Here is a 57,671-nt window from a genome sequence, read left to right as displayed (position 1 = left end):
GAAAGGTAGAATGATCTTTTTTATGGCAGTCGGTTTTCTCTTGCTGTTTGGTGGAACAGCTAGTGCAAATCAAAGTATCGAATTTAAGGAAGGCGATTATCTCATCAATTTATTAAAAGACGGAGATGGAAAGAATACCACATTCCAATTCTTTACGGTCAACCCGATTGAGAAGTCCACTCGGGTCGAGTTGGTTAAGAATGGTCTTAAAGTAGATTCATCAGAGTACACGATTGATTATGAAAACCAGATAGTAACGTTGAATAAGGCGCCTGACAGCGGGGCCGAGCTGTCGATTCAATATTTAATTGTCCCTGGGTTTGAATGGGGACAAGGAATATCAGGCAAATCCAACATCGGTTATTCCTTGAGCGGAGGAGACGGATTCAATAAAGTTTTTCAGGTACCGTCCCGTTATACCCTCAACTCTAGTAAAAATGCAAATCTTTACATAAATGGGTTAAAGCTCAGCTCTTCGGAGTTTAAATTCGATCATCAGACGCTTACAGTAACAATCTCAGAGAAACGAAGAGCGCCGTTCAGTGATTCGAGGATCTATTTTTATTTCCCTGAAAGCTCGATCGCAGGTATTCGATCACCTGGAGAAGAGACGGGATCGACTTCCCCTTCGGTTCCGGTGACAACCCCGAATCCTGAGCCAACAGCAACACCGAAGCCAACAGCAACACCGAAGCCAACAGCAACACCGAAGCCAACAGCAACACCGAAGCCAACAGCAACACCGAGGCCAACGGCAACACCGAAGCCAACGGCAACACCGAAACCTGAGCCGACGGCAACCGCAACACCTGAACCATGGGTAACTCCGTTCCCTGAGCCAAATGTCGAACCGGAACTGGAGTTTCTAGTGCCAAGTGGAGAGAGTTTCCCAGGCACCATTACATTGAATCGCAATTACACGATTACCGTAACAGCCAAATCGGAGATACGGAAGTCGGGCTATCATACGTATATCATTATTAAAAATGAAAAAGGGAATGTGGTTAAACGAGTCCGCATAAACACAAGCAGCTCAAGCTCAACCTCCTTTTCAATGCTGAAGCTGGGACTGCCTGCGGGCGGCTATTATGTTTATTTGAAAACCGAGACGCAATACGGAGGATTTGCGGCTTCTAACCCGCAATTTATCCCTATCCGTTACGAGACCGGAAAGATTGCAGTCTATATTGAAGGGATGCACCAGATTTATACGCAGCCCCCGGTCAATCTGAACGGCAATGTATTGGTTCCGTTTCGTGCGATTTTCGAAGCACTGGGCGCAACCGTGAAATGGGAGAATTCGACGCAAACAGTTACGGCAGTACGGGGAGATACAACGATTGTTTTAAAAATTGGGTCTACTACAGCCTATGTGAATGGCGTGGCAGTCTCACTGAATACAGCACCGCAATTAATTAACGGCAGCACAATGGTTCCTATTCGATTCGTAAGCGAGGCGCTTGGCGCAGCGGTGGAGTGGAGCAGCGTTTCAAGCTCAGTTATTATTTTCCAATATGTAATCAATATCCCGACAACTGTTGAAAGCGAGCAATCATCAACGGACGCGGGAGGCAAAACAGAAGTTTCGTCGCCAATTTTGCAAAAGATCTCTAAAGGAATTACGAAGCCTTCGGATATTGTGTTTGTCATCGATGTGACGGGTAGTATGGGAGAAACGATTGATTATGTGAAAGAAACGGTCAGCCGTTTCGTAGATTCGGTGCCGTCCGGTTCTAATTTCTCAATCATTGGGTATCGCGATATTAACTATGTGAACAGTAAAAGTCCCGCTTTCGAGTCCTTTGGTTTTACGAATCAGAAGAAGTTACTGAAGGATCAGCTAAGCAAGCTGGTAGCTTACGGCGGAGCGGACGAGCCGGAGTCGGGATTGGAAGCTATTCAGAAGGCGATCAGTGAACTGTCGGGCAGAAAGAACGATAAAAGAATTATTTTTATCACCGATGCAACGGTTCACGAAAAAAGCGCTACTTCGGGCAAGTCTAGTTATACTATTGAGGATATCCAGAAAAGTTTGACGGCGAATAAAGTGACGTTCGATGCGATCGCTCCGAAAAGCGGAAAAGCCTATAACCAAATTAGCAAGCTTGTTAAAAGCGGCAAAGGCACCCTGTATGATATTAACGACGCATCTGTCCTGAAGTTGAACTAAACTAGCATTAGTAGAACATTACGAGGAACTCCCAATATAGCAAAAGGGCATCCCGGTTCACGCTTTACGTGAAGCGGGATGCTTTTTTTATTCACTCCATCAGTTCCAGGCATGTTATGAAATAACTGCCCTTTTGCATTTATTTCCTCGGATAAGGCTAGAAAAGAAGGAATAACTGCAATAAAGCAGTTATTTTAAGTATTAACCTGCCATTCGTGTTCATACCGTAATCAATAACTGCTTTATTGCAGTTATTCCCTCGATTCTGACTGAAAGAGTGGAGAGTAACTGCATTTTGGCAGTTATTCTATTGGGAACGTAAGGTTAAGACTAGGTGGAGTGCAATCTATAGGGAGAGGAATTGGAATAGGATTTTATTTTGCTTAATCTGAAGTCTGTAAGTATAGTAAGAGTGAAGTGAAGTATTTCATATTAGGAGTGCAAGTGTGAAGAGTTTAAATCAAACACTATTGGGACTAAGAGGGCTGTTGGCTCTTTCCGTTGTTATTTTTCACATTTACGGATCGGCCATTATCGAGGGTTACATCACTGAATCTTCAAAAGAGCATCTGCTCTATTTGCTTCATTATGCTGGTCCGATTTCTGTAGATTTGTTTTTTGTAATCAGCGGTTATCTTATCACGCAAAGCCTGTTGAACAAGCGAACGCTTGGCGAATTTGCGATCAATCGAATTATTCGTATTTATCCTGTATTTTTGCTGATCCATTTGATCGTATTTACGTTCGGGCCATTTATCGATTATAAATGGATGGCCGGAATCGGTGTGAAAGATTATGTGCTGCATTTCATTTCTAATGCCCTGCTCCTGCCGGGGATGCTGCAATTGCCGATTGCACAGATCGTTTCCTGGACGCTAAGCTACGAATTGTTCTTTTACCTGGTAGCAGGTGTAGTTTGGTTCGTCTACCGCAGTTCCAAGTTGAATAAGCTTGGCAAGTCGATTCTTTATCTCCTATTATTCGTTTGCTGTGCAATTATTGTTTACCATCGGATGGACTTGCTGTTTTTTGCAGTAGGTGTAGTCGCGTACTTTAGTCAGGATTGGATAAAGCAAAGATGGCAAGCGAATAAGTTTTTTTATTTGAATGGCCTTATTTTCTTGGCGGCTATGTACGTTTCCTTTCAGACGTTAGAAAAGCCGCTTGCAGCAGCTCTTATTTTAAGCTTCTTGTTCTTTATGACGATTATTAGGGAGTCCGGACTGGTATCCTCGATTCTGCGCACTAGGCTCATGAGCTATTTAGGGAAAATCAGCTACAGCTTATATATGTGGCATACGATGGTGATGTTTCCTTTAAAGGTTGTTGTCCCTAAAATGACCGGGCTAATCGGTTCTCCTTCTCTTTCGGTTGTTTTGTATGCCATATTGTCGCTTGTATTATCAATTGGTATCGCGCATTTTTCTTATGAATTTGTAGAAGTGCGTTTCTCTGGTTATCTGAAAAGAAAATGGAAAAGGAAGAATCATCCGCCAATCCAAGCGGAGCTTAAAACCTAAATAGGAAGCGTCGAACGGGAGCCCCTCCTGTGTCTATCGTCTTCATGCGAAAAATCCACAACCGTTCCGGTTGTGGATTTTTCGCTTTCCGAACAGATAAAGGAGTAGGCCTATGAAAACTAGACTCAGATACTCTTTAGTTACTCCCCAAACGATACGCCCATAAATATCCCTTCGATTCCAGCAGCAGCGCATCCGGACCTTCCTTCGGTTCCAGAATGACGCTGTTGTTCGTGTTCATTACATAACCGTCGTTTATTCGATCGATGACGATAGGCACGTCCAGCTCCATGAAGAGCTGCCGCATACGGTATATCGTATTGTACAGATTAGGGAGCGCCCGGCTTTCCTCCATATTCGGCCATATATCATCAATGATTCTCCACTTTAAGCACAATTTATTATCATGAAGCAAGAAATAGTAGAACAGCTCCTCGGTGATCCGGGTAGGCCATTTTGCAAGCTGCTCTCCTTTCTTTACGTGCGCTTCTCCATAAAGCTGGACAGAGAGCTCCTTCTTGTTGGCCGGCTTCGGTTTCTGGCCGTAATATTTCTGCAGGCGTTCGTCCAGCTGCTTGACCGTATTCGGGGTCATCGGCTTCAAGAGATAATCCAGCGCTTGTACGCGGAAGGCTTGCACGGCATATTGCTGGTGCGCGGTTGTGAAGATCACAGGCACGTCGATCCCGTTCTCGACCAAGCTCTGAGCGAGCTGAAGCCCTGTCATTCGCGGCATTTCAATGTCGAGCAGCAGCGCGTCCAACTCCAGCTTTGGTATCTCCTGCAGAGCATCGAATGGCGATTCGAAGCGGCCTACAATCTCAAAGGGACCATAGGTTTCCAGCAGTCTGGCGTGAAGGCCCAGTATCGGCTTTTCATCCTCAACGAGAATCACTTTCCACATCGTCTTGTCCCTCCTTCATCGGAATTATTAATTGAACGGTCGTGCCTTTGTCCGGCAAGGAGCGAATTTCCAAGCTACCTTGGGTGAGATCATGCACGCGCCGGCGTACATTGGTAAATCCGATGCCGACATTAGCGGCTCCACCCTCCATTAATTGCGCACATTTCTCTGCCGACATGCCTACGCCGTTATCGGTGACTCGGATGTGCAAGAAAGACTCCTGCGAGTAGATCGAAACTTGCACATGTCCCGGCCCTTCTTTGTCGAATAGACCATGGCGAATCGCGTTTTCAACTAATGGCTGCAAGAGCAAGTTGGGAATGCGAATGTTCTCCGCGGCAAGGAGCGGGTCGATGTCATAGGCGAACGTTAGCCGTTCCCCGAACCTGGCTTTCTCCACCTCTACATAGGCTTCAATAATCTCCAGCTCCTTCTGAAGAGAAGAGAATTGTCCGTCCCGGCTCGTATCAAAGATATAACGAAGGAAAGAACTGAGCATCGTCAACAGATAAGCGGCGCGTTCCCCATCCGTGTAGCAAAAGGAAATAATGTTGCTCAGCGCATTGTATAAAAAGTGCGGTTTAATCTGGGTTTGCAGAAACGCCATTTCATACTCGATCGCTTTCAGCATCGATTGCTTCGTTTGCTCGGCGGCGTTCAGACGAGCCATCAAGGTCTCTTTCGAAAAAGGCTTGATAATGTAATCATTTGCGCCGGTAGCAAAGATCTTCTCAATATGGCTCGGATATTCCGAAGAAATCATCATCATAATCGGAAGTTCCATTAGAGATGACTGCATGCGGATTTGCTGCAGCAATTCGAAGCTGTTCATGCTGCCCGGAATAATGTCGTCAATGATCATCAATGCGATATCCGGGTGATTGCTATAGTAGTCGAGCGCTTCTTGAGCCGTATAAGCAATCCGTATTTTATAGCTGTCGCTCAGCATGCCTCGCATCACTTCGGCGTGCATCACATCGTCATCCACAATGAGAAGCTTCTTCAGCTCTCGTTCTTCTGCGGCTGCGGCCGCTTCTAGGTGGAAGCCGTGCTCCGTTACAGTAACCGGTTCTTTGAATTCGCTAAAAGCCAGCTTGAGCGTGGAGCGGATACCTCTCTCCATCCGTTCATACGTTAGGCTTCCGTTCATTTGTTGAACCAACTCTACTGTCATCATCAGCCCCGAAGAATGCTGCCGGTCCCTGATAGCGGTAATGGACTTGCGGGCTGTCGCCACGTGAAGAAGGACATCCCCTCCGGCCTGTCTGGCCTCAATGATCAGGCTATTTTCCGAAGTGTCGTGAGCGATTTCCGTCATCATCCGCAGGAGCACCTGCGTTAGCGCCTGCTCGTCCGCCCAGACGTAAAGCCGTTTCGAAATCTTTTCGTTAATCTGAATCTTTTTCTTGGCGAACGTAAGCTGCATCAGCTGAAGAACATGGAGCATGACCATCCGCAGATTGGTCGATTTAAGCTGAATGGCGTAATCATTAAATCGAATGCGAGTAAAATCGTTCAGATCTCTCAGCAAATAAACCATGCTGCCGATGAGTTGCTCGGCTAAATATAATTGCTCGCCTTGCTTCCGGTGATCTTGCTCTCGGGTTATCGACTTAATCAAATGAACCGCATCATGCAGAGGCCGTTGCAAATCTTGCGTGGCGACCTTCAAAAAATCGTCCTTCGTATCGTTTGCTTTCTGCAAGCGAGCGGTCAGCTGCTCCGATTCCTCTGTTCGATTCATGAGACGGATGCCGAGAAAGACGTTCATCGCCATGACGGTTCCGATCAATCCGATTCGGTTCCAGCCGTTGCGGCCGGAGAAGAACAAGGTGTCCGACGAACCGCTGATTGCGAAGAGGGCTAGAAATAGAAGCATCGACATCAGAATGAAGGCTTCGTTTCGTCGTATGGAGATCCGGTTTTTAATTGTTAAATAAAAGATGCGGGCGATAACGCACAGGAAAAGCACATCCATATAGTAAAAGAACGGATACTGCATGCCCGACAAGGTTCTTGCCGGGAGAATGACATTTAAGGATGTATAGAGCAGAAGCGGAAGCAGAAGCAGGTACAGCGTCCTGCGGTTCATAACGGAAGGAATCATTTTGATAATAAAAATAAGCAGCAGGATGGAGCTCAAGTATGTACTGGCATCTTGCAGGCGAAAGTAAATCTCGTTAGAAAATGACGGAAACTCTCGCAGAAATAGCCGCTCCCCGCGCAGCATAATGACGAATGACAGGACCAGAAAATACAATCCGCTATATAAGAAAGCTTCGTCCTTCGTCCGCAGCAAATAGATCGTTAAATGGTACATGCCGAACAGCAGCAAGCACAAGATTGCCGCCATTTCCAGAGCAAGATCGCGCTGCACATCTTTCTTGATCGATTCGGCGTTGCCGATATCGATGGGCAGGACGATGCCGCCTCTCGCATTGTAGAAATTCGATGCATGAATCGTTAGCAGCAGCTGCCGGTCATCCGGTTTGAAATACGTTTCATAGGACGGATTATCCAGTATCGTTCCGCGTTTGGAATCAGCTGTTTTTCCTTTTTCCGAAATGATGACGCCATTGGCGTAGATCGTATGAGCAGACCAAATGTTGCGAACGCGAAGACCGATATCGGACCAGTTGTCAGGCAAATATACGATCAGCTGGTAAGAGCCCCATTGCACGTTCGGCTTCCAGGGACCTGGCACCGGCACATGATCCGCTTCTTTCGAAAATGCAGTCGGAGAGACGAATGAATCGGCTGTAAATTTCCAATCGCCGGCTAGCGATGCAAACGGAGAATCAGATAGGTTTCGCAGATCAAGCACGCCGTCTACGGCTTTGATCTGGACAGAGCTTGTATCCCGGTCGCTAAAAATCATATAGAGAATGGCGATTAAGGCGCAAGCCGCACCCAAGCAGCCGATCCATTTCTTCATGTCTAGTCACACCCCTATTGCTCCTATCATACGTTATAGGCCTCTCAAAAAACTACCAATGTTTTCATGTCGATTTATGAGAGATTTGAGAGATTTTTGAGAGATGCCTCTGGTATGTTGAAAGCAACATCTGAAATAGACTGGAGGGGTGTGTCGTTTTGCAAGAGGCTTCACGCTTAATTTAGATGGTCGTATTGGTTCTATCGGTATGTATGGTTATTAGCTAGAAAATGAATGCAAGACATTGTTGCTAATCTTACAGGATGGGTGAATCAGATGAACAAAAGAATAATTGCAATGACAGTGGCTTTTCTATTAATCGTGACGAATGCGTCAATGGCGTATGCATTGTCGCCGGTAGCGGAGGTTTACTATCATTTTGACGGCGCGAATACATATGATACCAGCGAGCTTGAAACCCAATTAAATGAAGCGGTTAAAGCCAAGCTGGCCGCAGAGGGCGTAAATCCAAAATATGTATCGATTATGGACGCAAGCGCGAATCCGGCAGCCGTGACAGAAAATCACGTACATTCCGGTTATGACAGTTGGTACATCAATAACGGTTTCATTATTCCTCCATCGGTTGAAACGGCCGATTATAATCACGTTCAAGCATCCAACAACGGCAAAACGTTAACCTTCTACGGTTATACCTCTCCGGCTTACAAGGACTTCATGCTGACGAGCGGAACGCCTTCCGGCAAGAAGATTATCACCTTCGACATGGATGAATCCAAAGTGGATTATCACAGTATGGAGGGCGGAGGCTTTCTATTCAATACGCAGATCGATAGCGCGGGTAAATTAAGCGGTTACGCTATTCTATACGTGCAAGGCGCTATCAGAGTCTACAAAATCAACGCTGTGGACGCAACCGCGCTGCATAATGAGAATAATAGAGCTTTGAGCTCGATCACAGGGGTTACTCAGATCGGAAGCTATACAAAGGGTAACTCGACTCACCACACGATTAAAATTAATGTAACGGATACGAAATTGAATATGTGGGATAACGGGGATCAGATTATTAAAGATCTGACACTCTCCGACGTATACGGCAATGAATTCGGTCCGATCGTCAGCCATGTCAGCCATGGCTGCGGGATCATTTCGATTTTTTCATTTGACAATATGAGACTGTTCTCCACCTCGAGCAAGACTTTAGACAAAGCGGTGGAAGATATCCTTTGGGAGACGCATTCGCCTTTGCGTTATGTCTTGAACATTAGCGACGATCCTGAAACGAGCTTGGATGGGGGACCGAACCAATCCAAACTGAAGGACTCTTTCAATAACAACGGAGCACAATATGTTGGAGTCACAGCCTCGGTTTATTCGGACATTAGTCAAGGCTTTATCGACGAGCTTACCAAAGGCGGATTGCATGTAGATTCTGGACAAGACATCTCCGATATTATTCTGAAAATCGCCGATCGTATCGCGGAACAAATCATTTCCGACTATAAAGAAGCGATTCAGGCTATTGAGAAGGCAGAAAACACAACTGATATTACTTTTAATATCGGAGATAACAAAAATTCGGTAAAAAATAATATTACGCTGAAGCAGGACGACGATGTGACGACGGTCTGGTCCTCCGATCAGCCTTCGATCATCGCTCCGGACGGAACGGTTACGAGACCGGTTACGTCCCAATCGGGAGTATACGTGAACCTGAAGGCCACGATCACCAAAGACGGACTTACGAGCGAAAAAGTTTTTACTGTCTATGTGAATGCGGCAGCCCCGGCTCCGTTAAGCTCTTTGTCAGTTGATGCTGGGAACGGTCAAGTGACGCTGAAATTCCCGGCGTTGACCGGTGCGGCAGACGGCGATATTGTCATTGAGCAATCGACGGACGGTATCAACTTTACCCCGGTTAGCCCGCTAGAGACGTTGGATGCTACTTCGACGAGTGCAACAATAGGCGGTTTAACGAATGGTGAAGCTTATCATTTCCGCGTGATTGTCAAATCGGGCTTTTACAAAGGCACATCCAATACGATTCAAGTTTCGCCATCCGAGAAGCTAACTGCGTTGACTGCTGCTGCAGGAAATAACCAAGCGACGCTGAGCTTCCCTGCTTTGACGGGGGCGACGAATATCGTCGTTGAACAATCGGTAGATGGCATCAACTTCACACCGGCAACGACGACTGCGCCGTTGGATGCCACTTCGACGAGCGCTACTGTAACTGGATTAACCAATGGAACGACGTATCATATCCGTTTAACTATTGAATCGGGCCACTATGCAGGCGTGTCTAATGTTGTTACGGTTACGCCGACTGCGCCTTATGTGCCTTCTACACCGCCTGTAGTAGACCAGCCTACAATGAATACGAAAGTGACGGTTTCGGATAAAGCAAACGGCGGTCAAGTCGTACAAGAGAAAATCACGAAGCTAGTCGGAGACAGCTTGAAAGTATCGGGCAAAATCAAGTCGGCAAACGGCCAAGTGCTGGATGTGCCGAGCATTGTCATGAATGCAGATGGAAGCTTCACGCTTCCGAAGCTTCCTGCCGGCGAATATAAATTATCGTTGAACGTGATTGCTCCAAATGGCGAAAAACTGGCCGGTCCCGCAGGCAAGCTGATCGTTGACAGCAACGGGAATGCAAGCTTGGCGGTTGATTTGGTCGATCCATACGGCACGATTCTGGATACGATCACGAATCAGCCTGTTGCAGGCGTGAATATGAAGCTGTATTGGGCGGATACAGAGCTGAACCGCTCCAAGGGCAGAGTGCCTGGAACGCTCGTTAATCTGCCTGAACTGCCGGACTTCGCGCCGAATAAAAACCACAACCCGCAAATCAGCTCGGACAGCGGTGAATACGGCTGGATGGTTTATGCGAACGGCGATTACTATTTCTTAGGCGAGAAGGATGGTTACGTCATTTTTGACAGCCGCAATGATAAGCGTGATGAGAAATTTGGGGATGACAGCTATATTAAAGGCGGAGTCATTCATGTCGGCGAAACGATCGTGAAATTCAGCTTCTCGGCGCAGCCGAAAGCGAAAGCCTCCGGCAATCATAGCCCTTATATGATTGGCTATCCTGACGGCACGTTCGGGCCGAATCGCGGCATTGTACGAGCGGAGATCGCTACGATTTTATCCCGCCTGTACACGCCAACAGCGAATGCCAAGAAAGTAACGTATTCGGATGTGAGCGCAAAATATTGGGCGGCTGACGCAATCGCAACTGCCACTAATAATAAATGGATGGTCGGCACTAGCAAAAATACGTTCGATCCGAAGAAACAGATTACGCGAGCGGAATTCGCGCAATTGCTGACGAATTTGTACAAATGGGACGTCGTGAAGGAAAGCTCCTACACGGACGTAACAGGACACTGGGCGGAAAAAGCGATTGCAACAGTGGAGAAGCAAGGCCTGCTGTTCGATTTTAACGACCAGAAGTTCAATCCGAACCAGCCAATTACGAGGGTAGAGGTTGTTCGGATCTTCAACCGGCTGCAAGATCGTAAACCATGGCATGTCGAAGCAGGCGTGAAGTGGAGCGATGTTCCGACAAGCCATGAGTATTACTCAGACATTATGGAAGCTTCGGTTGCTCATCCATTCGAGCAGTTCGAAACGGGAGTCGAAAGCTGGAAGAAATAACATCGATTTGGTGTAAGTCATGATCGATAACATCGTTGGAAAAAGCGACCTTAACCGGTCGCTTTTTCGCATTCTTTAATTGGCTCAAAACCGAAATCAGTGCTTAACTTCCAGGGAGTGAGAGCGCTACGGGTCAGAGGGTTCTTCCGATCGCCATTAAAGCCTGATTCCTTTATTTAATAGAGGTTTGAGGTAGGAATCATGCTTTAAAAGCGACCACTGCCGTTTCTCCAGAATCCCTCTGCCCCTTCGCTTTTTCTCCTTTTCAGTCAAGCACTGATTTAAAGTTTGCGCCCATTATTAAGCGGAAAATAGCAGTGGAGGGACGCTTTTTCTTGCTCTGATTTGAAAGTTTAATTGGATGACTTGTCATTCTTATCGCTTCACCTTAAAGCCTGCTTTAACTAAATCCTTAATCAGTTTTTTCTTTGATGTTGATTTGTAATAAGTGTCCATTTTGCTTTTCCATGCCGCAATTTTTTTGTTAGTGTTTCCCACAAAAAAAACCTCCTCTTGAGCTAATACTAGTAATCTAGTATTAGCCTTTAAGAGGAGGTTTAATCAAAATCTCATAATGGCGCCCTTTTTTATCAATATAAATGGGAAGGGTTTTTGGTGTGCTATCATAGGCAGCCGCAACTTCTTTTACTGAAAGATTTAAATCTTCGAGAGCAGTCTGCTGATCTTTGAGATTGTCTTCGCCTTCAATGGTAAAGCCCGCAGATTGAAGATCGGATTTTAAAAAATTAGAGTTTAAATCCGAATAATAAAAGTCCATTATATCCTTCCATCTTCTTGTATTACTCATTGTAGTCACCTCGATTATTCACGGATTCCCCACGGGCTACCTTTTCAAAATGTGTTGCGATACGTGGTGAAACGATGCAGTATTGTTTTTCTGTACGAAAGTGTCTAGTGATACCATAAGGTTTACTTTTCTGATTCGAAAAAAACGGCGGGAAATTGTCTTTTTTATCTTTGTACGGGAAAGTTTTAGACAGCATATCTAAAGCGAGAATATTTGATAGATGATTGCACATGAAGGCATCATTGTAATCTTTAATATTAATTTGCTTCTTCTCAAGCTCTAATTTTAAACGATGCATCTCTTGGAAGAAAAAATCTTGATTTTCCCTCAAATCGAGATCCATGTAATTTTCTTCGTTTAGATAAACGATACATTTCAGAACAGCCCAATTTTCATTCTTATAGTTTTCATTTCTAGTTACCTTCATGTTAGCCCAAACTCTTGCCTGTACTTCATCATGGTAGAAGTAATAACCATCGCCCAAATAATGATTGTCTCCCGATGATATGAAAGATGGCAATAATGATTGGGCTGAAATGATTTGATCGATTACGAATTCAGTATTACCATGGTATAGTGTGAACGATAACATGAATGGGCCCTCTCTATCCAGATAGGTATATTATATCACTTTCTGGTAAAAATGACCATTCTAGATATATTTGTTTGTAGACAGGTGTAAGAAGTTATTTCGCTTTCTTTACTGATCGTTCTCAATGTGTTATATTGACGACAGGAGGGAATGAAATGGCTAGAAGCAAAGAGTTCGAAGAGTCTGCGGTTTTGGAAAAAGCGATGAGACTCTTTTGGGAACAAGGTTACGAGAAGACTTCCATGACCGACCTGGTCGAGCATATGGGAATCCATCGCAGAAGCTTGTATGACACATTTGGCGATAAGCATACGCTGTTTCTGAAAGCGATGGACCGTTATGGCGACAAATTCGGCGACAAGTATACAAGCGTTGTGAAACATTCCAAGAATGCAACGGAAGCTCTGCAGTTTATCGTAGACACTATGATTCGTTTAGAGACAGAAGAGGGCGTGCCGCCCGGCTGTTTGATGGTGAATTCGGCGGTGGAATTAGCAACGCGCGACGCTGATGTGGATTCGAAGGCGAACAAATTATTTTCAATGGCAGAGCAGCAACTAAAAGAAATTATTGCTTGGGGGCAGCGTGACGGTGAATTCACCACGGACTACGATGCCGAGGAATTAGCGGAATATATGCATAACGCATTGGTTGGAATAAGAGTGCTTGCAAGAACTTCGGCTGCTAAAGAAAAACTACATCGTGTAGCCAACCTATCCATGAAATTTTTACAAAAATAACGAGTATAACTCCTTTTTTTCAGATTATTAGAATGATCGTTCCCAAAAGAACTCATTACAAACCGCAAGCCGAAAGCGAATAGCTATTTCTCCCTACGAAATAAAGGCGTATGTCTTTTCTAGAACGATCGTTCCCTAAAGTTTAACGTCAACTACAATATTATTTCGGCTCAAACTTAAAATCAGTGCTTGACGGAAAAAGAGAAAAAGTGGAGGGTCAGAGGGATTCTGGAGAAACGAAAGTGGTCGCTTTTAAAGCATGATTCCTACCGTAAACCACTATCAAATAAAGGAATCAGGCTTTAATGGCGATCGGAAGAACCCTCTGACCCGCAACGCTTCCCCTCATTCAAGTCAAGCGCTGATTTCGGTCTTGAAATACTATTCTACTTATTTGGAGGTTATTATTATGAGTCATTCACCATCCATTCAATCTTTGTTTAAACCATTCGCGTTCGGGAAAAATACGTTGAACAATCGTATCGTGATGCCGCCGATGACGAGACAATTTTCTCCGGGCGGAGTTCCTGGCTCGAATGTGGTCGACTATTATCGTCGCAGAGCTGAAAACAGCGTTGGACTTATCATAACGGAAGGCACGATCGTCAATCATCCGGATTCGTCGAATCTAGAAAATGTACCGCACTTTTATGGCGAGGCAGCATTAAACGGTTGGGCGAATGTTGTAGAAGCGGTACACGAAGCAGGCGGACGAATCATCCCGCAGATTTGGCATATGGGAACGAAAGACCATGTCAGCGATTACACGGAATCGGAAATCGCAGCCATCGTCGAAGCCTTCGCACAGGCGGCATCCGAAGCTAAGCGTCTTGGGTTCGACGGTATCGAGCTTCACGGAGCGCACGGCTATTTGATTGACCAATTCTTCTGGAAAAAAACGAACCCGCGCACCGACAAATACGGCGGTGACATTGTAGCTCGCACTCGATTCGCTGTGGAGGTTATCGAAGCATGCCGCCAAGCCGTCGGAGAGGATTTTCCAATCGTGCTGCGGTTCTCGCAATTTAAGCTGAAGGATTACACAGCGAAATTGGCTGAAACGCCTGAGGAGCTGGAACAGTTTCTAGCGCCTTTGTCAGAGGCCGGCGTCGATATTTTCCACTGCTCGACTCGCCGTTTCTGGGAGCCTGAGTTCGAAGGCTCTAATCTGAATCTGGCCGGATGGACCAAGAAGCTGACGGGTAAACCGACAATTACCGTTGGATCGGTCGGACTGGATGAAGACTACTTTGCAGCAGGGAAGGATAACCTTCATAACGACGGGCTAATCGCACGGCTTGAGCGGGAGGAGTTTGATCTGGTATCCGTGGGTCGGCAATTATTGAGTGATCCTGCTTGGGCAAGCAAAATACGGGATGGCCGTACGGACGAATTGATTCCTTTTACACCTGAGGCAGCGAATACTCTTTATTAAGCTTCAATGAAAAAGCGACCGCAGCCGGTCGCTTTTTCGTTTTTATTTGATCGCGTTGAATTTGACTAACTAAGCCTGCGAGGCTGCTTGCGGTAATCATGAGGGACGATTCCCAGCTCCTTGCGAAAAACATAAGTGAAATAACTCGCGCTTTGAAAGCCGCAACATAAAGCGATCTCACTGACCGTTCTGTCGGTCTCGAGCAGCATTTCACAGCTTTTTTGGATACGGTATCTGACTAGATAGGCGTTCGGGGATTGTCCTACAAATCTTCCGAACAAGTCGCAGCATCGGCTTCTGCTTACAGCGCCTGCTGCTGCAATATCTTCAAGCGTGATTTTGTTTTCATAATGATCATGAATGAACGCTGTCATCTTCCACACCGACGTCCAAGATTGATCCTTTGCCATGTTTTCTTTCTTTGCTTCCATATGATCTCCAATAATTGCGCACAAAGCCATGGCTGACGATAGTAAGCGGAGAGGATTTCTCTTTGGGCTGTCCATCTCATCGTAAAGCCGGTTAATCATCAATAGAACTTCCTGGTGCCAGTCCGTTTGATCGGAGAACACGATAAAGTCATTTGCATGTATGCCAAACTTCTCTTCCCAATATTCTTTGCCGATCCAACCTTCTTGTCCAAGCAATGAAGGATGAACGGCGACCACAATATAGGTACAGTCCGTCGAATCGGAGGAAAAGCCGTAATGCAATCGTTTGCTGCTCACAAAAATCCCTTGCCCTTTGTCTAAACGTACCGTCTCTCCATTCACAAAAAAATGCATATGCCCATCCAGCACCGAAATGAACTCCAGATCAGGATGCCAATGACACGCCGCGGCGAATTTATCGAAATGGAGCAGCCTTCCCTTCCTTACATACAGCTGAAAATTGGACAGATTATAGTTCAATCGCTCGGACAAATCCGAAAACACATCTAATTGCATCCTATAGCGCTCCTTGCCTTTGAGACGATTTTGATATTATTATAGTCAATTTTGATGGCATGCAATATAAAAATGAACTATTTTTATATCATGATCAGAGGGAGGGAGGCAATCAGTCATGCCAGGCAGCTTGCACTTGGCTAGCGAAAATGAAAAAAGCTTCAATCGCCAATTAGTCGGCCTTGTCATACCGATCGCCTTGCAAAACCTGATCTCCGCATTGGTCATGACGGTTGATGTAGTGATGTTAGGCTTCATCAGCCAATCCGCTATGTCTGCTGTATCGTTGGCTGGCCAGATCACCTTTGTATTAACTTTATTTTATATGGGATTGACGACAGGAGCGGGTATTCTCGCCGCCCAGTATTGGGGGAAGAAAGATCTAAAGACCATTGAACGCGTCCTGAGTATAGGGTGCATCTGTACGTTTATCGTATCTTTGATCTTTTTTGCAATATCGCTGTCTATGCCTGGTCGGCTCATGGGTTTTTTCACAAATGACATGGAGCTCATTCGGTATGGCTCGAGCTTTCTGCGCGTCATTTCATTCTCTTATCTAATAACAGGAATTTCGCAAATGTACTTCACTGTGTTAAGAAGCATGGAAAACGCACGTTTTAGCGCATGGATAAGCTCACTATGCCTAATTTTGAACATTCTGCTCAATGCACTTTTCATATTTGTTGTTTATCCAGGCATGCCGGAGAAGGCGATTGTGGCGGTTGCTTTATCGACTGTACTGGTGCGTTTCATCGAATTCGGCTGTTGCATGGTTCATTCCGCCAGGGGTGATATTAAGTTTATTATTCCTTTGCGCGATGCGGCGATTCCTCGTCATTTGCTTAAAGATTTCATGAATTACACTTTGCCGGTTCAAGGAAACTATATCGTCTGGGGCTGTGCATTAACGGCAACGGCAGCCATTATTGGACATGTCAGCGCAGATATGGTGGCGGCAAATTCTGTCGCATCGGTGGTCAAAAACTTGGCTATCGTCTTATGCGGCGGTATTGCGAGCGGAGGATCTGTACTGATTGGCAAGTATCTCGGAAACGGCGATATCGAGAGGGCCAAGAGAGCAGGAAATAGGATGAACGCGTATGCTCTCGTATTTGGCGTCCTCGCAGGAGCAACCATTTTGCTGATCAAACCGGTCGTCTTGCAAGTTGTGAACCTGAATGCTCAAGCCCAGAGCGATTTGAATGGAATGCTGCTTATATGCGCTTATTATTGCATTGCCAAGTCTATTAACTCCACGACTATCGGCGGGATATTTTGCGCAGGCGGCGACTCCCGGTTCGGATTTTGGTGCGACGCTATTGTTATGTGGGGCGTCATTTTACCGCTCGGGTATATGAGTGCTTTTGTGTGGCATCTGCCTCCAATATGGATATATGCTGTCATCTGTTTGGACGAAATGATGAAGCTGCCTGTGGCATTAATACGCTACCGGCAATACAAGTGGTTAAAAAATATTACGCGGGATATGGCTCAAGCAAGCTGATTCCGAATGAAAATAAAGGAGAGATCGTAGATGAACATTAGAGAAAGAATGGCTAGCGTCCAATTGTTTACGGATACGGACCCTAACTACCCGGAGGAAGCCGCCGAATTGGCGAAGGCTCGCCAGCGCGGTAAAGCGCTGTGCTTCGAGATTAATCGGCTGCACCCGGACGATATTGAAACGCGGACAAATTTGATGAGAGAGCTGTTTGGCAGCATGGGGGAGAAGGTTTGGATGGAGCCCCCGATTCGCATGGCCTACGGCTCGAATACGACAGTCGGCAGCAACGTCTATATTAACTTTAACCTGACAGTTGTTGATGATTATAAAGTGACGATTGGCGACAACGTCATGTTTGGGCCGAACGTGACGATTGCCGTAACGAACCATCCCTTGCACCCTGACGTGCGCAAAGAAGGCGGAATGTTCGCGCTGCCAGTGTTAATTGAGGATGGTGTATGGATCGGAAGCGGCGCTATCATCGTGCCCGGCGTAACGATCGGAAAGGGAAGCGTCATTGGTGCCGGAAGCGTGGTCACGAAGGATATACCGGCCAACGTTATTGCCGTCGGCAATCCGTGCAAGGTGCTTCGTGAAATAACGGAAAACGATAGAGAGTATTATTATAAAAACATGCGAGTCGATCAGGTTGAATGGTGAGAATGTTTCGGTTCAAAACTGAAATCAGCGCGTGACTTTAAGGAGAGGGGACGCTGCGGGGCAGAGGGTTCTTGCGATCGCCATTAAAGCCTGATTCCTTTATTCAATAGTTGTCTCCGGTAGGAATCATGCTTTAAAAGCGACCACTGCCGTTTCTCCAGAATCCCTCTGCCCCTTCGCTTTATTCTCCGTTTCCGTCAAAGTACTGATTTAAAACTTGAGCCGATCTTTCTTATATAAAGAAGCTCTAAATGGTGTGAAAGAGCCTCCAAAACCACTATTAAAGTGGATTGGAGGCTCCTCCTTTTTAATCCAAAGCTAAACTCCCAGCGATCGCTGGCCTTCCGTTTGCAACTCGTTCCTGATCTGCCGATCCAGCCGCGCTTGCAGAGCGTCGCGGTCCTCGATAATGGCATCAGGTATAGCATCCTCAAGCTTATCCTCCATATAACGAAGCGGCTTGAAGTTGAAGCCGATAATGGACCAGATGGTCACGAAAACGCCGACGCATAGGATCAGCAAGCCGATGCCGCGGCCGGGACCTACGCCGATCAGAGGGCCGAGAACATCGGCAAGCGCGCCTCCCGGATTCATCGCTGTGCCAAATACCGAGTCGGCGAGCATCCCGGCAATCAAGTAACCTATAGGCATACTGGACATCGCAATCATCTGATTCGTCGCCAATACCCGGCCCTGAAGCTCCAGTCCGACCTTCGTCTGTATGAGCGATTGCCAGTGCGTATTCACGAGCGTGACGGAGAACCAAATGCCGAAGATCCCTATGGCCGTAAGCGTGATGTTGGGACGAAGCCCGGTTAGCATCATAAACAATCCTTCCAGGATGACAAAACCGACCATACCTGTCGCCATCCGCTTCGTACCGCCCCAAAGGCTCATGACAAGTCCCCCTGCCATAGCTCCAACGGCGCCCAGCGTCGTTACCATAGCCAGATTCTCTGCTGTTCCAAAGGAGAGAACGAGCGGCTGAATGAGCACCGTGGCCAAGCCGAAAAAGATGTTGCCTACCAAGAAAAAAGCGATCATGTAAAGCATTCCAGGCCGTTTTACGATAAATTTCCAGCCCATGATAACCTCTTTTCCAAACGATTCCTCTCTTCGATGGAACAACGTATTAGGGAAGCGAACGAGAGCAAGCGTCGTAATGGCAAACACGAAGCTAACCAGGTCGAGGATAAAGATATTGGTCATCCCGATCATCGTGTAAAGCGCAACCCCAATGAGCGGGGCGATCATTTCGCTCGATGAAGTAGCGAGCTGGACGATCCCGTTAGCATGGCCCAAATACTGCTTAGGAATGATTTGCGCAATGGCGGCTATGAACGCAGGCCGATGGAAGGATCTCGCAATGGAGCCGACTGCTGTCGTCACATAGATATGCCAAACCTGCAGCGTGCCCGTCGCCATCAGCACCGCTAGCACGATAATGGGAAGCGCCATAAATACATCGCTGAACAGCATAACGAGCCGCCGGTCATAGCGATCGACAATGGCTCCTGCAATAGGCAGGCAAAGAATGCCGGGTATTAGCGAGGCCGAGGAGATCGCCGCAAAGTCGGCTACGGAGCCGGTTTGCGAGAAGACCCATACCCCGACGGCAATGCCGGTCAAGCCCGAGCCTAAAATCGATAGCAATTGTCCGAAAATGACAGCGAAAAACATGCTCAAGTTAGGAATAGCTTTCTTTTTCTGCTGCGGACGGGACTCAGATTCCGATGCCGATGCTGCCTCATCGCCAGCCTCTTTGTTGCTAATCGAATCTTGGATCAACCGGCTCAATTGGTCCGCCTGATGTTTAATAAAGTAATGCCCCGCCTGGGGAATGACGGCGAGATGGACCTGATCGCTGAAATACTCGTACTCTCTGTATCGCTCCTCGTAAAGCTCGGTTGCCCGATCCTTCTCGCCGACGATGCATGTGATCGGACAGCTTAGCTTTGGCGATTGCTTGTCAGCGTAGGCCAAGGTGTAATAGTTTTCGCTTTCTCTGGCATCATGCCGCAGGCAGCGAATCATAAAATCCCGTTCCTCTTGATCCTCCACTTCCGTAAATCCGCCCAGCGCCTTCAGAAACGCGTGATAGGTTTTATTGGACATGCTGCGATCGGTAGGGAACAGCTTCGAGTATAAGTTGAACAACCGGCCCGGAATGCGGGCAACGGGGAAGGTTCCCCCGAGATAGACGCCTTGAAGCGGGAGATTCTCCCTCTCCAGCACTCTGGCGATGGCAATCGTTAAAGCGCCACCGACACAATGCCCGTATAAGGCAATCGGCCCTTTAATCGTCTTCCTTATTTCCTCTACGCATTGAATGGCAACCTCCTCAAGGGGCAGGAGCTCATCCTCCTTGCGGCTGTAGTCATGGCCCGGAAGCTCCAAGGCATATAATTCGATGTCAGCTGGCATTTGTACGGCAAGGGGCTGATAGGTGATCGCGCTTCCCCCGGCATAGGGAACGCAAACGAAAGAAACAGTGGATGTGTTCGCTGCTGAGAAGGAATGTCTCGTCAGCTTATGGAGCAAATGACGCTCCGACGGTTTCCCTTGATCGAGGTAGGCCGCTAAGGAACGAATGGTCGGATTTTTGAAAAAATCCATAATGCCGATCCAATCTCCTAAGCGCCTGACAACCTTCAGCGCCTTAAACGATTCTCCGCCCAGATCAAAAAAGTTATCGTCCAATCCGATGGCTTCAAGGTCCAATATTTCTTTCCATACTTCCCAAATTCGCCATTCTGTAGCGCTCTGCGGCTGTGCGGCATTGGGGTCCGCTGCCTGCACCAGCAATTCCATAGAGGACAGCAGATTCACATCTACTTTGCCGTTGGCGTTTAACGGGAGAGCATCCAAGGCGATGATGTGGTTCGGGACCATATACTCCGGCAGCTTGTTCTTGAGTCGCGTTTTCAACTCAACAAGCGGCTGTTCCGCTTCGGTATAGGGGGCAAACACGACGTAGGCAACGATCTTCTTCTCTTTGCCTGTATCCTTCAGCAAGACGGCGGCGTCGGTAACGGAAGGAACGGAAGTAATGACGGATTCAATCTCCCCGAGCTCGATTCGAAACCCGCGAAGCTTAATCTGGCGATCCATTCGCCCTACAATTTCAACCGCTCCATTCGGCATATAACGGACACGGTCGCCGGTTCGGTACAGCCTGGCCCCTTCCTCGTCCGAGAACGGGTTGGGAACAAACCTTGTATCCGTAAGCTCTGGATTGTTCAAATACCCGCGCGCGACGCCTTGGCCGCCAATATATAATTCTCCCGGTACGCCTACCGGAACGGGGTGCATATGAGGATCTAGAATATAGCTTTTGACATTGCCGAAAGGAAAACCGATCGGCACCGTATTGGAGCCGTGCTCCTGCTGCACGAGATCGTCTGTCAGGGGATAGGCGAAGGCGGATACGGTCGTTTCCGTTGGCCCGTAGTGGTTCTGGATCGCTACGTCCGGCCGGAGTCTTTTGATTTTCCGTACCGTTTCCCAGCTTAATCCTTCACCGGCTAAAATTAAAAGCTTGCGCGGGATCACATGCGCAGGCTGGCTGGCTTCCATTAACACTTCGAAGTGGCTGGGCACAACCTTCATGATATCAACAGCATTGGCTTGGAAATAGTCGGCTACGCCGTCGGGATCGCATGATAAGTCATACGATAAAACGTGAAGCGTGCCTCCCGTGCATAACGCTCCGAACACATTTGTTGTGCCGAGATCGGCTGCTAAGGTAGAGGCCATAGCATAGTTGAACGGTTCCTGAATATTTAATCGCTGCAACAGCCCTTGAATATAATTGTGGAATTGCCGATATTCGACGGCAACGCCTTTAGGCGTCCCGGTCGTGCCTGAAGTAAATACCGTATACATGAGCTGGTGAGGTTCTGATTGTATCGCCGGATTTTCGTCGTTGCACTGCTCGATGAGCTGGCGATGCCGCGCTCCATCAAGCTCGACAACCGCAACCGGTTCAGCCGGGATATCCTTTGACAGCTTCTCCTGTGTCAGAACGATCCCCATGGCGGACTGTCTAATCATGTGCGTCAGACGCTCGGCCGGATACGTAGGGTCAAGCGGCACATAAGCTCCGCCGGCCTTTAACACGGCCAGCATAGCTATAACAAAATCGGCGCTTCGTTCGAGGAATATGCCTACCGTTTTATCAGGCCCGATTCCTTGCTCGCGCAAATAATGGGCGATTCGATTGGCGCGATTATTCATATCCAGATAGGTGTGCGAAGCTCCCTCGAACACTAGAGCCGGATGATTTGAACGCTTGGCCACCTGTTCCTCAATGCGCTTGATCAGATGAAAGTCTTCGTTGTAGAGTTTGTCCGTTCGATTCCAATCCTCAAGCAGCTGCCGATTCTCTTCCGCTGACATAAGCGGCATATCGGCTATGACCCCGTTTGGCGAGGCGCATGCATGTTCTAATAAATGTAGGAAGTGGGCCAGCATTCGGTTTATTGTCGCTTCATGGAAGAGGTCGGTGCAGTATTCCGCCTGAAGGCTATCCGGGGCAAAGGAGAAGGTCAGGTCAAATTTAGAACGATTCGTATAGTTTGACCCGCAAAACTCCATGGAGAATGGTTGCGATTGCGACTCCGTCCACCCGACATGCATATTTTGATGGATAAACATGACTTGGAACAGCGGGCTATGGCTTAAAGAACGTTCAATCGGAAGCAGCTCAATCAGCTTATCCAGCGGATAGTCTTGATGCTCTTGCGCTTCTAGAGAGAGCTGTTTAATTTGCTTCAAAGCTTCCTTGAAAGTGGCTGTTTCATCCAATTGAATCCTAATAGGCAGCGTGTTGACAAAAAAGCCGACGTTCCCTTCGATTTCTTCCCTGCTCCGATTGGCGACAGGCGAGCCAATAATCATATCCTTCTGACCAGTGTAGCGATAAAGCAGGATCGAATAGGCTGTTAACGCCATCATATACAACGTAACGTTTTCTTCTTTGCACCATTGCTGAAGCCGATTATAGAAGCCTTCGGGCAACGATGCGATAACGGTAGAGCCATTGGTGCTCTTTACGGGCGGACGCGGTTTATCGGTCGGGAGCTCAAGAATCGGCAGTTCGCCTTGGAATTTGCCAAGCCAATAGCTCTGATGGTAATCCAGCGTATCTCCCGTGAGATACTCTTTTTGCCACACTGCAAAATCGGCATATTGAATAGCTAAAGGCGGCAGTTCTGCGAGCTGATGATTGCTGAGCGCCTCATAGATCGTCCCTACTTCTTTGATGATGATGCCGAGAGACCATCCATCGCAGGCGATATGGTGAATATTGAGCAAAAGATAAAGCTCCTGGCCGTGCAAGGCAAAGAGGTACGCTTTAATAGGCCATTCGCTCTCTATCTGAAAAGGCAGGGCGGATTTCTGTTGAACAAGCTCATCTAACCTGTATTTCTGCTCGTCTAGCGGCAAACTGCTGAGATCGTGTAGCCGCAGGGGGATAGGGGAGAAGGGATGGACAACCTGTACAGTGTCTTCAAGCTCCATTTGATAGGTCGTGCGCAAAATTTCATGCCGTTCCACAAGCGCATTAATAGATTGCTCCAACAAATCGATGTTCGTATGCGAGGGGAGTTTGAATAGAGCGGGAATGTTATAGGACGGGTTTTCCGGCTCCCACTGGTACATAAACCATTGCCGTTGTTGTGAGTAGGATAGCGGGAAAGAATGGCCGCGATTATCGCGTGGCAGCGGCTTAATCGGGATGTTGGATGAAGGCTGCCGATTGTTCTTTTCTTTTATTTTGCTTAGCAACTGCTGCCGTTTCTCAGGTGGAAGCAAATGAATCCGGTCCATGAGTTCGCTCATATGTGCTTACCTTCTTTCCTGGAGGGCTGCCAATAACCGCTCGCGTTTCTCTTGTGAAAGCGTATTGATGCGTTCTAAAAGAATTTGCTTGTTGTCGTTGCCCGCCGCTGCTGGCAGGGTATCGGCTGGAGAAGAATGGACCTGCTCCTCATTAGCTGCATTAAGGAGCTGCTGGAAATAAATCTCGAACGCCTCAATGCCTAAAGAAGCATGAAAATCCGCCGATCTATGGTAGGAGGCTTGGGCTAACTCATCGTAATGCTCTTGATCTGTTGTTAATTTAGTTAAAGCCTCCAACCAAGGCTCTATGTCCTGTTCGGGGACGATCGGAGACGGTACGGCGTTTGCGTAGAACTCATCTTTATCATATTTCTCAATCGGATTAACGGGCAAAATATAATCCAGGTGCAGCTTCGCTTCCGGAAGTCCGCCTACCCGGCTCGAGATCGCCGGTATTCCCCGCAGCATCGCCTCGACAACGACCTGTCCGAACGACTCTCCCCAAAGAGAGGGCATGAGAAACACTTTGGTTTGCTTGAAAATGTCGTTAATATTTTCGGCAGGCGGCAAAATCGTAATGTTCGGCAAGCCTCTCATCTCTTCCAGCTCAGCTTCGCTTGTTGCCCAGGTAGGAATGGCTGCGAAGGAGAGATGCGGCATCCGCCGCGCCAAGCCGATGAAGATCGAAAAGCCTTTTATAGCCGACGGGTTAATAACGGTAATATAGGGGTTGTGAAAATCGGCCAAGTAGGGAAACGGCCCAGGACCGTACGACGGGAAATAAATGAGTTTAGAGTCAATCTCGGCGTGGTCTATAAAGTAGCTTCTCACATATTCGCTTACGGATATGATGCCGGCTGTTTTCTTGTAGAGCTCGATCTTGCGAGGGTCCTTCCGAAAAGCTTCCGGGCCAAACGGTAGGGTGGCTTGGCTATGCGCGAAAAAAACGGTTCTCGTTTTCGTCTCCAATACGGTCTCGAATAGCAAATGGGTGTTGTCTTCCGACACGATGGTAAGATCCGGTTGAAACTCTTCTATCATCCGCTTGATGAAGGCGAATACACGAAAAGCCTTTTTGACTGTGTAGGAAATGACGCCATTCTTTTGAATAACGAATAGCTCTTCGTCCTCCTCCAGCAGCTCCAGCTCGCCCGTTGCCTTTTTGTCGGCAATGTACTCGTTATAGTCAGGAATATACATTGGAGGGGTAATGACACGGCACTGATGGCCTCGCTCCGCCAGTCCTTCCAACAGAATTCGATTGGCCTTATGCGCCCCGCCCCAAGGGTATAAATAGCCGATAGATTGAACAAGTAATATCTTCACTTTGAACACTCTCCCTAGCGCATTATGCGTTATCCAATTCGGCCAACAGCAGCTCCAGCTCACTCGAATCGATCTGCTCTAGTTGATACTGCTCGATTGCCAATGCCGTTTGTTCGATCGTAGGCTCGGAGCTGAAAATAATTTGCAAAGGAATTTCCATCCCAAGAACGCTTCGAATGCGCGAAACGATTTGCGTGGCCATTAGCGATTGTCCGCCTAATTCATAGAAGTTATCATGCAGTCCGACTTGATCGATCTTTAAAACCTCGCTCCAAATTTGCGCAAGCTCCTTCTCCATATAGCTTGTCGGAGCCGCATATACCGTCTCTGTAACCCGTCTGGCAATCTCGATGGCAGGGAGGGCATTACGGTCAATTTTACCGCTGTTCATGACAGCAAAATCGTCAACAAATAGGAATCGCGTTGGAATCATATAAGGAGGGAATTTCGTCAGCAGGTAGTCTCTAACTTGACGGATGCTTGGTTTGAAGGGGGTGTTTGATTTTAGATAAGCGGCGATATAGCTGCCTTCTGAATGATAAGTAACGACAGCTTCTTCGATTTCTGCATGTTCCCGCAAGGCATGCTCGATTTCTTCGAGCTCGATGCGGATGCCGGATACTTTCACCTGAAGATCGGCTCTGCCAGCCCACTGAAAATCCCCGCTGTCTGTCTTTAGGCAAAGATCGCCGGTGCGATACAACCGTTCGTTAAAGCCGTCGTTGAAAGGATTTTTTATAAAACGGCTAGCGGTCAGTTCAGGTTTGTTCAAGTAGCCTCTTGCCAATCCTACACTCGAAAGATACAACTCGCCGGTTTTTCCTGTGCCTACGGGTTCCAGTTGTTCATTCAGCAGATAAACGGCAGTTCCTTGCAGGGGAGCACCGAGCGAAATGATCTCGTCGTCGGCGTCGCATTCATGTATCGTTGCGCAAACGGTCGACTCCGTCGGGCCGTAGGCGTTCAGAAAGTTCAGCTTAGGGGCCCAATATTGAATCAGCTTCCGGGTGCAAGCTTCACCGGCTGTTACGACGGTTTTCAGATCGGGGAGCTCTTCTTGCGGCAGTCCGTTCAGAACGGAGGGAACGAGCGTAACAACGGAAATTTGTTTGTCTTTTAGCACCTGATACAGCTTGTCCCCGATATATAATCCCTCGTCCGGCAGCAGGACGAGCGTCGCGCCGGCCACAAGACAGGTGAAGATTTCCGAGACGGAAGCGTCGAAGGAGGCGGAGGCGTATTGCAGGACGCGATCCCCGCTGTTCAATCGAAACTTGCCGATTTGCTCATGAATCAGATTGGGAATGCCCCGGTGCTCGATCATTACCCCTTTAGGTTTGCCTGTCGAGCCCGAAGTATAGATGATATAGGCCAGATCATGGGGAGCGATTTGAACCGCCAATTCACCCGCCGGCAGACTTTCGATTTCAGACCTTATCTGGTCCATCGTCCATAGCTTTACCGATGAGCCGTCTTGTTTGTATAGGATTGTCGCTATCTTTTGCTCATAGGAGGAGTCGCTTAGAATGATTTTGAAATTCGCTTCCTGTGCGATATAAGCCAGACGTTCTTCGGGAAGCGCAGTTGAGAGGGGCACATAGGCTGCTCCTGATTTTAAAACGGCAAGAATGGAGATGATCATTTCCGGTGAACGCGGTTGATAGATACCAATTAAGGTTTCGGGTCCGGCACCATGACGTTGCAGAAAACGGGCCAGCTGATTTGATTGTTCATTCACTTCCCGATAAGAGATCCTAAGATCGCCGTACTCCAGGCAGCATGAGTCGGGATTTCGCGCGGCCGTGTCTTGGAACCAGTGGCAAATCGTTTCGAAGCTTGTACTGTTCATAAATTTCCCCCCTGAAAAATAGATAAGCTAGAATTTCCAAATAGAAAATAATCTATATAAAAAATAGACGTTTAACTACATATTACCATTTATAGTCAAAGTCTATGAAGTGGAGAAGCTTATGAAATTTGTAAAGATGTCATTTGGTTTTTTAGAGTTTAGGGGTGGTCGTTTTGCAGATGAAAGATGTTCGGGTGGGGTGTGAGGTGTAAGGAGTAACGTTCATCGCAGGAACAATGCTTTGAGGGAATGCAAATCATGGTTTAATCTTTATCATTTACAAAACGATGCCATCCGTCAATAACAGGAAGGAGAAATTTGTAAAAATGATTCTTAAGAACTAGAAGGGCCTCAGGGGAGGCTCCTTTGTGGAAGTCCTCATATCCCTCTAACACAATTGGAAGATATTGTTGATAGAACGAATTGAATAACCTATAATTATAGTAAATCATGGAATTTCAAGCAATCTATCTAGATACATAATCCTATCATCGTAGAAGGCTCACTATCGCTATTTTACAGATACTCCTGAAGAATCGACAGGAACTGTCCGATCCATTTTGTGCGATGAGGGGCAGTCTATTCTGGATATTACCATTGGAGATACGCCGAAGCAGATTATTCAGCGCTGGGGCAGTCCCGATGAGATCTATGAGACCCTTAATGAGGAGAATGCAGAGGATTCATATACAATGGTTTATTATTTCGGAGACTATGTATTAGATTTGAAAGCAGATCGTGCGGATAAACCGACGCAGTACGGCTTGTATAAAAAAGCAAGAAGATAAGGAACAGCCCCAACCCAATCAGGTTGGGGTTATTTGATGTTCACTCGCGTCTTAGGTCGGACTATGAGAGTATGCGAACGGAAACTTCGCGCTGTTGAGAATAAACTTTCCCCGCCTGCGCATTCTAATGTAGTGCTGAGCAGTTGCTCTTTGAAATTACTGGAATCAGGGTCCATACCGCTATTCGGCATAAGTACGCTCCAACTGACGCGCGGACGTTTACAAACATTTTGTCAACAAGCTTGATGACGTAAGGTAGTTTTCATTTCGTTGTATTGTAAGCGCTTTCGACTTATCATAAAGCAAGAGCGACGCGGTGTATAGGATTTCAGTCGCGGTCTATATAAGAGGAGGTTCACATTCATGAGTCAAGTGAATCGTGATAATACAGGCTCCCAAGGCGGAGCAAGGGTTGCCATTCAGCGATTTGGGCGATTTCTTAGCGGCATGGTCATGCCGAATATCGGCGCTTTTATTGCATGGGGCTTAATAACGGCTCTTTTCATACCGACAGGCTGGCTGCCGAATGAAAGCTTAGCATCGCTTGTGGGACCAATGATTACTTATCTGCTTCCGCTGCTGATCGGTTTTACGGGCGGTAAGATGGTGCATGGCACGCGCGGCGGAGTCGTTGGCGCCGTAGCGACAATGGGCGTCATTGTGGGATCGGACATTCCGATGTTTTTGGGCGCAATGCTCATGGGGCCGCTTGGCGGCTGGTTTATTAAAAAGTTTGATCAACTCATAGAAGGAAAAATTCGCTCGGGCTTCGAAATGTTGGTAAACAACTTCTCGTCCGGCATCATTGGCGGCGTGCTTGCGTTGCTGGCTTTCAAAGGCATCGGACCTGTCATCGAAGCGGTCAGCAGAGTGCTGGCGAATGGCGTCGAGTTTTTGGTGAATCACAACCTGATTCCGCTGGCCAATATTTTAGTCGAGCCAGCCAAGGTACTGTTCCTGAACAATGCCATTAACCATGGCGTGCTTGGACCGATCGCAATGGATCAAGCGGTCAAAACGGGGCAATCGCTCATTTTCATGATTGAGTCTAATCCGGGTACCGGTTTAGGAATCCTGCTCGCGTATTGGCTGTTTGGACGCGGCACGGCGAAACAATCCGCACCAGGGGCGGCAATCATTCACTTCCTGGGCGGTATTCACGAAATTTATTTCCCTTACATTCTGATGAAGCCGGTTCTGCTGCTTGCGGCAATCGCCGGCGGCGTTGCAGGCACCTTCACCTTCTCCCTATTTGGAGCGGGTCTTGTTGCAACGCCATCTCCGGGCAGCATTATCGCTTATATTGCGATGACGCCAAGAGGCGGCTTGCTGCCGATGCTGGCAGGCGTTGCTGCGGCGACTATCGTATCGTTCTTGGTCGCTGCAGCCTTCTTGAAAGGAAGCAAGCAGACGGATGAGGATGATTTGGGAGCAGCTACCTCGAAGATGCAGCAAATGAAAGCAGACGCGAAAGGAACGGCGGCAGCGCCTTCCGCAGCGGAAGCGACTGATGCGCGGGAAGAAGGCGTCGTCCAAAAGGCTGTTGAAGATGTGAAGAAAATTGTATTTTCCTGCGACGCTGGGATGGGTTCCAGCGCGATGGGCGCGTCGATTCTTCGCAAGAAGCTGAAGAAAGCAGAAATCGGCGTTGCAGTTACCAATACGGCGATTAGTGAAATCCCGACGGATGCCGATATTGTTATTACCCATAAAACGTTAACGGCAAGGGCAAAACTAAAAGCACCGGAAGCCGAGCATATTTCGATTGACGATTTCCTCAAAGCAGCCGAATATGATCAATTGGTGGAACGCTTGGGCAAATCGTAACGGAATGATCGTGGAGCGCTGACGTATTTATCGTCGGCGTTTCCTCCATTTCTCGGGAAGGAGGAGAAATGTCATGATGGTCTCGAACAGGCAGCGGCGGATATTGGAAGTGCTGCTTCAGCGCAAGGAGGCTACCGCCAACGAAATAGCGGAGGAAGTGCAAATCAGCGCGCGAACGGTTCACCGCGATATTGGCGAGATGAAGGGTTTGTTGTCGGAGTATGGACTCAGCCTGGAAGCCAAGTCCGGCAAAGGAATCGCGATTCAAGGATCGAAGGAGAATGTGGCCAGGTTTCACGAATTACTCGCTCATTTCGAAACGGTCGCCTATGATTCCGAGGAAAGAAAAACGTTAATTTTATGCCGGTTGCTGGAAGCCTTTGAGCCCATCAAGCTATTCTCGCTCGCCTACGACATGCGAGCCGCTATTCCGACGATTAGCCGCGATCTGGATGAAATCGATCCACAGCTGGGCAAGCATAAGCTTCAGTTGATTCGCAAGCGAGGATATGGGGTTGAAATTAAAGGAAGCGAGCAAGCCAAGCGTTCCTTGATCGAGCGGCTCGCCCGTGATTATGTGGACGAATCCGATCTGTTCGATCCCGGCCCTATTGCCGCGAATACTTGGACGCTATCCAGCAGGCTGCTTCATATGGTCGGGAAGGAGCATTTCCTGGCTATTGAGCGCATCTTATGGGATTTGGATGAAAAATGGCCTCGCCGTTTGGCAGAGAAAGCCTATACGGGCTTGCTGCTTAAAATCTCGATCGCCATCGCCCGCATGCGCAGTGGTCATTTGCTTGCTTCTCGGCAGAGCGCCAAGCAGGAGGAAGAGAAAGCTACGGCTGATACTGTCGCTCACTCGCCTCCCCGCATACAGCCTTTTCTAGATGGATTTCGCGGGGATTGGCCTCTGCCTGAGCTAGAGGGACTGGAAGAACTGCTAACGCAAGCGATGACGGATGCAATCAAGCAAGAGGAAAACCTGCTGCACCGGAAGGGAGCGGCAGCGGCGGAGGCTGCTGAACGTCTTATTCAAGCCGTTAGCGCCAAGTTGCGTTTACCATTCGACAATGACCACTCCTTGCTGGAAGGCTTGGTCAATCATTTAGCTCCGGCGATGGAACGGCTAAGCCGGGGAGAAGCGATTCGCAATCCGCTGTTACCGCAGATTCGCAAAGATTTCGCTGATCTGTTCGCGGCAATCCGGGTAACGGTTGACGAACTGCTCGGCGGAGAAGTGGTGCCGGATGAGGAAATTGGTTATTTGGCGATGCACTTCGGCGCTTCGATTGAGAGGCTGAATCAGCTGAGACCGGTCAGGGCGATCATCGTTTGCACGAGCGGGATTGGTTCCTCTAAGCTGCTTGCGGCGCGGATCGCCAAGCAGTTTCCCCGAATTGAGCTGATTGGCAATTATTCGTGGTACGAGGCTTCTCGAATATCGCAGCATCAATACGATCTCATTGTCTCTACTGTTGATTTGCCCATTGATCCGCAGCGCTACATCAAGATTAGTCCTTTGCTGACAGCGGAGGAAACGGAGAAGCTGCGAACCTTTATGGGGAGTCTGTCCGTTAAGGAAACGCAGGACGAGGAAGTGAAGCCCGAAGGTTCAAGCGGCGGTTGGGAACGAATGAAGCGGATGAATGCATATACATCGGCCATTATTGAAGTGCTAGAGCCTTTTTCCATCGAACAGCTGCAATACCCTTCCGGGTCGCTTCCGGGCGTCATATCCGCCATGCTGGATACTCTGTCATCCGAGGCGGATTTGGAGGACGATACAGCAACAGTCGGCAAGCTGCTGTTGGAGCGGGAGCGAGCCAGCAGTCAAGCCATTGGCGGCACGAAGCTGGCATTATTTCATACTCGAAGCGACCATATTAAGAGGCCGATCCTGAAGCTTTATCGGTTGGAGGAGCCGCTGCAGCTTGGAGAGAATAAGGACCAAGAGGTGCGTCGAATTTTGCTAATGTTGGCCCCCCTTGAGCTAAGCAGGTCCGTTCTGGAAATATTGAGTGAGATTAGCGCGCTTCTGCTGCAGCCCGAATTCGAAGCTTTGCTCGAAGAGGCGGACGCGGATGCGATTAAGCGATATGTTTCGCGGGAGCTTGAATCCTATATACAGTCTAAATAGAGAGGGAGAAACCTACATGAGCATCTTAAACAAAGAGAAAGTAAAACTGAACGTTACTGTAAGCGACAAATTCGAGGCAATCCGATTGGCAGGCCAACTGCTTGTCGATGCGGGACATGTGGAACAGAGCTATGTCGATAAAATGCTGGAGCGCGAGAACGTTTCGTCCACCTATCTAGGAGCCAGACTTGCAATGCCGCACGGGACAAACGATTCCAAGCCGTTTATTAAATCCACGGGCATGTCCGTACTGGTCGTTCCAAACGGCGTAGACTTCGGAGGAGAAACGGCTAATCTTGTCATCGGGCTTGCCGCAGTCGGCGACGAGCATATGGAAGTGCTATCCAGCGTGGCTGTTCTGGTTTCAGAAGAAGAGGATATGGAGCGCATTCTCGGGTCGCAAACGGAGGAAGAACTGATCGCGATATTCGAAGAGGGGATGGAGCTATGAAGGCCGTCCACTTTGGAGCGGGGAATATCGGCCTTGGCTTTATAGGCCTGCTGCTCTCCGAGTCGGGCTACAGCGTTCAGTTCGTTGATGTAAACGCTGAGCGGGTAGCGCTCCTCAATGAACGGGGAGAGTACAAGGTTACGCTGGCGAACGAGGCTCGAGAGAGCTTTGTTGTGAAAGGCATTTCTGCAATCAATGGACGTGACGAGGAAGAGGTAGCCAAGGCGATTGCCGAAGCGGATATCGTGACAACTGCTGTCGGCGTAGGCGCGCTGCCTTACTTGGCGCGCAGCATCGCGAAAGGAATTGAGCTTCGCCTGAATGCGGGAGCGAAGCCAATTCCGTTCATCGCATGCGAGAACGCGATTGGCGGAAGTACGATCCTGAAGGGACATGTGCATGGCAAGCTGTCTCCGGACTCGAGAGAGCGTGCCGAATCCGCAGCGGTCTTCCCGGACGCGGCAGTCGATCGGATCGTTCCGCTGCAGCAGAATGAAGATCCGCTGGAAGTAATCGTGGAGCCGTTCTGCGAATGGGTCATTGACCGTTCGGCGCTTCCTGCCGACTTTCCGGCATTGCAGCATGTGAAGGCGGTCGATAGACTGGAGCCCTACATTGAGCGCAAACTTTTTACTGTTAATACGGGACATTGCAGCGCCGCATATCTCGGTTATTTGCAAGGCTACGGGACGATTCAAGAGGCTATGCAGGATAAAAGAATTGTAGATAGACTTGGTGAAGTGTTAAGCGAGACGGGTGGGGTACTTGTCCGCAAGCACGGCTTCGATGAAGCCGAGCACGGACGTTATGTGGAAATCATCAAAGATCGTTTCCGCAACCCGTACTTGACTGATGAAGTGGAGCGCGTCGGCCGTTCGCCGATTCGCAAGCTTTCGCCTAACGACCGGCTTATTCGTCCAGTCCTGCTCGCATACGAGCTTGGCATTGAGACGCCGGGCTTGGTGAAGGCGATAGCGGCCGCTCTATCATTCGATTTTGCGGATGATGCAGAGGCGCAAGAAATACAGCGCGCTATTTCCGATAACGGAGTTGCGAAGACGATTGCCCAGTATACAGGCATAGAAGAGGGGCATCCGCTTCATTCCGCGATCGTTCGCGAATACGGCACGCTTCATCAAAGGTAGGAGGCATACGCGATGACACAACAACTAGAACCACAACTTCAAGGCATTGCCGCTTCGCCGGGAATCGCAATCGCAAAAGCGGTGACGATTGAACTGGAGGAGTATATTCCTGAGAAAACAAGCGTTCAGGAGCCGGCGCAGGAGGTAGCGCGCTTTCGTCATGCGGTGAATGAAGCAAGGGAGCAGATCGAGGCCATTCGCGAAGCGACGGAACGAAGGCTTGGCGCAGAGAAAGCTGAGATTTTCGAAGGCCATCTGCTGTTGCTGGAAGACCCTGAATTAATTGATGTAGTTGTCGAAAATATCGAGAACGATGCGGTTAATGCGGAGTACGCCCTGTACGAAGTATCCCAGTCGTTCATTGACATGTTGAGCCAGCTCGATGACGAAATATTGAGAGAGCGAGCAGTCGATATCCGCGACGTTAGGGGGCGGGTGCTCGACGCGCTGCGAGGCGTTAGCAGCGGCGATCATTCGCAGCTGCAAGGGGAATGCATCGTTATTGCACGCGATTTAACGCCTTCGGACACGGCCCAATTGAATCTGGAGGCGGTGCGCGGTTTTGTAACCGAGATCGGAAGCCGCACATCCCATTCCGCTATTATGGCCCGGTCGCTGGATATCCCGGCTATCGTTGGAGCGGGCGCAGCCATTCAAGAAATTCGTTCCGGCGATTTGATCGTCATGGACGCGGTAGAAGGAAAGGTATGGATCAATCCAGATGCAGGTCAACTGGAGGAATTCCGCCTTCGTAAAGCAGCCTATGATCAGCGTAAAGCACAGCTTGCGTCGTGGATTGATAAGCCTTCGGTATCGAAGGATGGCCATCATGTCGAGCTGGCTGCCAACATTGGCAAGCTGGAGGATGTGCAGAAAGCGCTGGATAACGGGGCCGAGGGAATCGGCCTGTTCCGTACTGAGTTTCTGTACATGGGGCGTCAGGAGCTGCCGTCCGAAGAAGAGCAATTCCAAAGCTATAAATTTGTGCTTGAGAAAATGGCCGGCAAGCCGGTCGTCATCCGCACGCTCGATATTGGTGGAGACAAAGAATTGCCTTACATGGATCTGCCGAAGGAGAGCAATCCGTTTCTGGGCCAACGGGCGCTGCGTCTCTGTCTGGAGCGCGACGACCTGTTCCGCACGCAGCTTCGGGCTTTGCTTCGGGCCAGTCAATATGGCAACCTGAAGATTATGTTCCCGATGATCGCTGTTAGCGAAGAGCTCTTTGAGGCGAAGCGGATTTTGGCAGAAGAGAAGCAGCGTCTGACGGAAGCTGGCACAGCGGTTAGCGACAGCATCGAAATCGGAATGATGATCGAGGTGCCATCGGCGGCTGTCTCCGCCGATCTATTCGCTCCTCATGTTGATTTCTTCAGCATTGGCACAAACGATTTGATCCAATATACGATGGCGGCGGACCGGATGAATGAAACGGTTTCGTATCTCTATCAGCCTAGCCATCCATCTATTTTGCGTCTGATCCGCCTTGTTATTGAAGCGGCTCGCCAGGAAGGCAAGTGGGTAGGGCTTTGCGGCGAGATGGCCGGCGATCTGGCATCGGTGCCGCTGCTGCTTGGGCTTGGCCTCCATGAATTCAGCATGAGCGCCGGCTCCCTGCTGCAAACGAGGGAGCTTATTGCGGAGCTCAGCTATACGGAATGGCAGGATCATGCAAAGCATGCCTTAACGCTCGGAGGCCAGCAGGATGTACAGGCTTTCGTTCAGGACAAACGGAAAGGAGAGAATGAATAATGGTTACAAATACGTATACCGTACTGAATCCGACGGGGCTTCACGTTCGTCCGATCAAGACGATCGTGCAGGCGGCCAGTGAGTTTCCGTGCAAAATTACCGTTCTCAGCAACGGGAAGAAAGCGAATGCCAAAAGCTCGCTCAGCATGCTGACGCTCGGCATCAAGTTGAACGACGAAGTGACGCTGGAGATTGACGGCGAGCGCGAAGAAGAAGCGCTGCAGGCTATTGGCGCGCTGCTCGTTCAAATTCACGAATAAGCAAAGGGAACGACCCCTTGCTTAAAGAGACTATATTGGGGCTGCCTCATGTTGTTGAGGCAGCCCTTTTTTGTTTTTGCGATGGACGCCCCCTTAAAGGGAACTGTAAGACGAAAAACCGTCTTACAGAGCGCGTTGCTGCGCTGAAAGGGAGCTGTAAGGCGGAAATCCGTCTTACAGGGCTTGTTGCCGTCCTGAAAAGGCGCTGTAAGACGGAAAACCGTCTTACAGAGCGCTTAGCCGCTCCGAAAGGGTGCCGTAAGGTTCCGAAGCGTCTTACAGCGAGCATTGCCGCCTCGAAGGGGTGCTGTAAGGCTCGAAAGGGCCTTACAGCGAGCGATTTCGCCTCGAAAGGGAGCTGTAAGGCTCGAAAGGGCCTTACAACGTGCTTAGCAGCTCCGAAAGGGTGCCGTAAGGCTCCAAAGCGCCTTACAGCGAGCATTGCCACCTCGAAGGGGTGCCGTAAGGCTCCAAAGCGCCTTACAACGAGCGTTTTCGCCTCGAAAGGGTGCCGTAAGGCTCCAAAGCGCCTTACAGCGAGCATTGCCACCTCGAAAGGGTGCCGTAAGGCTCCAAAGCGCCTTACAGCGAGCATTGCCACCTCGAAGGGGTGCCGTAAGGCTCGAAAGGGCCTTACAGAGTGCGTTGCCGCCTCAAAAAGGAGCTGTAAGGCTCGAAAGGGCCTTACAGCGAGCGTTGCCGCCTCAAAAGGGAGCTGTAAGGCTCGAAAGGGCCTTACAGAGTGCGTTGCCGCCTCAAAAAGGAGCTGTAAGGCTCGAAAGGGCCTTACAGCGAGCGTTGCCGCCTCGAAAGGGAGCTGTAAGGCTCGAAAGCGCCTTACAGCGAGCGTTTTCGCCTCGAAAAGGAGCTGTAAGGCTCGAAAGGGCCTTACAGCGAGCGTTGCCGCCTCGAAAAGGAGCTTGTAAGGCTCCAAAGCGCCTTACAGAGCGCGTTACCGCCCCTAATGCGAGCCCCAAGCCCGAAACCCGCCTTGCAGGCGGGCTGACTATAGACGACGTGAGCTCCTTTTTGTCCAACTCTAGCTAAGCTATTAATCATCCCCCCCATCCCCAAAGACACCGCCAACGGCTAAAGCAGCCTTGACGTTAGCAAGATTGAAAAATACAATAAGAGCGTGAAAACCATATAAATCCCAATTATGGATGAATAAAAAAAGACTTTTGTTTGCATCGGAAAACGATAGGAAACAGGCAGGTGAGTCATGAGCCATAACAAATGGGTAGGCTTGCTGCTTATCAACGCTCTACTGATGGCGGCAGTCATTGTTTATTTTCAAAGCCTCGGTCCGTTCAATTTCACGTTTGATGCCATGTACGCCATGTGCCTGATTGCGATTGGGACATTTGTTTATTTGAACACAACGGTCGTGTCTTCGGTCAAATGGTTTATTCTCATGATGTATATGGTCGCTTGGATTCTCGTTTTGCTGAACGGGGGCGACTATCTGTATTACGGCATCGCCCGCATATTGATGAGTTTTGCGCCAAATGTGCTGTTTATGTTCTATGTTCATTTCACCCACATCCCCAAGAAGCGGCTGTACTATAAATGGAACACGCTGCTACTCCTATCAACCGCATTGACCGCGATTGCCCTGCTTAGCTTTGTGACCGTTTTGAGCTATGTTCTTTTCCTTCACATGTTGTTCGCGATCGTCATTTGCTTCGGGCTCTCGGTCCATTACAACGCCAGACAAAGGGAAGCGCTCGGGAAAGACCGAAAAGTGCTGAACATTTCCATCGCGATCTCGCTGTTCCCGTTTATAGCCGCTTATACGTTTCTAAGGAACTTTGTTCCGGGTGAGCTGAAGTACTACTCTATCTTTACGATCATCGCGCTCCCGATCGTCGTCGCTTATTTGTTGATTAAACGAAACGGCCTGCAGGTCAGCTTGAACTATCGCCTCATTGCGAGGCTGTCGGGGCTGGGCCTTGGCGTGATGGCATTATTTTATTCGTTTTGCGTCTATGCGATGGGCCTTGCCGCGTCGCAAACGCTGCTGCTTACAGCAGTTGCAAGCACGTTGATCTACGGTTATATGCTGCTGCAGGGCTACCTGTCGGCCAGACAGCTCTATTCGCTCAACGGAACGAAGGAGCGGCTGGAAAAGGAACGACAGGAGCTGCTGCGGAAAATGAGCTATGACGACTACCTCAGCACGTTGAGCGGCTTGATCCGGCAGTTTATCGACCGGACGATTCCGCTGGACGGCTCACTGGTCATTTGGAAGGAGAATAACCGCTGTTATGTGCTGGAGCAGAACGGCGTTTTCGAACAGTTTTCGCTTAAAAGGTTCGATTTGAACGAGCTGAAGGATGAGATGTCGACGTTAACCTATCTGGATTCGTCCTATCTCTGTTTTCCGCTGACATACAAAAAAGCGGTGAACGGATGGCTTGTCGCCGGGCATAAAATAGACAGGGGCAAGTTTACTGACAAAGAGCTTCAGACGATGAGCATGGTGGCCGACACCGTATCGGAAATTTTGAAAACGACAGAAATTTTGCACGAGCACCAACAGAGATTCGTAGCTCTCCCCAGTCTGAGCTATGAGCAATATTTCAATATTTCGCTCATTCATAAGACCGAAGAGATCCGCAAAAGCTTGTCTCATTATCTTCATGATGAAGTGCTGCAAGTTATTTTGGCCGCGCGGAACATGACGGAATCGCTAAGCACGCAGGACAAGGAGATTCAGACGCTTATCTTGGATACATTGAATGAGCTGAATGCTTCAATCCGGGAAAGACTGTTTGACATTTATCCGACGACTTTGGCTGATTTGGGGCTGTATCAGAGCTTAAGCGCGCTGTGCGGCAAGCTGAAGGCGGGGGCGGTGCAGCAGCCGCAGCTCAAAATCCGCTTGGAATCAGACCCTAATCTGGAGATAGACGGGGAACTGCAATACCTGGTGTTCCGCACGGCCAAGGAGCTGCTGCAAAATGCGGTCAAACACGCGCAGGCAAGCGAGATTGTTGTTTCGCTGCATGTCACCAGTGACGGGCTGCTCCTGCTCGATGTGTTGGACGATGGAGTCGGCTTCGACTTCGGTGACGCTGTGGAGGAAGATGCAGCGGCATCTTCTATCGGATTGCTGTCGATCAAGCAAGAGATGAAGCTGGTTCGCGGCGATTTCTCCATCAGGCGGAACGACGGGCCGGGCATGCATATTCATATCAAAATTCCGATGAAGGGTGGAACGGAAGATGGACATGCACATTATGCTGTTTGATGATCATAAGCTGTTTGCCAAAAGTCTTGAAATCGCGATGAAGGAACTCGTCGGCAAGTTCGAGACGTTTTCCGACACCACTAAAGCGGTCGAGATCGTTGAGAAGAGGCGCCCAGATGTCATTTTGATGGATGTCCATATGGGGGAGGTTAACGGGCTGGAGGTGGCGCGCGCCATTCTGGAGCGTTTTCCCGATCAGAAGCTGCTCTTCCTATCTGGCTACGATCTGGTCGAATATTGCAATCAGGCGATTAAAATGGGGGCGCGAGGTTTTATTAACAAAAGCGTCTCGATCCACGATCTGGCCGATCAAATTCGGCGAGTGGCTGAGGGTGCGGTTATTTTTCCAAAGCATGAGAACAAGGTCGAGCCCCTGACGGATCGTGAGAAGGAAATACTGCAATTAACCGCTGAGGGCTTGAAACAGCAGGAGGTGGCAGATCGGCTGTACATTAGCAGGCGAACGGTCAACAATCATCTCCAGACAATTAACGATAAGCTTGGCGTACATTCCACGGTGACGGCGATTATAAGGGGCATTGAGCTTGGGAGCGTTAAGCTGAAGCGCATGAAATGAATAACGGGAAGGCAGGCGGAAGCGCCTGTCTTTTTTATTTGAACCGACAATGAACTGCCGCTTCTTCCTCCCTAAGTGTGGAAATGTGCACAAAATACTCATTTGAAAGCTCGATTTCCGGCTTATACTGAACCCAACAGCACAATGAAAGCCGTTGCAAGGCGGCGAGCGGCCGATTCGGCCGCAGATCAAATCCTGTTAGGTGCAAAAGGAGCGGGGACCATGTTAAAGCTGATCGATTTAAGCTTTGGATACGCGCAAATGATTTTGAATGAAGTGAGCTTTACGTTCGAGCCAGGGAAGCTGTACTTTCTATTGGCTAAGAACGGAGCGGGAAAAAGCACGCTCTTCCGTCTGCTGTCGCAAGACTTGAGGCCGGACGTCGGCTGCGTGCAGGCGGAAAACAGCGTTATATTGCATCGCCAAACGCCCGTTTACTTCGAGGATATGACGGTGAAGGAAAACATCGAATGCTTTCTCGAACTGCTCGACACCCGAAAGAGATACGACGATGTGAAAATGAAATTCGCTCTAGAGGAAATTGAAGGAAAAGTGGCGCGCAAGCTGTCCGGCGGAGAGAAGCAGCGGCTGTATTTAGCAATTACGGAGATGTGCGACGACGAGATCCGATTATACGATGAAGCGGATGCGGCACTCGATGCAATGAACCGAACCAACTATTACCGTGAGGTGTTGCAGCGGGATGCCGCCGAAGGGAAAACCGTCATTGCCATCAGCCATCACATCAGCGAGAGCTTGAAGTACGCAGATCGGATCTGTTTCCTGTCCAATCATAAGCTGCACGACATCGACCCGACTGCTTTACCGTCCGATCTGGCGGACAAGAACGAGCAAAAAATAATGGAGATTTTAGAAAAGGAATGTGAAGCCCATTGAAAAAGCTAACGGTCCATTTTTTGAAAGCTGATTTGCGCATGCCGCATCTCGTGTTCTGGGACTGGATGTTCCCGCTCATCTTAATTGTCGCCTTCAGCCTCTTCGTGAAGTCGCAGCAGTTCTCGAGCTTCCTGCTGCCGGGCTTCGTCAGTCTCTTTATTTTGCAAAGCATCGTCTTCTCGCTGCCGTATCGGCTTGCTCAGTTCCGTGAACAAGGCATCCTGGCCTTGATTGCGAAGAAAGGTTCCCCGGCCAAGCTGCTGGCTGGATTCTACTTAAGTCGAGTATTCATTCTGATCGTTCAGACGGCGCTTGTTATCGTCTTGGGAAAGATTACGCTCGGCGTGTCGCTGAACATCAATTGGCTGTTGCTGCCGGTCGCGCTTACGATTTCCGTCGTTTTGTTCTTGCTGCTGGCCAGCCTGTGCGGTTGGGTCGTGAAATCGCAAAACGCAGCTTTAGGCTTGGCCCAAGCCGTATACTTCGGGCTGATTGCCGCCTCAGGTATTTTTTACCCAATCGAGAAAAGTCCTGAGCTGCTGAGTATCGCGGCCCAGTTTTCGCCTCTATACTATGTCAATAATCTATGGAGCAGCGCGCTGCTGCGGCAGGACATCAACGTGGTCGGCAGTGTGGGTGCGAGCGGCGCTTTCCTCCTGTTGTTCCTGTTCGTACTGGCTGCGCTCGTTAAAGGAGCTAAAAGAAGCAGTCCGCAGCACAGAGCTTCCGCTCAAGTGGAGAAATAGCTGCAATCAGCGTAGCGGCACGACGATACGACGGCTCCGATTACAATGAAAGGTTGGGATGCGAGTGGAGTATTTAATTGAAACGGGTTCGCTGAGCAAGCAATACGGCCGCGATGTTATTGTTAACGAAGTGAATTTGAAGGTCCGTGCGGGCACCATCTACGGCCTGCTCGGCGAGAACGGTGCTGGGAAAACAACGCTGATGAAGATGCTTACGACGCTTACGCTGCCGACGCAGGGGACGATTAAGCTGTTCGGGACGACGCTCGATCGCAATAGCGGCTTAATGAGCAAGGTGGGGACGATGATTGAGACCCCGGTGTTCTACCCCTCATTAAGCGCAGAAGAGAATTTGACGATCCATTGCAGGTACAAGAATGCACCGCTAGCCGATATGAAGGAATACCTCGAGCTGCTGGGCATCTACCGGCATAAGGACAAAAAGGTGAAAAGTCTCTCGCTAGGCATGAAGCAGAGGCTGGGGCTGGCGCGCGCGCTTATCGGTAACCCTGAGCTGTTGATTCTCGATGAGCCGATTAACGGACTAGACCCGTCCGGAATAAAAGAAATTCGCGAGCTGCTGATCGGGCTGAAAAAAGAAAGAGGAACGACCATTTTGCTATCAAGCCATATATTGCACGAAATCGAGCATTGCGCAGACACGATCGGTTTTATGCATAGAGGAGTACTTTACAAGGAGAAAGCGGTCGATGAGTTCCGGCATTCCGAAAGTCTTGAGGACTACTATATGAGCTGGATCGATGAGAGGGAGGAGGGAGAAGCGATATGAGCTTGCTGGCTTTGGAGGGGGTTAAATGTAAACCTGGTAAAATAACGCTGACCTTTCTGTCTTTTAACGCAGCTCTGTTTTTGATGCTATACGCATTAGGGATGAGCACGGGGGGGCTGGCCATGTTCCCAGATATGCATGCGGCGATTAAGGAGATTAACCATTCCATCGTCTGGCCGGGATGCTTTATTTTCTCGGGAGTATGGGCGGCCAAAATAGGAATACAGGAGTTTAGGGATAAAACAATTGCGGCTATATGGGCGAGCGGTATCTCTCGCGGTAGGCTTGCCGCAGTAAAGCTGATATGGATTAGCGGGCTTGGCATCTTGGCTGCGGCGCTGTCGACCCTGCTGCAAAACGCGCTATTGCTGCTGCTCTCCCCCTATACCTATTATGCCGAACAGCCGATGACGATAGCCTCGCATTTTTCTGCCTCCTATATTGGAGAAGTAGGCTGGAGCGCGTTATGCATAGGGCTGACGGTTTTGCTGGCAGTGGCGATCGGGCTAAGAAGCTTCTCGTCAACGGTGACCATCGTGGCCTCCACGGCGTTCGGCGTCATCTGGGCGTTCCAGTTGGGCCTTCCAGGCACGATTATAGACGCGGAGAGCGTACGACTGCTTCTGGTACTGGCGGGTTTGCTGAGCGTTGGTTTCCTTATGCCTTATATCCGCCGGCTAGATCTTTGAGAGAGGGGGGCGGCGTAGGGGCGAAAAGACAAACCCCCAGCCGCGCTGGGGGTTTGTCTATGCTTGAGAATTTATTTTGCGTTCTCATCCGGCTGATGGATGCCGAAAATGTTCCCTTCCGTGTCCACAAAGTATCCTTGCCACGCCATGCCAGGCAGCGCATGCTTGGGCACAGCAACCGTACCGCCAAGACTTAAAATCTTTTGTTCCGTCAAATCGTAGTCGCCTACGCCTAACGTACATGCATAACCGTTCATCGCTTGGCCTGGCTGCGGCGGCTCTCCTCTACGCTTCACCAGAGCTCCGTTGATCCCCATTTCGTTGTCATCGCCTGTTACGGCTCCGAAATAGGGAACCCCGGCATAATCGCTCCAATCCTGAAACGTCCAGCCAAATGCTTCCCCATAAAACGTTTTGGCGCGCTCCATGTCGTCTACATGAATTTCGAAATGAATAAGTCGGCCCATCATTATTCCTCCTATGCTTTTGCGATCTGATTTCCTTATATCATTCTTCTATTAGCATTTCCAATCCTATTGGATCTATTAACGATAAAATAATTTTTTGATTGCTGAAAAAGCCCGTGGTTGCGCAGTTGCAACCGCAAGTGGCGCAAACGCAACCTCAAATATATAGCGCCGCTCCCTTTGTTTTTCTATAATTTAGGCAACAGATAGCAAAGGAGAGAATGCCTATGTCATTTGGCGAAAAATTACTGAGGCTAAGAAAAGAAAAAGGTTATTCCCAGGAGGTGCTGGCCGAAAGGCTGAATACAACGAGACAGGCGGTCAGCAAGTGGGAGAATGGGCAAGGGTTTCCCGAAACCGAAAAGCTGCTCATGCTCGGCAACCTATTCGAGGTATCCATCGATTATTTGCTCAAGGAAACCGAGGAGAAGAGCGACGGAGAAGATCGAGGTTATTATGTCAGCCAAGAGATGGCGGAAGGCTATTTGAGTTATCAGCAGAAGCTGGCTAACCGTCTTGCGATGGGTTTTGGTCTCATTATTCTCGCTTTCGTACCCTATTTAATGTTTCGTCAGGAACCTGTTGTTTACGCGATCCTAATCGTTTTGTTGGCCGCAGCGGGTATCGTGACCTTCCTGTCGGCAATATTGAAGGACGAGGAACGGTATCACGTGCTGGAGAAAGAAGCCCTCATGCTGGATCAGAACTATGTGAAGCAGTTGACAGAGCGGGTGAACCGCTTAAAGAAGAGATACGCCGTCGTGATCACGGTCGGGGTCGGATTGGCGGCGATAGGGGGAATGGTTTTTGCCCTTGAAGAAAAAGGGATCACGGAGGGGGCGCTGGCGCCTTATTATCCGGTCTGCGTCGTTCTGATCGCCATTGGCGCGTATGCGTTCATCCGCGCGTCGACGCCATGGACCGCCTATGATCTGCTGATTCACAATGAAAAGTATGTCAATCGCAGAAACGCGAGCTTCTGGAGAAAAGTTAGAAAAAAACTCATCGATTAAGTCGACCGCTTGGCACGAAAGCTGAGGCCGTTCCGCAAGTCATGATGATGACGGGACGGCCTTTTCGGTTTGCTATGCCGCTTACAGGATAACATTCTCAAAACCTTGCTATATTTGCAAGGAATAGCGTATTCTTTCTGTATATAATAGGAGAAGCGACGGTTCTTTCATGTAAAACTACGATCGCATCAACTTAGACAGGATGTGCATAACCATCGGCCCTTACAAAAAATTGAAAGATTATTTAATGGATTCGCCTATGGAGCTATCCGATTTCATGGTCCTTTCTATTTTAATAACGGAGATGGTGTGCCGCGAACACCAGCATCATACGGTAATCGGCTGCCTGAGTCCCGCAAATATAAGTATTCATTTGACAGAAAATATAGCTGTCTTGTCCGAGAGAGTGGAATGGCATGCGGCCGCTTATTGCTCCCCGGAGCAGACCGGCCGAATCAACCATATTCCGGACGAACGCAGCGATTTATATGTATTGGGCGTTATTTTGTATGAGCTGTTGAACGGCCGGTTGCCGTTTCAACCGCAAGGCGGCGAGGATTGGGGGACGGCGCATATCCATAGACTGCCGCAGCCGCCGCTCGCCCATCGGAAGGAAGACGACGGGTCGCTGCAGGCCGTCCTGTTGAAGCTACTGGCCAAGTCGCCTGAGGACCGCTATCAGAGTGCATACGGACTGCTTGATGATTTAAGGCAGTTTGAAAATAGATTGAAAAACGGCGAACCATCGACGTCCTTCGAGATTGGCCGGATGGACAACGTCCGCTCATTTCGGTATCCAGACCGTTTATACGGCTGGTCGGCCGAATGGGAGCGGCTGGAGTCTGGACTTGAACAGGCTGCCGAAGGGTTGAAGGCGGTGCGATGGGTGGCCGGCAGCGAGGGAATTGGCAAGACGGCGCTCGTTCATCGTCTGCGATCGAAGGCTGTCCGGTTGGGCGGCCGTTTTGTTGAGGGCAGCGCTGATCCAATTCGCCCAATGCGACCTTATGAACCTCTTCTGCAAGCGGTAACGCAATGGATGCATCAGCTTTGGAGCGAGCCGGCCGATCGCATTGAGAGGTTTAAGGAAGAGCTTCAAGCGAGGCTTGGAGAAGAAGAGATGCGGACGCTTGCTGCGTTATTGCCGGAAGCTAGACCGTTGTTTGAAGAAAATCATAATGAGGGCATAGCCGTTCCGTATGACAGCGCTGACAATCGCTTCGGAGAGCTGCTGCTTGAATTGCTTCGCTGTTTGGCAGCGGGCATGCCGCCGCTTGTGCTGTTCATCGATAACTTGCAATGGGCCGATAAGGGCACGCATGCCGTTATTCGAGCACTGGCTCTAGAGGATCAGACGCCCGGGCTATTGCTGATCGGCGCTTGCCGGACGGATGATAACGGCGGCTTTTTGGAGAATAACGGTGAGCGGGCGCATGTACAGGAATCCGCTTGGCTGGCCGAACGGTGGCAGAACCATCCGCTGGAGCTGCTGGCTCTTCTGCCGTGGAGCCAAGAAGAGACAAATCAATATGTATCCGATATTGTGCAAGAAAATTCGGCGCGCATTCGTCTGCTGGCCGGTTCCATATATGACCGAACCGGCGGCTATCCTCATTCTGTCCGTCTCTTGCTGGAAAGCTGGCTGAAGGAAAAGAAACTTGGCTTCGATGAGAAGCGGCGCCAATGGGTATGGGATTCGGAAGTCATTCGGCAAATGAATGAGTCGGAACCGAACCGCCGTCTCATGGAAGCGAGTTTCGCCAAGCTTTCGGATGCATTGAAGCGCGTGCTAGCAACGGCTGCTGCAATCGGCCCGGTTTTCCGCCTGCAGCTTTTAGGCGAAGCCTGTGAGTTAACGCCGGATGCAGCGATTTCGCTGCTTCATGAAGCGGAATTGGGAGGAATCATTTGCCGGGAAGAGGATACCGAGCCTTTCAACGGACAGGATATCGGCTATTTGTTTGTACACGACTATTTACGCCAGCTAGCGTATTCGTTCGAGCCGGAACAGAATGCGGAGCGGCACTGGAAGATTGGTAGCATTCTGCAGCAACGTCTGCCGAGCATGAGCGAAGAGCTGACGCTGGCGGCGGTCGATCACTTTAATCTTGGCGTTTCGGTTATGTCGGCCCAAGAGAAGCTTCAGCTCGCAGAGCATAATCTTCATGCAGGGCTGAACGCGCTGGACGGCGGGCGATATGCCAAAGGGGTTCGATACGCGGAAGCCGGGCTGCGTTTGGTCGCGGAGCCGTCCGGCGTCGAGTCGGAGGCGCTGGTTATACGGCTAAGGCTGGCATTGGCGTGGTCGGAATATTTGTGCGGTCATGCTGAGAAGGCTAAGCGGATTTTGCAGGACTTGGAACAGGGAGAAGAGAATCTCACTCGGGCGGACCGGTCGTTAATTTGGACGCCCTTGATTCAGTTTCATGCTTTTATTGATAGCGAAACCGCCATCCATTATGGAAAAATGGCATTGCAGGCTTATGGCTGGAAGCTTCGGGAGAGGGGCTCCAAGCTTTCCATCCTGAAGGAGATCGTGCTCACACAAACGTTGCTGTATCGAAATCGAAATAAGCTTCATCAATGGCCCATGAATCGCGACAACGATTATGCGGCCTTATGCCAGCATGTGGTGCAGCTTGCATTTCCGCTGCTCCTCACCGATCCCGAGTCGCTAGTTGAGCTGTTTGCCCGGTTTATTCGCTACGGTCTTCAAAGAGGGATGAATGAATGGCTGGCCTTCATTATTGGCATCTATGAACTGCTGCTGCGACGGGTTTTCTCGGAATATTCGGAAGCTGCTTCTTTTGCCATTCCGTCGTTACTGCCCAGCATTTCCGTGTCGGAATCAGGGACGAAGCATCGGCTGGCGTATATCATAGGCCTGTCCGAGCAATTGCAACAGCCGCGGGAAGCATCCGCCTATTTGAACAAGGCGATGCGCCACGGGCTGGAGCTTGGGGATAAAGACTTTGCGAATATGGCCTGGGTCACTTGTCTAATTACGCATAATGACAATCTTTACGCCTTGGCGGAGCTATTGAGCTATTTTAACGAGCGCATCCAGAAAAACGCCGGCGAAAAAATGCTGGAGCTGGCGCAGATAGCAGACAGCTATCTGGCGTCGCTGCAAGATGATTCTTTGCTGAATAGCTTCATCGCCATTCCGCCGGGCGGTCTGTCGGGGCAGCCGCTCGAAGATAATTACGGCTATGTATGCAAGCTGGAAGCGGCTTACTTGTCCGGCCATTACCGGGAGGCGCTGTTCTGGGCGAAATGCGGAAGGGAGAATGAATTGCCGTCCGACTGGGCGCGCATTCGGAAGCATCGTTTCTATGAAACGATGGCTTTAGCCGCACTATACCCGGAAGCCGCTGCGGAAGAACGTAAACAAATAGGCAGAGCCTTACGCAAGCAACTGCAGAAGATGAAGAAGTGGAAAGGTTTTCTTGGCCATCACTCTTCCGCGCAATTGCTGCTGATGGCGGAAAAGGAGCGGATAACCCGCGGCCAGCAGAAAGCCATCAGCCAATACGCGGCTGCGATCAAGCAGGCCCGTATCGAGAAATACGGGCTGATGGAGGCTATTGCCTGCGAACGGCTGGGGGTCTACTACGAGCGAGAGGTACGGAGCCGAGCGGGAGCGATGATCTCCCTAATGGACGCATGCACGGCGTATTCGCTCTGGGGCCTTACTGCTAAAGTGACGCAAATTCGAACCCGTCATGCTGATTTGCTTCATACTGCGGCAAAAACATATGAAGGTCCGGTTTTAGAATATAGGAACGAAGCCTCCATCATCGGCGAGCAGCTGTCGTTGACGGAGTCCCCGGCCGAGTCGTCGGTAAATGATAATGAACTGCTGCAGCAAATCATCGATTGGTCTGGCAATCCGGGGAATGGAGCTTGGCCGGATAGCTTGCTGGAGGCCGCTCTTCGACAATCCGGGGCCGACCGGGGATTGGTCTTGCAATCGGCGGGCAGCGAAGGCTACCGTATCGCAGCACACTCTGAGCCGTTGCCGAGCGAGGCGGCTGCCTCCGATCGGTTTGCGGAGAGCGTATTGCGCCATATCGCGGTAACGAAAAAGCCGATCATTATTTTCGATGCGCGGCAAAGCCACTTTATAACTGATCCGTATATACAGGAGCAAGAGCCCCGTTCGATTCTATGTATGCCTGTTGTTATTCCGGGCCAGGGGTCTTCGCTTTTGCTCTATTTAGAGAATCGGCAAGTGCCGGGCGTTTTTACGGATCGGGACGTGAAGGTGCTGGAGCTGATCGCTGCGAGAATGATCTACTTCAAGATGTTAGAGGACGGGGCAGATGCCGCTCCGTATGCAGCGGCATCTGCAATAACGGAAAACGTCGCAAAATCGGAATCGGAGTTAACCGCCGATAATGAAGTTGGAAGCTTGTATACGGCCCAGTCTGACATTCCGGGGCTGGTGGAGCAGCTGACTGTCCGTGAAATTGAAATTTTAACGGCGCTTGCGGAAGGGCTGTCGAACAGAGAAATTGCTGAGAGGCTCGCTATTGCCGAGACGACGGTGAAGACGCACACAACCCGAATTTTCGGTAAGCTGGGCGTGAAGCGGCGCGGACAAGCGGTTATCCGAGCCAAGGAGCTGCAATTAGTGGATTAATAAGACGGACAACGATAAACAAAAAGCGCAAGTTCCGGCGGGACCGATCCCTAGTATGGGCTAGTCCGGCCTTGGAACTTGCGCTTTTTTTTTCATGAACGGGAGCAGTTGTCGCTTATAACGCCCTCATTCGATTGTTTCTTGGATTGTGCTCGAGTTCTGCCAGTCCTAATGCCTCCATTAAAGGCGGGATATACATGCCGAACCTGCCTCGCAACCCTTTCTTCAACCCGTACCAGCCGCCGATTGGATTTTCAGGGGAACGCCCCCAAGCCTCAACCGTGCCATCTTTAGCGGGCTTTTGTTCATCGGCGCTCCCAAGTTCCATCCAGTCTCCATATTCCTTGAGCATCGCATATAAATCGTCTACACAACGATAGTCGTAATGTAAAACCGTTTTGCCTACTGTGCATACAATAATGGGCTTGCCGTCCTTTTCGTCCTTATACATTTCGTATTCGGAAGTTTGAGGGGGAGTCTTAAGTTTCCATGGATTTTCTTTGGTTCCCATCGCTGTCGACATCATTCGTAACTCCTTAGAAGTGAATTGGTACTTAAGAACAGCATATCACAATGAGGTGAATTCTATTGCATTTCAAATTTTTTAAAACCTAGTATACAAATGGGATTGACATGATTTAGGTGGAGATGCTATCATTAATTCAACAAAATTAATAACTACTTATCAGTAATTGATAAAAGAGGAGTGATTTTGTTACTGAAGTATGTAAGACTTAATAGAGGGACGTCTGAAGTACCACGTTTTAGAAAAGAAATTTAACTTTTGGGAGGATTGAAGATGAAAAAGAAGATTACAGGTGTACTATTGCTCACAATAATCATTGCCTTAACGAGTGTTCTTGCAGGTTGCGGAGACGGATCATCCAAGAAAAAGATTTCGGTGGGCTCCAAGAACTTTACCGAATCGCTCCTGCTTGGTGAAATGTTTGCATTGGCGCTTGAAGACGCTGGCCTTAAAGTTGACCGCAAGCTGAACCTCGGCGGTACGCTGATTGCTCATGAGGCGCTGAAAAAAGGCGAGATCGACGTTTATCCGGAGTATACAGGAACGGGCCTGCTGAACATTCTGAATGAAAAGCCTCTTCCAGATCCTAAGCAAGTGTATGATCTCGTATCCGACTTCTACAAGAAGGAGTTCAACCTGGTCTGGCTCGATCCTTCCCAAGCTAATAATACCCAAGCGATCGCGATTTCACGCGCGGCTTCCGAGAAATACGGCATTACGACGCTCACCGAGCTGCAAGCAAAAGCAGGCGAAATCAACTTTGCGGCCGTTCCTGAATTTGAAGAACGCGAGGATGGACTGCTTGGCATGAACCGCGTTTACGGAGATTTCAAATTCAAAAGCTTGAAACTGTTCGACTATGGCGTTAAGTATCGCGTAGTTCTGAACGACGAAGCTCAAGCTACAGTTGCTTTTGGAACGGACGGCGAGCTGCTCAACCCGGATCTGATCGTACTGAAAGACGACAAGCAATTGTGGCCTCCATACAATGTAGCGCCGGTTATTCGTCAATCGGTATTGGATGAAAACAAGGATGTAAGCAAAATCCTTAACGCCATTACGGCGAAGCTGGACGACAAGACACTGCAAAAGCTGAATGCTGAAGTCGATATTAATAAGAAAGAATATAAAGACGTAGCTAAGCAATTTCTTAAAGATAATGCACTAATCAAATAATCTTTAGCCTCGGAACACCATCCCCATAAGGGATGGTGTTCTATATCGTCTGCTCGGGTCCTGATGCATGCAGGGAACCGCGCTGTTAAAGTGTTTCATTTCATCAACATGACGAGGAGTATGCCTATGAGTACCCCATTCGTTTTAAACGGAACCGGTTTAAAGCTGGAATATTTGGATGCGATATTGGCAGGAGAGCGATTGCCGATAAGTATGGCTAAGTTGAATAGCAGCCAGGAGGCAAGTAATTCTTCCCGGCAGTCGGAAACGGAGCAGACTAGGTTCGGACAGCAGGAAGAGAGTGTCCTGGAAGCTTTAAGAGACTATGTCCAATATGACGGTGGGCTGCTGCCGAGCGAAATAGGTCTGCTCAGCCTTTATCTCCTTTTGAATCATACCGTCAAACTGGAAGGCAAATGGAGCGGCGAACTTGTGGAAAGAGCATTGTTCTTTGTGAACAATCAGATCGAGCCATCTCTCCATCAAGCGAATCGGACGGAGAGGTCCGCCATGAGCGAGCTTATGCTCATTCTTTATGGAGAAGAGGAGCTGCTTTGCCGCCATCAAGGACAAATCAAAGTCGTTGGGGAATTGTTTCGGGAGATGGGGCTCAGCAAGCTTCGATTCACTGAGGAAGATATGGCGTATGTGACAAGTCTTTGCTGTGTTTCTACGGCGATCGCCATTTACACGGCTGCCGAGGCTTCAAGGCTGGCGAAAACAGCGGATATTTGCGTGGCGATGCAGCTTGAAGCGATACGCGGGGAGACGGGCGCCTTCGATCGGCGGCTGCATGAATTGGGCAGACCCTATGCGAGCCAGATTGAAGTGGCGGAAAACATCAGAAGATTAATCGCTGAAAGTGAATTTACGACCGAGAGAGGGCGGGAGGCATATGGCGGTGACAATGGACCGCGCTGCCAGGACGCCATCAGTATCCGTGCCGTACCGCAAACCCATGGAGGTTTTAGAGATACGCTCAGGTGGCTGAAGGAACAGCTGGGACAAGACATCAATGCAATTGCCGAGCAATCGAACCCTTTGTTAGGGTACGTATTGGATTTGCTCACCGTCGGTCTGATTGATTTAGGCAATATTAGCGAAAGAAGAAGCTTCAGGCTCTTGGACAGCAAAATGTCTTACGGGCTTCCCATGAATTTGGTTGGCGAAAATCCGGGTTTCAATCATGGATTTCCTGTCATTCAAGCCTCTGCCGCCGGCATACTGGGAGAAATGAAATTGCTCGCTGCTCCGGGCAACGCTTTTTCAAAGTTCGATCCGATTACGAAAAAATATCGGTGCGGCACTTTCCAGTCCGCCTTAAAGGTGATGGATGCAGTCTCGCTGCTGAACAAGATTTTGGGCATCGAAATGTACATGGCCGCACAGGGGATGGATTTTGCCAAAGCCAAGCTGACTGATTTCGAGTTTGGAGCAGGTTCGAAAGAAGCGCTCCAAGCTTTTAGAAAATATGTGCGTACGGTGCATGTGAACCGCTTTGCATCGCCGGATATGGTTGCTGCCGAGCAGGCTGTCCTAGATGGCGTTGTGCTGAATGCAGTGGAAAACGCAATCGGAAACTTAAGGTAGGTGGCAGGCGATGAAGACGACAGATTTTTATATCGATGGCTACAGCTTAACGATCGAACAGATTATTAAAGCGGTGCGCGGGCAACTGGGAACGGCGGGCTTGGGACAGGAAGCGGCGTCGAGATGCCAGGGCAGCCGGACGCAGATTACGCGCTGGCTTGAGGCGGATGCTCCCATTGTGTATGGCGTGAACACGGGACTCGGCAATTTGAAGGATACGGCGTTGTCGCCGGAAGAGCATTTGGCATGGAATAAAACGATTCCTTATCCCCATGCAGTGGGAGTGGGGCAGTTTTTAAACCCCGTCATTACAAGAGCATCGCTGCTTATACGGGCCAATGTGCTGAGCCGGGGATATTCCGGTGTAAGACCGGAGCTGATCAATCGGATGCTTGATGTTTTCAATCGCGGAATTGCGCCGGCGATCCGCGAGCTGGGTTCGACCGGGTTAAGCGACCTTGGACCGCTGGCTCACAACGCGATGGTCGTTGGCGGGCTGGAGGAAGCGGAAGTGTTCTATGAGGGCAAGCGGATGCAAGCGCAAGCTTGTTTCGAAGCGTTGGACATGGAGGCTGTATTCCCTCTGGAGTGCAAAGAGGTGCTTGCGCAAATGAACGGCTCAACGATGACGCAAGCTATCGCTATTTTTGCTTGTCATAATATGCAGCAATTGCTGGACATTGAGCGGAAGATCGAAGCTGTTCTGGGCGATGTTAAGGGGATTTCTATCGATTCGAAGGACCAGGTCGATCGAGCGGTCGAGAGCGCTTTTGGGATTATTTTGAATACGGTAAACTTCGAAAACAATATTACTTGCGACAATCCGCTGCTCTTCGAGGCAGAGGACGGCTACGAAGCGGTCATGGGCTGCAATTGCAGCAATACGCAAGTGGGCTATGTAATGGACCTGCTTACTATTTTACTTGTGGATAAGGCGAGCTTTGTTTTGGAGCATTTAAACAGGCTGGAGGAAGCGGGCGCAGTCAAGCTGGATGCCATCCGAGAAGCGGCTTCTGCAAGAGTCGGGCTCATCCATTCGTTATCGATACCGGCCAGCGCCGATTCGATTCCTACTAAGGCCAACCAGGAGGACCATGTAGAATTCAGCTTTGGGGCAGCTAGAAAAGCGATGAAGGCGTTGGATGCTTATCAATCGCTGTTATCGTTGCTAATGGCTGCGGCGGTCAAAGTCGATACAGCCCGCAGCGGGGGTGGCAAGGCGACGGAAGCATTTCCTGATTTGCAAGTGAATGCTGCGGGCTCCTCTGCTCGATTGGCTGCTAGTCTTCAGAGCTATTTGTCAGAGCAATACTATCTTATTCCGTTGCTTTTGCACGAGGGATGAATGTTGCTCAGTTTAATAAAAAAATCCACATTCGTTTTATAGAATGTGGATTTTTCATTTTATGTAATGTTATTGATGCAATTTGTCGAATCTCATATAATCATAGTAAATGATGGAATATTAGGTCCATCTATCTAAGGTTGACGATCCTATTAAAGTAAAAGGCTGGATTATATGTTGATGCGAATGAGAAAAATCACCTGTCTTGCAGTACTGTTCGCCGTTTTAAGCGGCTGCTCTATCATACCGAATGACCTGATTCATAACGTTAAGCAACAATTACAGAGCTCAGCGGAAGAAAGAAATCCTTATGTACTAACTGTAAAGAACGGAAATCCCGTTGCACTGCCCGATCAATTATTCGGGGACACCTTTGAACGTTTCTTTGCGAACCCTGCCTGGACGTATTTCCGATCGGAAAGCGCCAAACATGTTGTCGAATTTACAGGCAATATGATGTATAAGGATACGGAAGTAACAGCAAGGCTGCAATTTATTGTGGATGATGGAATGGACTATTTTGAAGTAGGAGCCTTATCTTTCAACGAAGTGCCTCAAACCGAACTCGTCAAAATGGCTATGTTGGAGAAGGTTTTTGAAAAGGACTGGACGGCGTATTTGGACGATCTGCCGGTTGAAACGTATAAAAACGAAGCTAACAGCAATGAAGAGGTTGAGTTAGACGAGTACGATATTTCGGGCGATTTAGGTGAGAAAACGGATGCTTCAGATGCATCAGGGAGCTTTGCCGATTTATACAGTGGTACAATACCGGGAATCCCATCGGCTATCGGGGACAATTTCCGTTCGGTGCGTACTTCTAATGTAGGGTTAAATAAAGTCAGAGAAGTAGCATTGGGTTTTCAGCTTGAGTATCCCCAATACACTTATAATATGGATTATTCTGATTGGGATAATCCAGAGCAGCATTCAGCAACTGTTGGCTCCATTACGCTTGAGCGGGGACAACCTGTCCTTGATATTAAGATTGGCGATACCCCAAATCAAATTATCGAACGCTGGGGCGCCCCCTATGATAGCTATAAGTCTGATCCTGATGTCGGTGAAGGAGAACCATACACATTGATCTATACTTTTGGAGACTATTCGCTGGTTATTTATACGGATGATGATGCTGATTCGCCTTCGACTTATGCTTACTATCAAGATAATATCTTTGAACAGGATGAATACTAATAAATGATGTTCCATCTATCTAAGGTTGACGATCCTATTAAAGTAAAAGGCTGGATTATATGTTGATGCGAATGCGAATAAGAAAGATGGCCTACCTTGCATTGCTGTTCACCGTTTTAAGCGGCTGCTCGCTTATGCCGAATGAATTCATTCAGAAAGTTAAGCAACAATTACAGAGCGCAGCGGAAGAAGATAATCCTTATGTGCTATACGTAAAGAACGGATATCCCGAAGAACTCCCCGATCAATTGTATGGAGAGACCTTTGAACGTTTCTTTGCTAACCCTTCCTGGACGTATTTCCTATCGGAGGATCTCGAACATATTGTTGAATTTAAAGGCAAAATGTCGTATATGGATACGGAAGTAACGGCAAGGCTGCAATTTATTGTGTATGATGAAACGGACTATTTTGAACTAGGAGCCTTATCCTTCAACGAGGTGCCTCAAACCGAGCTTGTTAAAATGGCTATGTTGGAGAAGGTTTTTGGAATCGATGATTCGACGGCGTATGCGGACGACCAGCCGGTTGAAACACCTAACGACAATGCTCTCGGGCAAGAAGCGAGTGATTTAGACGAGTATGGCATGTCGGACGATTTAGGTGAGAAAAAGGATGCTGCCTCTGCCTCTGCGTCAGGGAGCTTTGAGGATTTATACAGCGGAAAAATTCCGGGAATCCCTTCGGCTATCGGAGACAATCTTCGTTCGGTACTCGCTTCTAACGATGGATTAATAGAAGTCAAAGACGATCCATACGGAATTCAGATTCTGTATCCCCAATACCGTTATTTTATAAATGATGCTGACGTGGATAATCTAGATCAGAATTCAGGAGCTCTTAGTTCCATTGTACTTCTGCCCAGACAAACAATCCTTGATATTAAGATTGGCGATACACCTAATGAAATCATTCAACGTTGGGGCACTCCCGATAATATATTTGAATATGATCCTGAACTCGGTGAAGGGGAACCCTATACAATCGTCTATACTTTTGGAGACTATATTCTGTACATTGATTCCGATTCCGCTGATTCGCCGTCAACTTACGGTTTTTACAAAGACAATGGCATTGCTCAGACTGAATAATCTACCGGAAGACCCCTGTGAAGGCGGTCTACTTTTCATTTTATAACCTGTTATTGAATGAGAACATATGTTCCTTTATAATGAATAAAAAAGAATTCAGTAAAGAAAATGCTCTTCTGTCTATCTTCAAAGCGAGGATGTGTTATATTGAAGCCTTTTTCCGTAACGATTAGCGAGGAAGAAATTCAAGAATTGAAACTTAGGTTGAGTTTGTCGCGGCTTCCCGACGAGATGCCGGATGCGGCGTGGGAATACGGAATCCCTTTGGGGTTGATGAGAGAAATCTTGCATGAGTGGAAAGTGAAGTTTGATTGGCGAGCGGTAGAAGACCGCATTAATTCACACTCGAACTATAAAGCGACGATTGACGGAATGGATATTCATTTTGTTCATGAGCGGGGCGAAGGGGAGAATCCGCTTCCCTTGCTCATTCCTCATGGATGGCCGGGGTCTTTTTATGAAATGCTTGATCTTATTCCGTATTTGACTCATCCCAGTCGATTCGGAGGGGATCCTTCCGATGCCTTTGATGTCGTCATTCCCTCTATTCCCGGACATGGATTTTCCAGCGTACCGTCCCAGAAAGGCTTTGAAGATAGGCAGGCGGCAGAACTTTTAGTTAAGCTAATGAACAAACTGGGCTATGACCGTTTCGGAGCTCATGGGTATGATTTAGGAGCAAGTATATTAGGTCTGCTCTGTTTGGATCATCCTGAACAAGTGATTGGCTATCATACGACGTCGCCGGGCAATCCTAGTCCTTATCTAGCGGATGACGCTGCTATGACAGATGCCGAGCGCCGCTATATTGAACTGTGCAAGCAGTGGTATAAGGAAGAGGCGGGTTATGCTCATCTTTTAGGAACAAAACCTCAAACGCTAGCTTATGCATTCAATGATTCTCCGCTTGGTCTCGCGGCATTCATTCTTGAGAAATGGTATTTGTGGACAGCGCCGCCAAACGGCGATTTATTCCGGCATTTTGACAGGCAAACGATGCTCACGAACGTGTCGATTTATTGGTTCACGCAAACGATCAATGCGTCCAATCGCTTTTATTATGAAGGCAGACATACGAGATGGCCCGGTGAGAACGAAGTTTCCAGCGTGCCTTTAGGCGTATCGCTAACAGCTACGCAAGCTCATGAAAGGCCGCCAAGGGAGTATGTGGAGAGGCTGTTCCCGGATATTAGAAGCTGGGAGGAGCTGGGTGAAGGCGGACACTTCGTGGCGACGGAGAATCCGAGGCTGATTGCGGAGCATATACGCCGGTTTTTCAGGAAACTACGATAATAACGATGAGTAGCTGCAACTCGCTCTATATGCAACGCCATCCGTCGGGTGGCGTTTTTACTTTTATGGTGGCGAAAAGCGAAGGATCGTGCGACGGTTAGATGCGGGGTATGGTATAATTTTGTCGAAACTTATTATTTCGGCAGGGGGATAGAGCTTGAAATGGCTATCTTAAACAACGATTGGGCTCCCGAATTGGAGCCGGAATTTATTAAGCCGTACTACTTACAGCTTCGAGATTTTCTCAAGGATGAGTATCAATCGAATGATATTTATCCTGATAAATATGATATTTTTAACGCTTTGCACTATACGTCTCTGGCAGATACGAAGGTTGTCATTTTGGGACAGGACCCGTATCACGGACCGGGACAGGCTCACGGCTTAAGCTTCTCTGTAAAAGAGGGTGTGAGAACGCCGCCATCTTTGCAAAATATGTATAAGGAATTGCATAGCGATCTGGGATGCTATATTCCGAATAACGGGTATTTGCAGAAGTGGGCGGAGCAGGGGGTACTGCTGCTGAATACATCGCTTACGGTAAGAGCGCATGAAGCGAATTCGCATAAAAACAGAGGCTGGGAGACGTTTACGGACAAAGTGATCGAGACGGTTGGCCAGAAGAAGGAACCGGTAGTCTTTATTTTGTGGGGCAGTCATGCCCAGAAGAAAGCGGGATTTATTACAAATCCGGACCATTTTATTATTCGTTCTGTACATCCGAGCCCGTTGTCGGCCCATCGCGGCTTTTTTGGCAGCAAACCGTTCTCGCAGACGAACCAGTTTTTGCGGTCGAAGGGGCTTCCCGAGATCGATTGGCAAATTCCTAATCTGTGAGCTCAGCAGTAGGAGTACGAGCGGGAATAGGATAGGAGCGTAGCTGAATTCTCAGCGAATGGGCACCTGGTTCAGCAATAACTGCGAAAATGCAGTTATTGAGCCACTGTTGGCTACGTAAGGAGCAAATAACTGCAAAAAGGCAGTTATTGGGCTGGAATGGTGCGCGAAAGACGGCGCTGTCTAGGAAATAACTGCGAAAATGCAGTTATTGTATCGATGTGGGCTACATATGGAGCAAATAACTGCAAAAAGGCAGTTATTGGGCTGGAATGGTGCGCGGACGGTGGCAATGTCTAGGGAATAACT

The 57,671-nt window shown here is 48.9% G+C and carries 39 protein-coding genes (1 of these 39 cut by a window edge); 28 read left to right on the top strand and 11 right to left on the bottom strand.

Features of this window, described 5'->3' with window-relative positions; translation table 11 throughout:
• Window positions 1–2,170, top strand: the 3' portion of a protein-coding gene (locus ACFVTB_RS15345; protein WP_387750575.1) for a stalk domain-containing protein. The gene continues 2 nt to the left of window position 1, outside the view; only the last 2,170 of its 2,172 coding nucleotides appear in the window; only part of the start codon is in view: it crosses the left edge, with 1 base visible at window position 1; it ends in the stop codon at window positions 2,168–2,170.
• A 446-nt stretch (window positions 2,171–2,616) separates the two neighbouring features.
• Complete coding sequence (locus ACFVTB_RS15340; RefSeq protein ID WP_387750572.1) at window positions 2,617–3,690, top strand: acyltransferase family protein; 1,074 nt, start codon at window positions 2,617–2,619, stop codon at window positions 3,688–3,690.
• Between the two features lie 136 nt (window positions 3,691–3,826).
• Here ACFVTB_RS15340 and ACFVTB_RS15335 read toward each other — a convergent pair whose 3' ends face one another.
• Both ACFVTB_RS15335 and ACFVTB_RS15330 read right to left on the bottom strand, forming a co-directional pair.
• Window positions 3,827–4,594: a response regulator gene (locus ACFVTB_RS15335; RefSeq protein WP_387750569.1), complete on the bottom strand. Its 768-nt coding sequence runs from the start codon at window positions 4,592–4,594 to the stop codon at window positions 3,827–3,829.
• Window positions 4,572–7,529, bottom strand: a complete 2,958-nt coding sequence (locus tag ACFVTB_RS15330) for a histidine kinase (protein ID WP_387750567.1) — start codon at window positions 7,527–7,529, stop codon at window positions 4,572–4,574. The genes ACFVTB_RS15335 and ACFVTB_RS15330 overlap by 23 nt, the downstream gene beginning before the upstream one ends.
• Before the next feature lie 276 nt (window positions 7,530–7,805).
• Between ACFVTB_RS15330 and ACFVTB_RS15325 the strand changes: the two genes are divergently transcribed.
• Complete coding sequence (locus tag ACFVTB_RS15325; protein WP_387750564.1) at window positions 7,806–11,162, top strand: S-layer homology domain-containing protein; 3,357 nt, start codon at window positions 7,806–7,808, stop codon at window positions 11,160–11,162.
• A 375-nt stretch (window positions 11,163–11,537) separates the two neighbouring features.
• Here the strand turns inward: ACFVTB_RS15325 and ACFVTB_RS15320 are convergent, their stop codons facing one another.
• The 3 genes from ACFVTB_RS15320 to ACFVTB_RS15310 are packed head-to-tail and all read right to left on the bottom strand — an operon-like array spanning window position 11,538 to window position 12,454.
• The gene (locus ACFVTB_RS15320; protein ID WP_387750561.1) at window positions 11,538–11,660 is read right to left on the bottom strand and encodes a hypothetical protein; all 123 of its coding nucleotides are present in this window, start codon (window positions 11,658–11,660) and stop codon (window positions 11,538–11,540) included.
• Window positions 11,661–11,700: 40 nt separating this feature from the next.
• Window positions 11,701–11,970: a hypothetical protein gene (locus ACFVTB_RS15315; RefSeq protein WP_387750559.1), complete on the bottom strand. Its 270-nt coding sequence runs from the start codon at window positions 11,968–11,970 to the stop codon at window positions 11,701–11,703.
• Complete coding sequence (locus ACFVTB_RS15310) at window positions 11,963–12,454, bottom strand: hypothetical protein (RefSeq protein ID WP_387750556.1); 492 nt, start codon at window positions 12,452–12,454, stop codon at window positions 11,963–11,965. Before ACFVTB_RS15310 ends, ACFVTB_RS15315 begins: the two co-directional genes overlap by 8 nt.
• A gap of 263 nt (window positions 12,455–12,717) precedes the next feature.
• Between ACFVTB_RS15310 and ACFVTB_RS15305 the strand changes: the two genes are divergently transcribed.
• Complete coding sequence (locus ACFVTB_RS15305) at window positions 12,718–13,302, top strand: TetR/AcrR family transcriptional regulator (RefSeq protein WP_387750553.1); 585 nt, start codon at window positions 12,718–12,720, stop codon at window positions 13,300–13,302.
• A 409-nt stretch (window positions 13,303–13,711) separates the two neighbouring features.
• Window positions 13,712–14,737 (top strand): NADH:flavin oxidoreductase, encoded by a 1,026-nt coding sequence (locus tag ACFVTB_RS15300; protein ID WP_387750551.1) that lies wholly within the window; start codon window positions 13,712–13,714, stop codon window positions 14,735–14,737.
• A 65-nt stretch (window positions 14,738–14,802) separates the two neighbouring features.
• On the opposite strand, the gene ACFVTB_RS15295 is transcribed toward ACFVTB_RS15300, so the two are convergent.
• Window positions 14,803–15,684, bottom strand: coding sequence for a helix-turn-helix transcriptional regulator (locus ACFVTB_RS15295; RefSeq protein WP_387750548.1), 882 nt, complete (start codon window positions 15,682–15,684; stop codon window positions 14,803–14,805).
• A 118-nt stretch (window positions 15,685–15,802) separates the two neighbouring features.
• Here ACFVTB_RS15295 and ACFVTB_RS15290 point away from each other — a divergent pair, with 118 nt between their 5' ends.
• Both ACFVTB_RS15290 and ACFVTB_RS15285 read left to right on the top strand, forming a co-directional pair.
• Window positions 15,803–17,188, top strand: coding sequence for an MATE family efflux transporter (locus ACFVTB_RS15290; RefSeq protein ID WP_387750545.1), 1,386 nt, complete (start codon window positions 15,803–15,805; stop codon window positions 17,186–17,188).
• Window positions 17,189–17,218: 30 nt separating this feature from the next.
• Window positions 17,219–17,848, top strand: a complete 630-nt coding sequence (locus ACFVTB_RS15285; RefSeq protein ID WP_387750542.1) for a sugar O-acetyltransferase — start codon at window positions 17,219–17,221, stop codon at window positions 17,846–17,848.
• Window positions 17,849–18,166: 318 nt separating this feature from the next.
• On the opposite strand, the gene ACFVTB_RS15280 is transcribed toward ACFVTB_RS15285, so the two are convergent.
• Genes ACFVTB_RS15280 through ACFVTB_RS15270 form a run of 3 tightly spaced genes read right to left on the bottom strand, consistent with a single transcriptional unit; the run spans window position 18,167 to window position 26,867 of the window.
• Window positions 18,167–23,692, bottom strand: a complete 5,526-nt coding sequence (locus ACFVTB_RS15280; RefSeq protein WP_387750539.1) for an amino acid adenylation domain-containing protein — start codon at window positions 23,690–23,692, stop codon at window positions 18,167–18,169.
• A 6-nt stretch (window positions 23,693–23,698) separates the two neighbouring features.
• Window positions 23,699–25,018: a glycosyltransferase family 4 protein gene (locus ACFVTB_RS15275; protein ID WP_387750536.1), complete on the bottom strand. Its 1,320-nt coding sequence runs from the start codon at window positions 25,016–25,018 to the stop codon at window positions 23,699–23,701.
• A 22-nt stretch (window positions 25,019–25,040) separates the two neighbouring features.
• The gene (locus tag ACFVTB_RS15270) at window positions 25,041–26,867 is read right to left on the bottom strand and encodes a non-ribosomal peptide synthetase (RefSeq protein WP_387750534.1); all 1,827 of its coding nucleotides are present in this window, start codon (window positions 26,865–26,867) and stop codon (window positions 25,041–25,043) included.
• A 1,151-nt stretch (window positions 26,868–28,018) separates the two neighbouring features.
• On the opposite strand from ACFVTB_RS15270, the gene ACFVTB_RS15265 reads away from it, so the two are divergent.
• The 12 genes from ACFVTB_RS15265 (at window position 28,019) to ACFVTB_RS15210 (ending at window position 42,182) form a co-directional block, all read left to right on the top strand.
• Window positions 28,019–29,482, top strand: coding sequence for a PTS mannitol transporter subunit IIBC (locus ACFVTB_RS15265; RefSeq protein ID WP_387750531.1), 1,464 nt, complete (start codon window positions 28,019–28,021; stop codon window positions 29,480–29,482).
• A 73-nt stretch (window positions 29,483–29,555) separates the two neighbouring features.
• Window positions 29,556–31,622 (top strand): BglG family transcription antiterminator, encoded by a 2,067-nt coding sequence (locus ACFVTB_RS15260; protein ID WP_387750529.1) that lies wholly within the window; start codon window positions 29,556–29,558, stop codon window positions 31,620–31,622.
• Between the two features lie 16 nt (window positions 31,623–31,638).
• Window positions 31,639–32,073 (top strand): PTS mannitol transporter subunit IIA, encoded by a 435-nt coding sequence (locus ACFVTB_RS15255; RefSeq protein WP_387750527.1) that lies wholly within the window; start codon window positions 31,639–31,641, stop codon window positions 32,071–32,073.
• Window positions 32,070–33,218, top strand: coding sequence for a mannitol-1-phosphate 5-dehydrogenase (locus ACFVTB_RS15250; protein WP_387750524.1), 1,149 nt, complete (start codon window positions 32,070–32,072; stop codon window positions 33,216–33,218). The genes ACFVTB_RS15255 and ACFVTB_RS15250 overlap by 4 nt, the downstream gene beginning before the upstream one ends.
• A gap of 12 nt (window positions 33,219–33,230) precedes the next feature.
• On the top strand, window positions 33,231–34,970 hold the full coding sequence (gene ptsP / locus ACFVTB_RS15245; RefSeq protein WP_387750520.1) for a phosphoenolpyruvate--protein phosphotransferase: 1,740 nt from the start codon (window positions 33,231–33,233) through the stop codon (window positions 34,968–34,970).
• Window positions 34,970–35,230: an HPr family phosphocarrier protein gene (locus ACFVTB_RS15240; protein ID WP_387750517.1), complete on the top strand. Its 261-nt coding sequence runs from the start codon at window positions 34,970–34,972 to the stop codon at window positions 35,228–35,230. The genes ptsP and ACFVTB_RS15240 overlap by 1 nt, the downstream gene beginning before the upstream one ends.
• 1,222 nt (window positions 35,231–36,452) lie before the next feature.
• Window positions 36,453–38,483, top strand: a complete 2,031-nt coding sequence (locus tag ACFVTB_RS15235) for a GAF domain-containing sensor histidine kinase (RefSeq protein WP_387750514.1) — start codon at window positions 36,453–36,455, stop codon at window positions 38,481–38,483.
• The gene (locus tag ACFVTB_RS15230; RefSeq protein ID WP_387750511.1) at window positions 38,458–39,060 is read left to right on the top strand and encodes a response regulator; all 603 of its coding nucleotides are present in this window, start codon (window positions 38,458–38,460) and stop codon (window positions 39,058–39,060) included. Before ACFVTB_RS15235 ends, ACFVTB_RS15230 begins: the two co-directional genes overlap by 26 nt.
• 222 nt (window positions 39,061–39,282) lie before the next feature.
• Window positions 39,283–39,957 (top strand): ATP-binding cassette domain-containing protein, encoded by a 675-nt coding sequence (locus ACFVTB_RS15225; RefSeq protein ID WP_387750508.1) that lies wholly within the window; start codon window positions 39,283–39,285, stop codon window positions 39,955–39,957.
• Window positions 39,954–40,703 carry an ABC transporter permease gene (locus ACFVTB_RS15220; protein WP_387750505.1) on the top strand — a complete coding sequence of 250 codons (750 nt, stop codon included), beginning with the start codon at window positions 39,954–39,956 and terminating at the stop codon, window positions 40,701–40,703. Before ACFVTB_RS15225 ends, ACFVTB_RS15220 begins: the two co-directional genes overlap by 4 nt.
• Before the next feature lie 64 nt (window positions 40,704–40,767).
• Window positions 40,768–41,493 (top strand): ABC transporter ATP-binding protein, encoded by a 726-nt coding sequence (locus ACFVTB_RS15215; RefSeq protein WP_387750503.1) that lies wholly within the window; start codon window positions 40,768–40,770, stop codon window positions 41,491–41,493.
• A complete protein-coding gene (locus tag ACFVTB_RS15210) occupies window positions 41,490–42,182 on the top strand; it encodes a hypothetical protein (RefSeq protein WP_387750501.1) in 693 nt (230 codons plus the stop codon). Before ACFVTB_RS15215 ends, ACFVTB_RS15210 begins: the two co-directional genes overlap by 4 nt.
• 71 nt (window positions 42,183–42,253) lie before the next feature.
• On the opposite strand, the gene ACFVTB_RS15205 is transcribed toward ACFVTB_RS15210, so the two are convergent.
• Entirely contained in the window at window positions 42,254–42,649 is a 396-nt protein-coding gene (locus ACFVTB_RS15205; RefSeq protein WP_387750794.1) for a VOC family protein, read from the bottom strand.
• A gap of 227 nt (window positions 42,650–42,876) precedes the next feature.
• On the opposite strand from ACFVTB_RS15205, the gene ACFVTB_RS15200 reads away from it, so the two are divergent.
• Together ACFVTB_RS15200 and ACFVTB_RS15195 are read left to right on the top strand one after the other, a co-directional pair.
• Window positions 42,877–43,662: a helix-turn-helix domain-containing protein gene (locus ACFVTB_RS15200; protein WP_387750498.1), complete on the top strand. Its 786-nt coding sequence runs from the start codon at window positions 42,877–42,879 to the stop codon at window positions 43,660–43,662.
• Window positions 43,663–43,909: 247 nt separating this feature from the next.
• Window positions 43,910–48,307 (top strand): AAA family ATPase, encoded by a 4,398-nt coding sequence (locus tag ACFVTB_RS15195; protein WP_387750495.1) that lies wholly within the window; start codon window positions 43,910–43,912, stop codon window positions 48,305–48,307.
• Between the two features lie 115 nt (window positions 48,308–48,422).
• Here ACFVTB_RS15195 and ACFVTB_RS15190 read toward each other — a convergent pair whose 3' ends face one another.
• Window positions 48,423–48,833 (bottom strand): DUF6855 family protein, encoded by a 411-nt coding sequence (locus tag ACFVTB_RS15190; protein ID WP_387750492.1) that lies wholly within the window; start codon window positions 48,831–48,833, stop codon window positions 48,423–48,425.
• Window positions 48,834–49,106: 273 nt separating this feature from the next.
• Between ACFVTB_RS15190 and ACFVTB_RS15185 the strand changes: the two genes are divergently transcribed.
• From ACFVTB_RS15185 to ACFVTB_RS15155, 7 genes are all read left to right on the top strand, one after another.
• The gene (locus tag ACFVTB_RS15185; RefSeq protein WP_387750489.1) at window positions 49,107–50,009 is read left to right on the top strand and encodes a glycine betaine ABC transporter substrate-binding protein; all 903 of its coding nucleotides are present in this window, start codon (window positions 49,107–49,109) and stop codon (window positions 50,007–50,009) included.
• A gap of 126 nt (window positions 50,010–50,135) precedes the next feature.
• Window positions 50,136–51,599 (top strand): aromatic amino acid lyase, encoded by a 1,464-nt coding sequence (locus ACFVTB_RS15180; protein WP_387750487.1) that lies wholly within the window; start codon window positions 50,136–50,138, stop codon window positions 51,597–51,599.
• Window positions 51,600–51,609: 10 nt separating this feature from the next.
• The gene (locus ACFVTB_RS15175; protein ID WP_387750484.1) at window positions 51,610–52,944 is read left to right on the top strand and encodes an aromatic amino acid lyase; all 1,335 of its coding nucleotides are present in this window, start codon (window positions 51,610–51,612) and stop codon (window positions 52,942–52,944) included.
• A 174-nt stretch (window positions 52,945–53,118) separates the two neighbouring features.
• Window positions 53,119–54,141, top strand: coding sequence for a hypothetical protein (locus tag ACFVTB_RS15170; protein WP_387750481.1), 1,023 nt, complete (start codon window positions 53,119–53,121; stop codon window positions 54,139–54,141).
• Between the two features lie 59 nt (window positions 54,142–54,200).
• On the top strand, window positions 54,201–55,232 hold the full coding sequence (locus ACFVTB_RS15165) for a hypothetical protein (protein ID WP_387750478.1): 1,032 nt from the start codon (window positions 54,201–54,203) through the stop codon (window positions 55,230–55,232).
• A gap of 147 nt (window positions 55,233–55,379) precedes the next feature.
• Window positions 55,380–56,525 carry an epoxide hydrolase family protein gene (locus ACFVTB_RS15160; protein WP_387750476.1) on the top strand — a complete coding sequence of 382 codons (1,146 nt, stop codon included), beginning with the start codon at window positions 55,380–55,382 and terminating at the stop codon, window positions 56,523–56,525.
• Window positions 56,526–56,687: 162 nt separating this feature from the next.
• Window positions 56,688–57,362, top strand: coding sequence for a uracil-DNA glycosylase (locus tag ACFVTB_RS15155; RefSeq protein WP_387750473.1), 675 nt, complete (start codon window positions 56,688–56,690; stop codon window positions 57,360–57,362).
• The last annotated feature ends 309 nt before the right edge of the window (window positions 57,363–57,671 follow it).

It is taken from the genome of Paenibacillus sp. NPDC058071, from assembly GCF_042885235.1.
Taxonomy (GTDB): domain Bacteria; phylum Bacillota; class Bacilli; order Paenibacillales; family Paenibacillaceae; genus Pristimantibacillus.
Note: the sequence above shows the minus strand (reverse complement) of the source record. Positions and strands in the feature narration are given on the sequence as shown.

Excerpts from the sequence above, each read along its gene's own strand:
- ACFVTB_RS15335 (WP_387750569.1), bottom strand. The coding sequence starts at position 4,594 with ATGTGGAAAGTGATTCTCGTTGAGGATGAAAAGCCGATACTGGGCCTT.
- ACFVTB_RS15330 (WP_387750567.1), bottom strand. The coding sequence starts at position 7,529 with ATGAAGAAATGGATCGGCTGCTTGGGTGCGGCTTGCGCCTTAATCGCC.
- ACFVTB_RS15325 (WP_387750564.1), top strand. The coding sequence starts at position 7,806 with ATGAACAAAAGAATAATTGCAATGACAGTGGCTTTTCTATTAATCGTG.
- ACFVTB_RS15315 (WP_387750559.1), bottom strand. The coding sequence starts at position 11,970 with ATGAGTAATACAAGAAGATGGAAGGATATAATGGACTTTTATTATTCG.
- ACFVTB_RS15305 (WP_387750553.1), top strand. The coding sequence starts at position 12,718 with ATGGCTAGAAGCAAAGAGTTCGAAGAGTCTGCGGTTTTGGAAAAAGCG.
- ACFVTB_RS15300 (WP_387750551.1), top strand. The coding sequence starts at position 13,712 with ATGAGTCATTCACCATCCATTCAATCTTTGTTTAAACCATTCGCGTTC.
- ACFVTB_RS15295 (WP_387750548.1), bottom strand. The coding sequence starts at position 15,684 with ATGCAATTAGATGTGTTTTCGGATTTGTCCGAGCGATTGAACTATAAT.
- ACFVTB_RS15290 (WP_387750545.1), top strand. The coding sequence starts at position 15,803 with ATGCCAGGCAGCTTGCACTTGGCTAGCGAAAATGAAAAAAGCTTCAAT.
- ACFVTB_RS15285 (WP_387750542.1), top strand. The coding sequence starts at position 17,219 with ATGAACATTAGAGAAAGAATGGCTAGCGTCCAATTGTTTACGGATACG.
- ACFVTB_RS15280 (WP_387750539.1), bottom strand. The coding sequence starts at position 23,692 with ATGAGCGAACTCATGGACCGGATTCATTTGCTTCCACCTGAGAAACGG.
- ACFVTB_RS15270 (WP_387750534.1), bottom strand. The coding sequence starts at position 26,867 with ATGAACAGTACAAGCTTCGAAACGATTTGCCACTGGTTCCAAGACACG.
- ACFVTB_RS15265 (WP_387750531.1), top strand. The coding sequence starts at position 28,019 with ATGAGTCAAGTGAATCGTGATAATACAGGCTCCCAAGGCGGAGCAAGG.
- ACFVTB_RS15260 (WP_387750529.1), top strand. The coding sequence starts at position 29,556 with ATGATGGTCTCGAACAGGCAGCGGCGGATATTGGAAGTGCTGCTTCAG.
- ACFVTB_RS15255 (WP_387750527.1), top strand. The coding sequence starts at position 31,639 with ATGAGCATCTTAAACAAAGAGAAAGTAAAACTGAACGTTACTGTAAGC.
- ACFVTB_RS15250 (WP_387750524.1), top strand. The coding sequence starts at position 32,070 with ATGAAGGCCGTCCACTTTGGAGCGGGGAATATCGGCCTTGGCTTTATA.
- ptsP (WP_387750520.1), top strand. The coding sequence starts at position 33,231 with ATGACACAACAACTAGAACCACAACTTCAAGGCATTGCCGCTTCGCCG.
- ACFVTB_RS15240 (WP_387750517.1), top strand. The coding sequence starts at position 34,970 with ATGGTTACAAATACGTATACCGTACTGAATCCGACGGGGCTTCACGTT.
- ACFVTB_RS15235 (WP_387750514.1), top strand. The coding sequence starts at position 36,453 with ATGAGCCATAACAAATGGGTAGGCTTGCTGCTTATCAACGCTCTACTG.
- ACFVTB_RS15230 (WP_387750511.1), top strand. The coding sequence starts at position 38,458 with ATGGACATGCACATTATGCTGTTTGATGATCATAAGCTGTTTGCCAAA.
- ACFVTB_RS15225 (WP_387750508.1), top strand. The coding sequence starts at position 39,283 with ATGTTAAAGCTGATCGATTTAAGCTTTGGATACGCGCAAATGATTTTG.
- ACFVTB_RS15210 (WP_387750501.1), top strand. The coding sequence starts at position 41,490 with ATGAGCTTGCTGGCTTTGGAGGGGGTTAAATGTAAACCTGGTAAAATA.
- ACFVTB_RS15205 (WP_387750794.1), bottom strand. The coding sequence starts at position 42,649 with ATGGGCCGACTTATTCATTTCGAAATTCATGTAGACGACATGGAGCGC.
- ACFVTB_RS15200 (WP_387750498.1), top strand. The coding sequence starts at position 42,877 with ATGTCATTTGGCGAAAAATTACTGAGGCTAAGAAAAGAAAAAGGTTAT.
- ACFVTB_RS15195 (WP_387750495.1), top strand. The coding sequence starts at position 43,910 with ATGGATTCGCCTATGGAGCTATCCGATTTCATGGTCCTTTCTATTTTA.
- ACFVTB_RS15190 (WP_387750492.1), bottom strand. The coding sequence starts at position 48,833 with ATGATGTCGACAGCGATGGGAACCAAAGAAAATCCATGGAAACTTAAG.
- ACFVTB_RS15185 (WP_387750489.1), top strand. The coding sequence starts at position 49,107 with ATGAAAAAGAAGATTACAGGTGTACTATTGCTCACAATAATCATTGCC.
- ACFVTB_RS15180 (WP_387750487.1), top strand. The coding sequence starts at position 50,136 with ATGAGTACCCCATTCGTTTTAAACGGAACCGGTTTAAAGCTGGAATAT.
- ACFVTB_RS15175 (WP_387750484.1), top strand. The coding sequence starts at position 51,610 with ATGAAGACGACAGATTTTTATATCGATGGCTACAGCTTAACGATCGAA.
- ACFVTB_RS15170 (WP_387750481.1), top strand. The coding sequence starts at position 53,119 with ATGTTGATGCGAATGAGAAAAATCACCTGTCTTGCAGTACTGTTCGCC.
- ACFVTB_RS15165 (WP_387750478.1), top strand. The coding sequence starts at position 54,201 with ATGTTGATGCGAATGCGAATAAGAAAGATGGCCTACCTTGCATTGCTG.
- ACFVTB_RS15155 (WP_387750473.1), top strand. The coding sequence starts at position 56,688 with ATGGCTATCTTAAACAACGATTGGGCTCCCGAATTGGAGCCGGAATTT.